This window comes from Roseomonas marmotae (assembly GCF_017654485.1).
Classification (GTDB): Bacteria; Pseudomonadota; Alphaproteobacteria; order Acetobacterales; family Acetobacteraceae; genus Pseudoroseomonas; species Pseudoroseomonas marmotae.
Genome location: NZ_CP061096.1, coordinates 1 through 57,431 on the forward strand (window position 1 = coordinate 1; position 57,431 = coordinate 57,431).

Genomic DNA, 57,431 nt, shown 5'->3' on the forward strand with positions numbered 1-57,431 from the left:
CCAGACCTACGGCTCGGCGTGCCGAGAAACCCTGTGAGGTCTATAGCTTGGCCCTCAAGGGCAATGTGCATACACGTATGCTTTTATAGGTGCGTGGGCGCATAAAACCACACAGTTCACGCTTTACCCTAGTAGCCCGCCCAACGCGTATGGGTGCATACACGTTTGGTCCCATGCACCTATGGAACTACACATGAAAACGGTCGCAATCATCAGCCAGAAGGGCGGGGTCGGGAAGACAACGCTGGCAACAGCCCTAGCGGTGGCAGCCCAGCGAGACGGCAAGACAGCCGCCGTGTTCGACGTCGATCCGCAGGCATCGGCAACCTTCTGGCGGGACATGCGCCAAGCAGAGGAACCTGCCGTCGTGTCAGTGCAGCCGGTCCGCTTGGCGCATATGCTGAAGGCAGCATCCGAAGCTGGCACTGATCTAGTGGTAATCGACACCCCACCGATCGCCAAGGACACCGCCTTCCTGGCAGCCGAGCATGCTGACTTCATCCTTATCCCAACCAAACCGGCTGTGCTGGACGTTATGGCAGCCACCGAGACACTCAAGCTCGTGAAGCGTGCCACTGAACCCCCACGGCCGTCAGCTGTCGTCATGACCTTCTGCCCCGTTCAGGGCCGCGAGGTACCCGACACGGAGCAGGCCATTCGTCAGCTCGGCGCTACCCTCGCTCCGGTGCGTCTTGGGCTGCGGGTCGCCTACTCTCGTGCTCAGCAAACCGGCTTGGCCGCCATAGAGTTTGAGCCCGACGGCAAGGCAGCGGATGAAATCAAACGCCTATACGAGTTTGTGTGTATGAACCTATACGTGTATGAACAGGAGGCCGTATGAAGAACTCTCTTCAAGCGATCCTTGATCGTGAAGCAGCAGCACCGCCGGATGATCTGCCGATAGAAGCTCCTCCGCCGGCCGCTAACAAGCACCCAACCAACGCCAAGCCTAAGCCTGCGCATTCACCGGCAGAGCCCGCTAAGTTTCACCGCCCTTCTCGCGATGGGCGCCGCTTCATGGGCGGTCACTTCAGCCCAGAGGTTTTGAAGCAGATGAAGCTGCTAGCTGTAGAGGAAGACACAACCACCCAGGCTCTTCTGGAAGAAGCGTTAAATTTGCTGTTTGTGAAGAAGGGGAAGGGCCGAATTATAGGCGTATGAGTTCATACACCTATGCTCGTATAAGTTCACGCCCTCATAGGACTGAAGCCAGGGGGGATCATCTCTCCTGGCTGTCCGTGCATTGGACTTTTGAAGGCCGTCCACTGCATGCCAGGCTTACTTGATGCGGGGCGCCACTGGCGGGCGGGACGGGTGTAGAAGAAGGCCCGTATCCGTAATGTCCACGCGGGCCTCAGGATAGACCGCCAAGGCCAGCTTGAGGTTATCCAGGAATCGGGCCCGGAAGTTGTCCATCCTGCCGAAGGCCACCCCAAATTGGGGCTTGAGCGCCCGCCAGCTCACAGGTGTTGGCGCCTTGAGAGAGTGGAGGCGATACGCAGCCCAGGCGTAGAGATCCAACGCCATGCTGTTGTTTTGTAGTGCCCGGATCGCGGCCTCTTCCAGAGGGACCGGGTGCTTCTGGAGCTGCTGGAAGAAGCCCTCGGATAGACGTGCCTTCTCGGCAAAGAGTGGCCCTTGATCAGGCTCAGCGTCATCATCCGTATCGACGAAGAAGGCGCTGTCGACAATTGTCTGCTGCAGCATTCCACTGGCGCTGCCAGCCCGAACATGGAAGCTGAGCTTACACATTGCCAGGCGCTCAGCCTGCTCCCGTACTTGGTCAGCGGACCGCCCACCAATGGGCACACCTAGCCGGCGCATCCACTGCGTAAGGTGCGCACCCAGCTCTACCTCCCGGTTTCCCGTCTTCAGAGCCTCTGACTGAAGGTAGAGTAGGATGAGGCGGGCACGGCTGCCGAACGGGACACCGACATGAATCGGCTCACCGCTTGGTCCAGGCCGCATTCCTGGCTCTACGATAAGGGTCACACGCTCGCCGCTGACCTGCCAACCCTTGTGGTCGGGAAGCCGGCGATGGGGAAGGGCAGCTTGGCACCAACCTGAGAACAGGTATCCGATGCCTCCATCCTCATCGGCTAGGTACGTGGCTGCGGCTTCGACTTCACTTCTGTCGAACCCGTCAAGGAGCAGGGCACCCTGCTTTCCTGCCTCTTCTATTGCCTGATGAACACGCCCCATGGAGCAGGAACATGCCGTGGATGGGCAGCGTTGTCGCGTTGGGATTTTGAAGGGACAGCTACTAGAACAGCTATTTGGAGTGATACTTGTAAGTAGCCCTTCAAGAGTCCTGTGGGCTGTTTCCGCAAGCCATTGAACCATCACGGCGGCCCACTGCCGCCCCTCCTTCAAAATCCCAATCGACTGCCTTCAAAAGTCCAATCAAGTTTGTAGACCATGCCGGGTCATGGCACCCCGAATCGGAGGCCGCCGGCGCCGTGCCAAATCACCTCAGCAAGGGTGCCTGGTAGGCAGACCAGCCTTCCAAGCCATTCCTGTTGTTTCTTCCACCCAGGATGGCCGTCCCGCTTCCCAGCATCGGCATCATCCGCTTGGACCCGTTCGAGCGCTTTTGCACTGTGTATGGCGCCCATGGTGCCTTTGGATTTGGCGGCAGCTTAGCCAGAGGCGTGTGAGGACCCTACGCCTGAACGAACCAACGGGCCGAGATCGAGAAGCGCTGGAAGCACAGCTAAGTGCCTGATCCGCAGGGCAGGGGGCGTCGCCCCGGTCGGAACGCGGCAATCACGCCGCTGCTCAGGCCATCGTATGATAACCTCCGATGAGCGTACCTGTGGTCTTTGAAGTACAGAGTTACCGCAATTAGCTGATCTTCAGGCGCATAGCCGCACGTGTCGGCCAAATTTACGCGCGTCACTTATCAGCTCTGCCGATGATGCGGCTGCCTGGCCGGCCAGATCTGCGAATTGCCTGCCAGCCATGTTGGAGCGGTGCTGAAGCCCAAGCGTTCAGCAAAGTTTGCTCGGGGTGCGCGGGGCGTGGTGCTAAACCATTCCTGCAGCAACGACTGCAAAGGGAGAAACGTGGATGCTAGGCAGAGGAATCTTCGGCAGCCGCGAGGTGGCGCTGCCCAACGAGGTCGCCGTCTATATCACCGAGGATGACAGCGGCACCCTGGTGGGTGTGGTGCTGCCGCCCGGGGCCAAGGCCAATCCCGCAACGCCGGGCGACCTGCCAAGCAGCGCCGGTACGGTGCAGCGCAGCGCCGCGCTTGCGATCAATGATGGAATCCGGAAATCTCAGGCGCTGATGGCGCCGCTGGTCATCATTGACCCCTTTGGAGTTTGGAACGCCGATTGGGGGGAGTTGCGCCCACACTAAGGGCGGCCTTTCTTTGCAAGAAACGCCTCAGCCACCCCGAGTGGGCGTGCGGCAGTCCCGTGCCAATACCCTCCATCACTTGTACCCACCCGGCCACACCGTCAGTCGATAAAGAGCTGGCCTCCTATCGGGAGAGCTATCGGGAAAGCCGGTTTTTCCGCGTCTAGCCATGCGACATGCGGCAAACGTCGCAATCAGTTGCTCAGGCACGATAATGATTGGTTATCGTGTCACAGGCCTGCGGCTAATCACCTACCGCTAGCAGCTCAGCGGCTGTTCGAACCGTTGAATGCCATGACTAACAGGAGACGGCCTCAGCTGCTTTCCCGCAGCACCAACTCATGCCCCACATCGTAGCGGATCGGCGCTTCACGACCCTCGGCACGGTCGAGAATCAGCCGGGCGGCGGCCTGGCCAATCTCGTAGCCACGCGTGCGCACCGTGCTGAGCCGGGGCACGATCTCCGCCGCGATCTCAAAATCACCGTAGCCGGCGATCGCCAGATCCTCCGGCACCCGGATGCTCTGGCGCTGGCAGTCGAAGATCAGGCCGGCTGCAAAGACATCGGTGCTGCAAAAGATCGCGTCCAGCCGTGGCTCGCGCATCCGGAGCGCCTCCAGTGCCAGCCGGCCGCCCGCGAAGCCATTGTGCTCCTCAGCATGGAACACGAGGTCGTCGCGCAGACCGGCCTCGATCAGAGCACGCTGGAAGCCCAGCTGCCGTTCCAGGAAGCGGCTGTTGTCGGCCGGCGCGTAGCCCGCATAACCGATGTGGCGATATCCCCGTGCGATCAGATGCCGGCCCATGGCATAGGCGGCGGCGCCGAGGTTGAAACCCACCGCCATGTCGATGACCGGCTCGCTGAGGATCCAGCTTTCCACCACTGGCAGCCCGGCCTGGCGTAGCAGCGCGACGCTTTGCGGCAGATGAGTGTTGCCGGTCAGCACGATGCCATCGGGCCGGCGGCCGAGCACCGCCTGCAAGCTGCTCAACTCCCGCTCCGGCGTGTCGGCAATGGCGAGCAGCAGCTCGTAACCACGATCGGCCAGGGTGTCGCTCAGCCCCTGCACGGTGCGGGCGAAGCTGGAGTTGCGGATCGAGGGTACGATCGCGGCCACGACCTGACTGCGCCCGGATGCCAGGGTGCCAGCGATCCGGTTAGGGACGTAGCCCAGTTCCGCCGCCACGGCGAGGATGCGCGCCCGCGTGTCCGGCAGGACCACCGCCGGCCGGTTGAAGGCATTGGACACGCTCATCAAGGAGACGCCGGCGGCACGGGCCACGTCGCTCATGCGGATTGGGAGCCGGCGGGGAGGCTGGGTCATCTCTGGGGCCATATCCCAGAATCTGATCTGGCTGAAGCATCGGCCTAGGACTGGCTACAAGGTAAGCAGGAGGGGCAGGGGGTGGCGAGAAGTGCTGAAAGCCTAAACGGAATGACTTGCCGAAGCGCATTTTAGCGCTACAAAATAGCGCGGCTTAGGCTCGTTGCCCTTCACAGGATCGTCCAGATGACCTTCTCTCTCGCCGCTCGCGACCCCGCGACCGGCATGTTTGGTATCGCCACCGCAAGTTCTTCCATTGCCGTGGGCAATCGCTGCCCCTGGGCACGGGCCGGCATCGGCGCCGTTACCACGCAGCACCGCACGGACACCCGGGCCGGGCCGCTGGGTCTGGACCTGCTGGCGCGCGGCTATAATGCTCAGGAGGTGGTCGATCTGCTGGTCGCCGGCAGCGAGTACCCTGGCCAGCGGCAGTTCGCGGCCATCGACCGCGAAGGCCGCACAGCCTTCTTCAATGGACCGGAAATCACCTCAATCAACGCTGCGGCCAACGGCTCGCAATGCGTTTCCACCGGCAATTTCCTCGCCAATGTCGGGGTGGTGCAGGCCATGGTTGATGGCTTCGAGGCCAGCGCGGATCAGGCCTTCGTCGAACGCCTGTTGCGGGCGCTGGAGGCCGGGGTGGCGGCAGGGGGCGAGACCCAGCCGGCTATGGCAGCGTCCTTGCTGGTGGTCGACCGTCACGCCTGGCCGCTGGTCGATCTGCGCGTCGACTTCGAGCCGGACCCGGAACGCGCGCTACGCCGTCTTTGGAGCCATTACGAGCCGCTGGTCGAGCGCTTTGTCACCCAGGTGCTGCGGCCTTTCGAACTGCAGCCCCTCATTAACTCCGCCCTGACGGTTTGAGGAGATAGGCATGACCCTTCCGATTCACGCCACCCGTCGTACCATGCTGGGCGGACTGCTGGCGCCGCTCGCCACGCCGGCCGTGCTGCGCGCGCAAACGGTCTTCCCAAACCGGCCGATCACCCTCATCGTCTCCTTCCCCGCCGGCGGTAGCAGCGATGTCACCGCGCGCATCGTGGCCGACGGCATGTCGCGTACACTGGGCCAGTCGGTGGTGGTGGAGAACCGGCCTGGCGGAGCCACCGTGATCGGTGCCAATGCTGTTCTGCAATCGGCCAAGGACGGCTATACGCTGCTCTTTGCCTCGACCTCGGCGCTGACCACCAACCCACACCTCTTCCGCAACCTGCCCTACAAGACCGCGGATTTCGCCCCGGTCTCGATGGTGGCTGTTGCTCCCTGGATCATTGCTGGCACGCCGACCATCCCAGTCACGACACTCCAGGAACTTGTTGCCTATGTAAAAGCGCGACCGGGCCAGATGAACTATCATCATTATGGCCCCGGCACCGGCGCGCATCTTTTCGCCGAGATGGTGTTGAATGCCACCGGCATGCAGGCGGAGGCGATCGTCTATAAGGGAGAGGCACCGGCTCTGACGGCGCTGAGCACCGGCGAGATCCAGTTCATGCCGGCCAACATCAGCGGCGCCTTGCTGGAGCAGCACCGTGCCGGTCGCATCCGCATCCTGGCGGTCGCCGACGCTGTGCGCAGCCCGGCGGCACCCGACGTGCCGACGTTTGCCGAGGCAGGCTATCCGCAGGTCGTCGCTAATTCCTGGTTCGGCATCGCCGCACCAGCTGGCACGCCTGCGCCAGTACTGGCGCGGCTGCAGCAGGGTGTGGAGGCTGCCATGGCTCTGCCAGATGTGCGCAGCCGGATCGAGACCACCGGCTTCATACCGCAGTCCTCGACAACTGAGGCGATGGCGCAGACTATTCGTGAGCATTCACAGCTGTGGGGCGACGTGATCCAGCGGCTGGGCATCAAACTGGAACTGTGAGGCAGGGGAGCGGATGGCCATTTGCCGGCCAGGCCGCGCCAACGGCAGTCGTGACCTGCAATGTGGCGACTGCCGCTGAACCGTTCGTCCAGCACGTGACCTGAGGATTATCAGGTGCCGGCAAGATATGCTGGACCAGCAGCCCCGCCGGGATCAGGGGCTGCAGATGCTTGAGCATGACAGGGCTTAACGGTGAGGGACATTTGGCGCCTTATCTGCGTGCCTACCAAAGCAGCACGGAAAATGCGGGAGATCCCACATCGACTTGGCACACACTGCGACGAGAACAGGGTTAGGACGCCGTCATTATGGATGCCGAGAACTCCGCGCCGGAGAAGAGGCCCTGTGCCGAAAGCTGGGCCGAGGCATGGCGGGCCGCGTCCTGCGCATAGGCGATGAGGGCCTCGACCTCCGGCGTATTGGCATGCGGCAGGCCACGCAGAGCTCCCAGGGCCAGCGGGAATTCCGGCTTGATCGGCCGCGCCGTCAGGCCAGGGACGGTTCCGTCAGACAGGAGAAGAGGATTTGCCAGAGCGATGCCGATGCCCGCGCGGGCCAGGCCAATCGCGGTATAGACATTGTTCACCTCCAGTACGCCCTTTGCATGCCCGTTCTCCAGCACGGCCTCGGACACCGCTGCGGGGATGGGGAGATTGTTCCGATCGGCGATGATGGCGGTGTGTTCTGACAGATCCTCCAGCGTGAGGATCGGCTTCGCCGCCAACGGATGGTCCGACGCCATGAGGCCAGCCAGCGGCGTGACCAGTAGCCGTTCCTGCCTATGGTCTGTAGGAGAGGACTCTGCCCCCGGCAGATAGCAGAAGGCGAGGTCGATCGCCTCCTGGCGGAGCAGATCCAGGACCCTGCCCAGGGGCTGAACCTCGATCTTCAGTTGCACTCTTGTCCAACTCCGGCGGAACCGGGCAAGGATCGGCGGCAGGAGCGTGGAGCCGAAGGAAGGGATGCAGGCCAGGCGGAGCGTGGGGGCCGCGGCCTCCTGCAAGGCGACGATCTGCTGCTGAACGACATCCGCCTGCCCGATGAGCCTGTCCACCTGGGGCAGGAGTGCTGTCGCCTGCGGTGTCGGCACCAGCCGCTGACGTGTGCGGACGAACAGGGGCAGACCGATCTGCGCCTCAAGCTCCTTCAGGGCCAGGCTGGCGGCGGGCTGGGTGATGCCGATATGGCGCGCTGTCTCGGAAATGCTGCGCGTGCGCATGAGGATGACAAAGAGGTCCAGCGACCGCAGCGACGGCGCGCGGATCATGCCTGGATGACCAGGGCGGATGTGGCCAGCATGATCTGCGTCCTCCCCACGAACGTTTCGGCGTCCGGCTTATGACCCCATCAGAGTTACTCATTACGACGATGTGAGCGGGATCGCTAGCATGGCCCCGGCGGCGCAGATGATGCAGGAGGGGCCAATCTGCCCCTCTGCCCGCGCCATATGACGGGAGAGATGCGGGTTGAGCATCGACAAGACGAAAACGTTCCGCTTGGGTGTCGATATCGGCGGCACTTTCACGGATATCGTTCTGCTCAGCGAGAGTGGGCAGATCTACACCAAGAAGCTGCTGTCCTCTCCGCCGGACTACAGCGAGTCCATCGAGAATGGCGTTCGCGAGCTGCTGAGGGATGTCGGTGTCGCCCCCAGTCAAGTCACTGAATTCATCCATGGCACGACGGTTGTTACCAACACGATCATCGAGCGCAAGGGCGAGCCGATCGCGCTGGTCACCACCAGGGGCTTCCGCGACGTGCTGGAACTCGGCCGCTTCCGCGCGCCCTCGCTGTATGATTCGAGCTTCCGCAAGCTGGAGCCGCTGGCCGAGCGCCGGCTGCGCTTCGAGGTGACGGAGCGCGTCGCCGCCGATGGCAGCGTGCTGCAGCCGTTGGTGGAGGATGAGATCGCCGGCATTGCGGAGCAAATCGAGAAGGAGGGCATCACCTCCGTCGCCATCTGCTTCATCAATGCCTATGCCAATGGTGTCAACGAGAAGATCGCGGCCCGGCTGCTGCGCGAGCGGCTGCCGGACCTGTCGATCTCGACCTCTAGCCAGCTCCTGCCGAAGATCCAGGAATACGAGCGGACCTCCACCACCGCGATGAATGCCTATGTCCGTCCTGTGGCGGAACGGTACATCGATTCCCTGCAGCGCCGGCTGACGGATATCGGCATCACCTGCGACCTCATGATCATGCAGTCCGCAGGCGGCGTGGTTCCGGGCAAGGTGGCGGCGCAGAATCCCGTCTATATCGTGGAATCCGGACCTGCCGCCGGCGTCGTGGGCGCGCAGCGCCTCAGCGGCACTCTCGGCGTCAGCAATATCATGGTTGTCGATGTCGGCGGCACCACCGCCAAGGCATCCCTGATTGAGGACGGCGCCTTCACTGTGGCGACGGAGTCCGAGGTCGGCGGCTCCGCGGCAATGGGGCATCGCCTTATCCAGGGCGCGGGCTACCCGGTGCAGGCGCCGACGATCGATATCGCCGAGGTTGGCGCGGGCGGTGGCAGCATCGCCGCCGTGGACCAGGCGAATGGCCTGAGGGTCGGGCCGCGCAGCGCCGGTGCCGTGCCGGGCCCAGCCTGCTACGGCCGGGGTGGAGAGGCGGCGACGGTGACGGATGCCAACTTGATCCTCGGCTACATCAGCCCTTCCGCGCTGGTGGGCGGCGAGCTGTCGCTGGACCGGCGCAAGGCAGAGCAAGCCGTCGGTTCCATCGCCGGGCGTCTGGATATGGAGCAGGTCGATGCCGCCTATGGCGTCCACCTGATCGCCAACAGCAACATGATGCGGGCGCTGAACGGCGTCTCCTCCGAACGCGGCCGCGATCCCTCGCAATACGCGCTCTTCGCCATCGGCGGCAATGGCTCGGTCCATGGCACCAAGCTGGCCGATGACCTTCGCATGAACATGGTGATCGTGCCGCCCGCCTCGGGCGTCTTCAGCGCGCTGGGCCTGCTTTTCGCGGATGTGGAGCACCAGGTCATCCGCACCTTCTACCGGCACCTGCACGAGGTTGATCCGGCAGCCATGACCAAGATGCTGATGGAGATGGAGCGCGAGGCTCGCGGTCAGCTGGCCGATGGCGGCTTCGACGAGAACCACATGGATATCCGCATCATCGCGGAGGCCCGCTATTTCGGCCAGCAGACGACCCTGCCGCTGACGCTGGAGAGCGCCCGGGTGACGCGGGAGGTACTGGAAGGCTGCTCCACCCAGTTCACCCAGGCACATGAGCTGAACTACGGGTACAACTCGCCGCATGAGAAGATCCAGTTCGTCTCCCTGAAGGTGCTGGGCCGTGGCCTCTGCGACCAGCCCCGGGTGCCGGAGCAGCTGACTGTGCAGCGCGGCAGCAAGGCAAGCGAAACGCGTCGGCAGGTCTATTTCGGGCCGGAGCATGGCTGGATCGACACGCCCGTCATCAGCCGCGGCAGCCTGACCCTTGAACCCCGCCAGGGGCCGGTCATTGTCGAGGAATACGAAAGCACCTCGGTGGTGCGGCCTGGCTGGAGCGTCGAGGTCGATCCCTTTAGCAACATCGTCATGCGGAGGATCGGGGCATGAACAAGATCAACCCCCTCATGAAGGCGGACCCCGTTAAGCGCGAGTTGATCAAGAACGCCCTGGTCACCGTCGCCGACAACATGATCGCGCTGGTGATCCGCACCTCGCGCTCGGTCGTCGTCAAGAACAACCTGGACTTCTCCGCCTCCATCCTCAATGGCCATGGCGAGATGGTGGCGCAGGGCCTGTCGCTGCCGGGCCATCTCGGCGCGACGGAGCCGGCGCTGCGCGGCTGCCTGGAGCATTTTGGGGACAACATCCGGCCCGGCGACATCCTCTGCAACAACGACCCTTATTCGGGTGCCAGCCACCTGAATGACCTTTTCATGTTCCGCCCCATCTTCGTGGGTGATGAACTGATCGCCTTCCTGTCCATCATCATCCATCATACCGACATGGGCGGCCGCGTGCCCGGCGGCAACGCACCCGACAGCACCGAGATCTACCAGGAGGGGCTGCGGATTCCCCCTCTCAAGATTATGGAAGCCGGCAAGCCCAACGAGACGCTGCTCCGCATCATCCGCACCAATGTCCGCGTCTCCGACATGGTGGTGGGCGACATGCTCTCGCAGATGTCGAGCCTGGTCGCGGCCGAGACCGAATTCCGCCGCATCATCAGCGATTACGGCGCGGACACCGTACGCTTCTACATGTCCGAGCTGATCGACTATGCCGAGCGGCTGACGCGCCAGGGCATCGCGGCCCTGCCGGACGGCACCGGCGAGTTCACAGATTGGATCGACGAGGATGGCGCCGGCGGCCCGCCGGTCCGCATCCAGGTCCGGCTGACGGTCCAGGGTGATTCCGCCGAGATCGACTTCACCGGCACCTCGCCGCAGACCAGCGGGGCCATCAACCCCAACCGTTATTTCGCGGTGGGATTGTCGCTGGCGGTCCTGCGCACGGTCCTCGATCCCAGCATTCCCGCCAATGCCGGCTTCAATCGGGCGGTGAAGGTGATCACGCCCGAGGGCTGCTTCGTCAATCCGCGCTTCCCGGCCCCGGTGGGCGCGCGCGGGCTGGCGGGCTTCCGCGTGCGCCACGCCGTCTCCGGCGCGCTGGCGATGCTGCTGCCGGACCGCGTCGGCGCCTGCGTGGGCGGCAGCGAGTTCGCGCTGGTGCTGGCGGGCTATCCCAAGGGCAAGTCGCCCTTCCTGACGCTCGAATTCCACAATGTCACGGGCATCGGCGGCGGCCCGGACCGCGATGGCCAGGATGGCGGCCCCTATGGCCTCGCTAATATCGCCAATGTCCCGGTGGAGGTGATCGAGGCGGAAGGCCCCGTGCGTGTCGAATGCTACGCCTTCCTGCCGGATACCGGGGGCGCGGGGCGGTACCGTGGCGCGCTAGGCCTGGTGCGGGAGTACCGGCTGCTGGAGGAGGAGGCCCTCATCCAGCTGCGCTCGGACCGTCAGGTCAATCGGCCCTATGGCCTCTTCGGCGGCGATCCTGGCGCGCCGGGCCGCATCATCATGAATCCTGGCACGCCGGAGGAGCGTGTCGCCCCGGCGAAGTTCATCGGCAAAATGCGCCAGGGTGAGTTGTTGCGCGCAGAGATGCCGGGCGCTGGCGGCTACGGGAACCCGATGGAGCGCGACCCGCATGCCGTCGTGAACGATGTGCTACAGGGGAAGATCTCCGTAGAGAAGGCGCGTGAGATCTACGGCGTTGCCGTCGATCTGGCCGGGCACGCCGACCTGGATGCAACGCGGGCATTGCGCGAGAAGCGCGCCTCCTGAATGGCCGGCCAGGGCTCCTCGGAGCCCTGGCACAGAACAAAGATCGCTACAGCGTAGCGGCACCCTTGCCAGGAGCGGCTTGGGGCGAGCAAGGGGAAGACCATGAGATTTAGTCGTCGTACAGTTCTCGGAACAGCAATGGCTGCGGCGGTTCCGGCCTCAGCGCAGGCGGCCTTTCCGAACCGCCCCATCCGGATCATCGTGCCCTTCGCCGCAGGGGGTAATGTCGATCTGCAATGCCGCATCCTTGCGGAAAAGATGGGCCAGCTACTGAAGGGCACCATTCTCGTCGAGAACCGGGCCGGCGCCGGCGGCGCGATTGGCGCCGAGGCGGTAGCCCATTCGGCGCCTGATGGCTATACGCTGCTCGGCGGTTCCAATGGCCCGATGACGGTCTCGCCCGCGCTCCGCACCGATCTTGGGTATGATCCGCTCCGCGATTTCGCACCCCTGGCACTGACATCGCGCGCGCCGATGGCTCTGGCGGTCTCGAAGAAGCTGGGCGTTGACACGCTGCAAGATTTCCTCGCCCTCGCCAGCTCCAGGCCCGGCCATGTCACTGTCGCCAGTTCCGGCACGGGCTCCAGCAGCCACCTCGTGCTGATCGATTTCGGCCTGACGACGCGAACCTCCTACGAACACATTCCCTATCGTGGGGCGAGCGCGACAGTCCCGGACCTGATCTCCGGCAATGTCGATGGCGTCATGACCGAGGTCTCCAACATCTCTCCCGCTCATGCGGCAGGACAGGTCAAGATTCTCGGTATCGCCGCGACCAACCGTTCTATGCTGGTGCCGGAGGTTCCGACCTTCGCACAGGCCGGGGTGCCGGGTTTCATCGCCTTCAGCTTCTGCGGCCTCTTCGCCCCGGCGCGAACGCCTGAGGCGGTTCTACAGGTGCTGAGCCGTGCCGCGGCCACTGCACTGACGGACCACGAGGTCCGCAAGAAGTTCGAGGACATCGGCCTGGAGATCCCGGAGGCACAGGAGACCGCACCGGCGAGCATGTCCAGTGTTCTGAAGCGCGAACTGGAGATAGCGCGTCGGGTTGGAGCGGCGGCGGGCATTAAGCTGCAGAACTGAAGCCTGTGTTGATGGCACCGCCAGGTTGGGCGACCCCAGCTTGCCCAAGCGTTCCACCTCCGGATAGCGTGTGGGATGATCGCACCTGCCGCCTACCCCGGCTTCGCCGGATATCGCCTCCCGGCCGGGATCATCAGCCAAGCTGTGTGGCTCTACTTCCGCTTTTTGCTCAGCTTGCGGATGGTAGAGGAGATGCTGTCCTTCCGCAGCATCGTCGTCAGCTATGAGACACTGCGGCAGTGGGGTCGCAAGCTCGGCCAGGCATTTGCTAACCAGATCCGCCGCCGGCTGCCTCAGGCCGGTGACAAGTGGCATCTGGATGAGGTCCCCTCAAGATCAACGGTGTGACGCATTAGCTTTGGCGTGCCGTCGATCAGGCAGGAATGGTGCTGGACGTGCTGGTAAAGAGCCAACGGGACAAGCAAGCAGCCAAGCGGCTCCTCAGGAAGCTACTGAAGCGGCAGAGGCGGCCACCACGGGTCATGATCACCGACAAGCTGGCAAGCTTCGGTGCCGCGAAGATGCCTCCAGTCGAGAATCGCCAGAACAAGGGGTTGAACGACAGGGCGGAGAACTCCCATCAACCGATGCGACGACGAGAGCGGCAGATGAAGCAGTTCATGTCGGCGGGTCAGGCACAATGCTTCCTTTCCGTGCACGGCGGGATTAACAACCTCTTTCCTCTTCGCCGCAAGGATGTCACCGCCAGCGAGCACTGCGCCGCGAGGCCGCGGGCGTTCAGCGTCTGGTTCGGGGTCAACGGGGCCTCTGGGCGGTCTTGATCGTCCTTGATCCCGCGGCCCATCCATCAGCCTCGCCGCATGGAGGTCAGCAAGTTGACGATGCCGATGCCCTGCTACTGCCGGTGGCGCCTGGCAGGAGCGCTGACGCAGTGCGGCAAAGCCGCGCCGATGGCGGCTATTCCATCGCGACGTTGTTCCGTCGGACTACCGCGCCCCAATGCGCGAACTCGTCGCGCAGGAAGGCGGCCGCCTCCTCCGGGTCCGCGCTGTAGCGCGGCACAGACCCAATGGTGAGGAGGCGCGCCTCGATTTCCGGACCGCTCATGGTGGCCCGGATCGCGGCATGCGTCTCAGCCAGGGTCTTCTGCCCAACGCCGCGTGGATAGATCGCCATGAGCCAGGCGACGGCAGTCAGTCCCGGCATGCCCTGTTCCGCCAGCGTCGGTAGGTCTGGCAAGCTGGCCAGCCGCTTCTCCGTGGCTGGGTGTGGTGAAGAGCAGCGTGTAGCCATCCGGCGTGGCCCGCGCGGCCCGGAGGGTCGCTACATTGCCGCCGGCGCCGGGGACGTTCTCGATCACGACCGGCGTGTTGCCCAGTTCCGGGCCGAGCTGGTCGAAGATAACCCGCGCCGTGACATCCACCACCCCTCCGGGCGGGAAAGGCACCAAGACGCGGATGGGACGGTCCGGATAGGCGGCCTGCGCGATGGCCGGCGCGGCGAGACCAGCCAGAAGGGTACGGCGGTGGATGATCATGAATGGATCCCGTCAGCTCGCGGATGCGGTGCGGAAGACGCCGGAATGCGAAGGTGGTCAGGTCCGGCAGGGGGCGTGTCCGACGCGGTGTGCTCCCCTACTGCGGCTGGATGCCGGTGCGGCGGATCACCTCGCCCCAGGCATCGATGTCCTGGCGCAGCCTTGCCGCCATCTGCTCGGGCGTATTGGGCATCGGCTCCACGCCGAGTTCCAGCAGCCGCTGCCGGATATCCGGCGCGGCCAGGATCGCGGTGACGTGCTGGTTCAGCATGTCCACCACGGCCTTCGGCGTGCCTGCCGGCGCGAACAGGGCGTTCCAGCCGACGATGGCGTAGTTCGGCAGACCCGCTTCGCGCAGTGTCGGCAGATCCGGCAACAGCTGGGAGCGGCGCTCCCCGGTGCTGGCGATGGCGCGCACCTGGCCACCCTCCAGGGCGCCGCGTGCGCCCGCGTAGGATTCGAAGCCGATATCGGTATCTCCGCGTTGCAGCGAGGTCAGGACCTCCGGTGTGCTGCGGTAGGGGATGACCGTCGCGTTCATGCCCGCCGCCAGCTTCAGCCATTCGCCCGCGATGTTCTGCGTGCTGCCGGAACCGATGGTGGCGATGGACAGGCTGTCCTGCGCCCGCGCCTTGACGTCGGCATAGCTGCGCAGCGGGGACTGGCTGCCGGTCAGCATCAGAAGGTCGAACGCCGCGAGGCCGGAGATGGCCGTGAAATCCGCCACCGGATCATAGGGCAAGGAGGCGAAGAGCCACTTGTAGATGGCGTTGCCCGTGGTCAGGACCGCCAGTGTCTGCCCGTCCCGCTCGGCGCTGGCTGCCGCGCGTGCCGCCACCGAGCCGCCGGCACCAGGCCGGTTGTCGATCAGCACGGGCTGGCCGAGGCGCTGCGACAGCCGTTCGGCCACGATGCGGATGGTGATGTCGGCGAGCCCGCCTGCGCCGAAGCCGACCACGATCTTGATCGGACCAGCCGGCGCCCGCTGTGCCAGGGCCGGAGCAGCCATGGATGGCGCGGCGGAACCGAGCAAGCGCAGGAGGCCGCGTCGGCCCAAGCCGGTGGCGACGTGTCGCACGGTGTTTCTCTCCCTCTGGACCGCGTTCTACCGGGCTCACTTTCACCGCGATGGGTGGTGGCCAAAGGATACACGCAGGCTGGCCGGCGCCGGTCAGGCTACGGCAGGCGGTGCCTGATCGTGCTATCACTTCTTCATCCGGCGATATTCTTGCTGGCTATATCATTGCCCCCGGCCAAAGGCTGTGCGGCGAAGCAATGGGTTTGGCGAGGACCGAAGCGCCGGCCGACGCACTCAGGGAACGATGCGCCGGGGTGCCCTGCGAGCGGCTCTGCCGCTAAGCTCGCGTTCCTGTTTTGGTCTTCTGGCGCCGTAACACCCCGGGCGCCATGGAAGCGGCATGCTAACCCGTGCCGCAGATCCGCCCGACCTCACCCAACTGGAGGCGATGGCGGCGCAACTGGCGGCCAGCGGCCACTATCGTGTGCTGCGGCGGATCGCGCCCCGGCCGGCGCTGACACCGCCCCCAGGCACCCCCACCCGGCTCGGCCTGCTGCTCGATCTGGAGACCACCGGGCTCGATGCCGCGCAGGACGAGATCATCGAGATGGCGATGCTGCCCTTCACCTATGGGCTCGACGGCACCGTCTATGCAGTGGGCAAGCCCTTCAGCCGGCTGCGCCAGCCCACCCGCCCCATCCCGCCGGCGGTCACGGCCCTGACGGGGCTGACGGATGAGCAGGTGGCGGGGCAGCAGATCGACCCCGCGGAGGTGGCTGCCTTCATCGCGCCTGCGGCGCTGATCATTGCCCACAATGCCGGCTTCGACCGGCGCTTTGCCGAGGCCTTCTGCCCGGCCTTTGTGGAGAAGCCCTGGGCCTGCTCGCAGCGGGGGATCGACTGGGCTGCTGAAGGCTTCGAGGGCAGCAAGCTAAGTTACCTCGCGATGCGGCACGGGCTGTTCTTCGAGGGACACCGGGCGCGGCACGACTGCGAGGCGACGCTGGAGATCCTGGCCCGTCCCTTGCCCGCTTCCGGCGTGCCTGGCCTGGCGCGGCTGCTGGAGGGGGCGCGGCAGCCGCGCTGGCGGATCTGGGCCACGGATGCGCCCTTTCACCAGAAGGACCGCCTGAAGGCCCGCGGCTACCGCTGGAACGCGGAGGAGAAGGGCCCGGCGCAGCCGCGTGCCTGGTTCATCGAGGTGGCGGAGGCCGAGCGCGCGGCGGAATGCGCCTTCCTCTGCCAGGAGATCTATGGCCGCGAGTGGGAGCCGGTGATGCAGCGGATCACCGCCCTCGAACGCTACTCGGTCCGCGGCTGAGGAATACCAGACGGGGTCGTGCCGCGCGGGCCTCAGGACGAGTGCCGGATGGGGTCAGTCCTTGTCTTGGGTAAGGAAAATCCTTACTTTGGGCCCATGATCACCAGCCGGCTCACCAGCAAAGCCCAGACGACGATCCCCCAGCCGGTCCGGGCGGCCTTGCGTCTGCGGGAGGGGGATGAGATCGCCTATACGATCGAGCAGGGGCGGGTCGTGCTGACCCGCGTCCAGCCGGAGCGCGCCGCCGACGATCCGTTCCGCACCTTTGCCGAATGGGAAAGCCCGGCCGACGCCAAGGCCTATGCCGGGCTTTGAGGTCTGGGACCTGGTGAAGGTCCCCTTTCCCTACACCAACCGCCCCGTGCAGCAGCGCCGCCCGGCCCTGGTGATCGCGGCGCCAGAAGCCTCCGGCACGCCAGTGCTGCTCTGGGTGCTGATGGTGACCAGCGCCGAGAATCGTGGCTGGCCCGGGGATGTGACGGTCTCGGACCTGACCGAGGCCGGGCTGCCGGCTCCTTCTGTCGTGCGCCCCGCCAAGATCGCCACCATCGAAGCTGGCGATGCGGAGCGGATCGGGCGTCTGCCGGAGCCAGACCAGCGGCAGGTCGCCCAGGCACTCCGCGCCAGTCTCGGCGGGGTATTGGCGCAGTAATCACCACTGTGCTGGCTGCAACGGGGTAAGCCGCCGGCCATGCCCAACGCCTGTCGGTCCACGATCAGGCGCTCACAGGCCGTGGTCGCACCAGCAGGAGGCGGGTTGAGAAGTCATTTCCGTATCCCCGCCGAGGCGCCGCTGAGAAGGATCCTCTGACACAGGCAGCCCGTCAGCTGCCGCTCCTGAGTATGGTGAGCGCGGGCCGGCCGTTGCCGCGGCTCAGAAATCATTTCCGAGCGGGCCACGCCCAGATGGTCTTGTCGCACCGTGATATGATGCCTGCCCGGCATCCAGTTCGGCTTCACGACGAAGGCGTTGCAGAATTTCCGGGCATTGTCAGGGGGGTAATGCTGGAGGAACCGGGCAGCCTCTCCACGTGGCAGGAAGACCGCTCGGAAGTGAGTTCGGCGTTCCGCCGCGACAGTGCCGGCGCGCCACGTCCATCTCAGGCATCATGATCGCCGATATTCCAAGTCTGGCCATTGCTATGGCGCGGCGCTGGTCTATCCAGCTGAGCGGGAGGCGGGAGGGATCCCGGCCGCAACCGGCTCTACCTGGTTGACTGTATTGCCAGAGCAGCGCGGCACCTTTTCTCAGCCTGCCTGCCCTCCTCGCTGCGAAGAGCGCAAGTTCTGCAAGGACACGCGCCTGTGCCTCACGAACGCGCTCGCTACCGGGCATCCCAGCGGATTCTTTTCACCGAAACGCCGCAGCACGTCCCGCATGTCATCTTCTCAACAGAGGGCGGTGACATTGCACGATCTGTTGTCGGCGCGCCGGTGGCGGCAGCCATCTCAGGACAATATCTGCTGGACGCATGATGTGCGCGGGCCTCTTGCCCATGCTGCTCTCCAACGCGCCACGCGTTTGATGAATTCTTCTCTGTCAGGAACAGAGGATTTCCAAGAAAAGTGCGGCACTTTCTCATCATGCTGGAAGAATCGGGCAACTGTTGTTCTAATGCCACATCACCTGCTCCTTCATCTGCCAATAAGGGAAGTGCCTGACCGTGAATCAACTCACTTTTGCACGCCACAGGCAGCTGCTGAGCTCTCCACAACAGTCCACGCCGGTTGCCAGGATGTCGGATCAGCGAACCTACTGCTTCACTCTCGGCAAGAGCGCAACGGAGAGCGCGTGGCCGAAGTCGAACCACGAAGAGATGACCTGGGAGCAACTGGCCGAGTTCCTGACGACCCACGAGGTCGGCAAGAAGGAGGGCAGTTGCATTGTCCCCGCCATCTTCCGTGGCGAGCGTCGCAAGAAGGGCGAAACCGAGCAGATCGACTTCATGATGCTCGACAGTGATACCGGCGTCTCGCTGGAGGAGCTTGCCGCGCAGATCCAGGCGCGCGGTCTGCGGGCCGTGATCTCGTCCTCCTATTCGCACAAGACGGAGTTCAGCAGCGTCAAGGAATCGACCTGGAAGAAGTGGGCCGAGGAGAACGGCGGGGAAGATCCGAAGAGATACCTGCGGGAGCATGGCGTGGTGCCGGCGGTGGCCGATACCGGGTTCCTGCTGCATGTCGAGGACGGCCGGCAGGTCATCCACCACGACCAGATGCCGAAGTTCCGCGTGGTCCTGCCCCTGCGGAAGCCCTGGCGCGCCGCCGACTACCCCTCCCAGGAGGCCGCGAATGCCGCCTGGAAGGCAGGAGTGGAACTCACTTCGGCCGCGCTGGGGTTCCGGCACGACGCCTCCACCACGGACACCAGCCGCCTGTTCTACGCGCCCAGATGCCCGGCTGACGGGCCTGCGCCGCAGACGGCGATCCTCGACGGCGAGCCGCTGGACCTGGACGCGCTGGAGGAGGAGGAGGGCATCTCGGCCGACGATCTGGTGGTCAAGGCCGTCCGCAAGGGCGAAAAGGTGTTCTACGGCGATTTCGACCTGACGCTCTGGTCGAAGAAGTATGGCGCCCGGTTTGAGATCGTCGAAGCACTCCGGCATCGCGGCAAAGCGAGCTTCATTCATGCGAAAAACGAGGGTAGGCAGCACCTCGTCTGCGTGGACGACGGCGACCACTCCTCGGCGAAGAAGGATACCGCGACCTTCGTCTCCAATGCGTCGGAGGCGCGTGGCGGCGTCAAGGGCTTCACCTACCACTGCCTGCACGCTCACTGCAAAGACAAGGACCGCCTCCACTGGATCACGCGGCTTGTCGAAGAAGAGTGGCTGCTGCTGGAGGATCTGAAAGACCCCGATTTCCTCGTTGAAGTGGACGAGGATGACGATGAGGCCAAGCGCCTAGAGACGATTGGCGATTCTCTCGATGTCGACAGGCTGAAAGCCGGTTTCGGGAAGGCCACGAGCAAGGGCGAGGTGACAACCCTCGCGACGGAGGTTCGGGAAAAGCGGTTCTCCGCGCTCGATCAGGCTGAACTGCTGACCGCCTACCGCGACGCCGTGAAACGCCTCTCCGGCACGAAGCCCTCTATCGCCGAGGCCAAGAAGGCGCTGCGGCCGGCCGCACCGAAGGATAGCTGGCTCTACCTGCTCAAGACCGACGAGGATGGCCGCATCCTCTCGAATCTGGCGAACTCCATTGTCCTCCTCAGTCACGATCCCGTCTGGAAGGGCGTCCTCGCCTTCGACACGCTGGGCCAGCGCGTCGTGGCCCGCAGGCCGATCCCCGAATACGGGGAGGGGAGCCTGGACGACCCATACGACCATCCCGTGAGTTGGTCCGACCACCTGACCACGGCCACGCGCGTCTATCTCCAGAACTCCGGGATCACGACAAGCAAGGACGACGCTATCGCGGCGATCTACTCCGTCGCCCGCGAGAGCCAGTTCAACGCGCTGGTGGAGCATCTGAGCGGCCTGGAGTGGGACGGCGTTGGCCGCCTCGACACATGGCTCTCCGTCTATTGCGGCGCCGTGGACAACGAATACACGCGAGGCGCCGGCCGGATGTGGCTGCTGGCGGCCGTGGCACGGGCCTACACGCCCGGCTGCAAGGTTGACCACATGCTGGTGCTGGAAGGCCCGCAGGGGGCGCGCAAGTCCACCGTGGGCGCCATCATCGGCGGCCGGTGGTTCACGGACAGCCTGCCGCCGATGGGGCAGGATGATGTCCGCCTCTCGATGGCCCTGCGCGGGAAGTGGATCATCGAGCACTCGGAACTGTCGGGCATCCGCAAGGCCAGGATCGAGGAGGTGAAAGCCTTCCTCACGCGGCAGTCGGAGTTCTTCGTGCCGAAGTTCGGGCGGGAGGAAGTGGAGGAGCCCCGCTCCTGCATCTTCTACGGCTCCAGCAACCCGGACGGCGCGGGCTATCTCTCCGACACCACCGGCAACCGCCGTTTCTGGCCGGTCACGGTGGCCGCCAGGATCGACACCGAGGCCCTGACGCGGGACCGCGACCAGCTTCTCGCGGAGGCCGTGTTCCGCCAGCAGGTCAAGAGGGAGCCCTGGTGGCCGGATGCGGAATGGGAGCGCAACCTCGCCCGGCCCGAACAGGAGTTGCGGGAGGCGGAGGCCGACCCCTGGACCGAGACCGTCGCGAAATGGCTGGACGGGGAGAGCGGCGGCCTGATCGACGAGGCCGGCCGCGAGATCAACAAGCCCCGGATCGAGCGCGTCACCTCCGCCGAGGTCATCGAGAAGGCGCTAGGGGTCCAGGCACGCGACATTAACCGGGGGATGCAGATGCGGATCTCCATCATCATGAAGGGGCTCGGCTGGTTGCAGAAGAAGTCGGGCGGAGGCGTCCGCCGCTGGGTTCGCCCGGATTACGATGCCGTCGAGTTCGACGAGGATGACGCCGCCGGGTTGTGACTGATCCGCCGCGCCGTTTGCACAGCAACCCTCGGAGGGCGACTTCCGGGGGTTTTCTTTTGCCTCAGCCCTGTTCGGGGAGCCTTCCGCCCCGACCTCCGCGAAGTGCCCCAACCTGGGCTTTTGAGGTTGGGGCGCCGTAAGTTGCTGTTTTTACTATCTATGCCCCAACCGACCCAACCGACCCAACCTGTTTTCTATTAATCACTCGGGAGAATTTGTATGCATTCCGTATAGCGGAACGCACACACGTTTAGCCATGGTCCTCTAGGGAAACAGGGGTTTTGGTCGGGGCGGTTGGGGCGGTTGGGGCGGTTGGGGCGGCCGGGGCGCCCTCCTCGGCGGAAACCCCGAAATAAGGGCCTAAAATCGACCCTTCGACCCGAAACCCCGAAATAAGGGCCTAAAATCGACCTTTGGCCCTGAAACGTGGGTTGGGGCGCCCCAACCTCCCCTCCAGCGGGGTTCCGGCCGACCCAACCTCCCGAAAAGCCCGTCAATCGCGCTCACAGGCCGTTTTTCGGGGGTCAAAGGCGCTCTGGGATGTCGGGAGGGCCTTAACTCCGCTCACAGGCCGAAAAATCGCCCTATAGGGCAAAATCCGGCATAGTTTTCCACCGGGGCTCTGCGCCGCCCCCGGTTCCAACCTACCAATGGTAGGGACCCAATGTCTAACCCGCTTTCCCGTGCGATATCAGACGGTTAAACCAAAATCCGGTTAAAGAACCCCGCGCCACAGGCCACCACAGGCGAGGAGAGGCCGGGCCAGCCGGAACCCCGGATCCCAGGCCACCACAGCCAAGTTGAGTCCGGCCATCCCGCTAACCCTCGTCACAGGCCACCGCAGGGTCGGCTAGCCAGCCGTCAGGAGAGAGGCCCTAGAACCGGCCACCAGGGACGGCGGGAAGGGCAGGCAGGAGCAGACTGCAAGAGGCGGGCCTGCGAAAAACGCCTAGATAGACACAAGGGAAGGCATCTGCGGCTTTGTAGCCGCCGTGTGAAACCAGCCTGCCGCAGCCAGTGATCTGATGGTGCTGGCATCCGCAGCAGAGGAGAGGGCTCCTGACGGTCGCACCGATTGCCCCTCGCATCGGCCATTGCCCAGGTTGGACTTGGAACCTCCAGCCTCTCTCAGTCCAGAGCGCCAGCAACGCGGTGGAGGCAAAAGCGTTCTTGATTCGTTCTTATGCTTTCCATAGGTTCGATCCATGGCCGACGATTCGCATCCCCCTGACCCTGCCGACCCTCTGCTCACTGACCTGACGGCCGCAACCCCCGACGAGATCACCGAGGCGCTCTCCTATGCGCTGCGTTACGACGCCCGCGGCAAGCCGCGACCTTCCGGCGGCCAGATGGTGGCCAGCCTCGCCGCCGAGCGGCTGATGGAGCATCTGGCGCTGGCCGGCTTCGTGCTGATGCGCCGGCGCCCGACACCCCCGCACAGCGCCGGATGAGGCCGTGCCCCGCCGCATCCTGGCGCTCTGGCTGCCGCATCTGCCCCTCGACCGGCTGCGGCGGCGGGAGCCGGCGCTGCGGGGTGTTCCCCTCGCCACCTGGAGCACCGCTGGCAACCGCCGCCTGCTGACCGCGGCCGAAGGCCCTGGCCTCTTTGCGGGCCAGGCGCTGGCCGATGCCCAGGCGATCTGCCCGGGGCTGGCACTGCGTCCGGCCGATCCGGAGGCCGATGCCGCGCTGCTGGAGCGCCTCGCCGTCTGGAGCCTGCGCTGGACCCCACTCGCGGCGGTGGATGGCCCCGATGGCCTGCTCCTGGATGTCACCGGCGGCACCACACTGTTCGGCGGCGAGGCCGCCCTGCTGCGGCAGGTGCGCGCCAGCCTGCAACGCGCCGGCTTCGCGGTGCGGGCGGCGCTCGCCGGCACAGCGGAGGCCGCTGCCGCCCTGGCCCGCGCGGCGGACGGTGCGATCGTCCCGCCCGGGCAGGACCTCGCCGCCGTGTCGCCCCTGCCCCTCTCCGTGCTGCGCCTGTCGCCAGACCTGCTCAGCGGCCTCAGCCGCCTCGGCCTGCGCAGCATCGCAGACCTTCTGCGCCAGCCCCGCGCCCCTCTGGCGCGCCGCTTTGGCCGGGTGCTCTTGGATGCGCTGGACGGCGTCAGCGGCGCCCGCAGGCGCCCGGTGCAGCCGCTACGCCCGCCCGCCGAATTCCTGGCGGTCCGCGACTGCCTGGAGCCGATCCTCACCCGTCCCGCCATCGAGCATGTCCTGGAGGCACTCCTGACCGAACTCTGCCGGCAGCTGCTGCAGGCCGGGCGCGGCGCCCGCCGGCTGACGCTCTGCGCCTGGCGGGTGGATGGACAGCTGCAGGAGGTGGCGATCGGCACCGGCGCCGCCTCGCGCGACCTCCTGCATCTGCGCCGCCTGTTTGCCGAGCCGCTGGGGACGCTGGAGCCGGATCTTGGTTTCGAGCGGCTGACGCTGGCGGCGCCGGTCACCGAGCCGCTGGAGGGCCTGCAGGCGGTGCTGCGCGGTGAGCGGGTGGATGCGGATCCCGATCCCGATGAGGCCGACCTCGCCGCGCTGATCGACCGGCTGGCGCAACGCCTGGCCGTGCATCGCCTGCGGCCGCTGGAGAGCCACTGGCCGGAATACGCCGCGGTGCCAGCCGATCCCTTCGAGACAGTGGCCGTGCCGCTGGACTGGGGGGCGGAGCTCCGTCCGGTGCGGCTTCTGGCTACCCCCATCCCGCTGGCGGTCACCGCCGCCGTGCCGGACGGGCCACCGGCGCAGCTGCGCTATGGCGGGGTGGCGCACCGGGTGCTCTCGGTGCTCGGCCCGGAGCGGCTGGAGCCGGAATGGTGGGGCGAGGATGCAGCGCGCCCGGCCCGCGACTACTACCGGGTGCAGACGGTGGAGGGGCCGCGCCTGTGGATCTGCCGTCTGCTCGAGCCCGGCCGGCCGCCGCGCTGGTTCCTGCATGGGGAACTGGCCTGAGCCATGCCGCCCGATTATGCGGAACTGGGCGCCCGCTCCAACTTCTCCCTGCTCGACGGCGCCTCGCATCCCGCCGAGTTGGTGGCGCAGGCCAAAGCCCTCGGCCATGCCGGCATCGGCCTCTGTGACCACAACAGCCTGGCGGGCGTGGTGCGCGGCCATGTGGCGGCCAGGGAACTCGGCCTGCCCTTTGTGGTCGGCACCCGCCTCGTGCTGGCGGATGGCACCGAATACCTCGCCTGGCCCACCGACCGCGCCAGCTACGGCCGGCTGACCACGCTGCTCTCGCGCGGCCGCATGCGATCGCCCAAGGGCGCATGCGACCTCACCCGCGAGGAGCTTTTGGCGCACGCCAGCGGCTGGTGTCTGGCGCTCATGCCACCCCTGCGGCCCGATGCCGCCTTTGCCGCGCGGCTGCGGCAGGACGCGGCGGCGCTGCGCCCGCAGTTGGCACTCCCGCTGTTCTGCGGCGCCTGGTGCCGCCTCGATGGCCAGGACCAGCCGCGGCTGGACCGGCTGGCGGCGATGGCCGAGGCGGCTGGCGCGGCGCTGCTGGCCTCGGGTGACGTGCGCTATCACCACCGCGAGCGGCGGCGTCTGGCCGACGTGCTCACCGCCATCCGGCTCGGCCGCACGGTGGAGACGCTGGGCCGGAGCGCCGAGCGCAATGGCGAGCGGGCGCTGCGCAGCCCGGCGCGGATGGCCCGGCTGTTTGCGCGGCACCCGGCCGCCATCAGCAACACGCTGCGGGTCCTGCAAGCCTGTTCCGGCTTCTCATTGGCGGAACTGCGCCACGAATACCCGGACGAGATCCTGGAGCCCGGCCGCACGCCGCAGCAAACGCTGAGGGATCGCGTCTGGGCGGCGGCAGAGGCGCGCTGGCCGCGCGGAGTGCCAGACGACATCCAGGCGCGGCTGCGCCACGAGCTGCGGCTGATCGCGCAGCTGCACTACGCCGCCTACTTCCTCACCGTGCACGAGATCGTCCGCTTTGCGCGGAGCAAGGGCATTTTGTGCCAGGGGCGCGGCTCGGCGGCCAATTCCACCTGCTGCTACGTGCTGGGCATCACCGCGGTGGATCCCTCCAAGCACGACCTGCTGTTCGAGCGCTTCGTCTCGGCCAACCGCAATGAGCCGCCCGACATCGACGTCGATTTCGAGCACGAGCGGCGGGAGGAGGTGATCCAGCACATCTACGAGCGCTACGGCCGCGAGCGGGCGGCGATCGCCGGCACCGTCATCCGCTACCGCGCCCGCTCGGCGGTGCGCGAGGTCGGCAAGGCGCTGGGGCTGTCGGAGGACGTCACCGCCAGGCTGGCCAAGGGGTCCTGGGGGCCAGGGCGCGACAGCAGCCTCAGTGAGGTCGCTAGCTCCGAGGGGTTGGATCCGATGGATCGCCGCCTCGCCTTGGCCTTGGAACTCGCCGAAGACATCCAAGACTTCCCGCGCCACCTGGCGACGCATGTGGGTGGCTTCGTGATGAGCCGGGGGCCGCTGATCGAGCTGGCGGTGGTGACCAACGCGGCGATGGAGGGCCGCACCGTCCTCGAGTGGGACAAGGACGACATCGATGCCCTCGGCCTGCTGAAGGTCGATGTGCTGGCGCTCGGCATGCTCTCCTGCCTGCGCCGCGGCTTTTCTTTGTTAAGGCAGCACCACCGGATCGAGTTGGATCTGGCCGGCGTGCCGAAGGACTGCCCCAAGACCTATGCCATGCTGCGGCGGGCGGACAGCCTCGGCGTCTTTCAGGTGGAGAGCCGGGCGCAGATGAACATGCTGCCGCGGCTCAGACCGGAGCGATTCTATGACCTGGTGATCCAGGTAGCGATCATCCGCCCCGGCCCGATCCAGGGCGACATGGTGCATCCCTACCTGCGCCGCCGCTGGGGCGAGGAGGAGCCGGTCTACCCCTCTCCCGGCAAGGAGCACGGCCACCCCGATGAGCTGAAGAACGTCCTGCAGCGCACGCTGGGCGTACCGCTGTTCCAGGAGCAGGCGATGCGCGTGGCCATGGTCGCCGCCGGCTTCACGCCGGAAGAGGCCGACAAGCTGCGCCGGGCCATGGCGACCTTCAAGCACACGCAGGGGGTGGGCGAGTACCGCGAGCGGCTGATCACCGGCATGGTTCGCCGCGGCTACCATCCCGAGCTCGCCGAGCGGGCGTTCAAACAAATAGAAGGCTTCGGCTCCTACGGCTTTCCGGAGAGCCATGCCGCCTCCTTTGCCCACCTGGCCTATGCCTCCTCCTGGCTGAAGTGCCACCATCCGACGGTGTTCGCGGCCGCCCTGCTGAACAGCCAGCCGATGGGCTTCTACGCGCCGGCGCAGATCGTGCGGGATGCCAAGGAGCACGGCGTCGAGATCCGCCCGCTGGATGTGAATGCCAGCCTCTGGGACTGCGCGCTGGAGCCGGAGCCCAGAAGTGCCGAGGGCTATGCGCTGCGGTTGGGCCTGCGGCTGGCCTCCGGCCTCTCGGCGCAGGACGGCCAGCAGATCGTCAAGGCCCGCAGCGGCGGCAACGGCTCGCCCTTCGCCTCGCCGGAAGAAGTGGTCAGAAGGGCCAACATCACCCGCAAGGCGATGGAGGCGCTGGCGCAGGCGGATGCCTTTCGCAGCCTGGGCACCGGCCGCCGGGCCGCGCTCTGGGCGGCCAGGGGCGTGGAGAATGATGTCCCTCCTCTGCTCCAGCTGGCGGTGGAACAGGCCGCAGTTGGTGAGCCACCGCTGCTGAGAGAGCCCGCGCCGGACCTGCCCCAAGAGAGCCTCGGTCAGGCGGTGGTGCTGGACTACACCGCGACCGGGCTGACACTCGGAAATCACCCGCTGGCGCTGCTCAGGCCGCAGCTGCGGGCGCTGAGCTGCCGGGACACGCGGGGGATCGCCCGCCTGCCGCCGGGGAGCCGGGTCAAGCTCGCCGGCCTCGTGCTGATGCGGCAGCGGCCGGGCACGGCCAAAGGGGTGGTGTTCGTCACCGTCGAGGACGAATTTGGGACCGCCAATCTGGTGGTCTGGGCCGATGTGGGCGCGCGGGACCGGGCGGCGCTGCTGGGTGCCCGGCTGCTGCTGGTGGAGGCGAAGATCGAGCGCGAGACGGAGCACGCCGAGGTGCCGATCACCCACCTGATCTGCCGGACGCTGGTCGACCGCACCGACCTGCTGAACAGCCTGATGCACCGCGAGACGAACCTGCCCTGGGGTGACGCGGCGCTGGGACGTGCGGATGAGGTGCGGCGACCTGATCCGGGATCACGGCGATCGGTGAAGATGCCGGGGAGCCGGGACTTTCATTAGCAGTCGCACGCGTCGCTGCTTGGTCGGAGCGCACGAGACCATCCTGTCCACCGGCACCATCTGGTCCCCGGTGCTGCTGATGCGCAGCGGTAATGACACACTGCGACACTGCACGCACGCGAACTGACGATGCGTGCCGATCTGTCGAACGTGGGCGAGGCCTAAGCATCCATCGATGGGCGTTTCCGCCTTCCTGCTGCCTGGTCAGCGCCAGCGTGTTGCTGGCCTCGTCCGGTTCCTCCCCGCGCCTGCGGGGAACACGCAAACACCCTCAAGAAAACCGAAACCCCGGCCTTTTGGCCGGGGTGTTGGGTAGCCACGCGGTTCTTCCGTTTGCTGTGCCATCCGGTCACGGTGGAGCAGAACTCCACCCGGTTGCCAGCCCAGCCGAGGCCAGGCGTCCGATCCAGGCAGCGCAATACCTAAGCGCCTTTTACGACCTGTTCAAGGCGCTTCTGCCTGGCGCGCGCTGGATCACCGTGCATCCCAATGGCCCCGGGACCAAGGGGCAGTCCGTCCTGGTGCAGCCGGCGGAGAATGGCGCCATGCGCGGCGGTTCATCCCCGCGCCTGCGGGGAACACAGTAGGCTTTCCATTTGCCTCGCCCATCGGGCCGGTTCATCCCCGCGCCTGCGGGGAACACGCCAGCGGCTCGCCCATGATCTCCCAGAGGGCCGGTTCATCCCCGCGCCTGCGGGGAACACGGCCCCATCGCCTTCAAGCCCACCACCGAGGACGGTTCATCCCCGCGCCTGCGGGGAACACCTGGTCATAAAGGGCGAGCGCCCCTGCGACGGCGGTTCATCCCCGCGCCTGCGGGGAACACGGGATGTTCCGCCGCTTCGACTGGCTCTACAACGGTTCATCCCCGCGCCTGCGGGGAACACGCGGCAGCAGCGCCGCCACCCCCAGCCTGCATCGGTTCATCCCCGCGCCTGCGGGGAACACTTCGCCGCCTGGGCCTGCTCCTGGGAGGCGACCGGTTCATCCCCGCGCCTGCGGGGAACACTCGGCGGCAATGTCGGCGTTGTTGTCGCGGCCCGGTTCATCCCCGCGCCTGCGGGGAACACTCGGCGGCCATCTCGGCGATCGCGTCCTCTAGCGGTTCATCCCCGCGCCTGCGGGGAACACCCGGTCGCCAGAAACCGCGAAACGGCTGTCGGCGGTTCATCCCCGCGCCTGCGGGGAACACCGCAAGGCCCTCAGTGACGACATTCGCGATATCGGTTCATCCCCGCGCCTGCGGGGAACACCGGTGTCAGCGGGCGGGGTCATGCGGGGGCTCCGGTTCATCCCCGCGCCTGCGGGGAACACAAGCGCGATCCCTACAAGGATTTCGCGACGGTCGGTTCATCCCCGCGCCTGCGGGGAACACTCGATGGTCCCGCGCATCAGCGGGAGATGCACCGGTTCATCCCCGCGCCTGCGGGGAACACGTCAGGCCCGACGATGACCGCATTCGGCACGGCGGTTCATCCCCGCGCCTGCGGGGAACACGAGGCGGGCCGGTTCACCGAGAACCTGCCGGGCGGTTCATCCCCGCGCCTGCGGGGAACACGCCAGCGCCGTCTCAAGGTTCGCCTCGGCGCCCGGTTCATCCCCGCGCCTGCGGGGAACACCACTGGACCCATTGCGCGGCGTTCTTCGCGGCCGGTTCATCCCCGCGCCTGCGGGGAACACCCAGTCGCCATATCCCTGACGCAGGATCGCCTCGGTTCATCCCCGCGCCTGCGGGGAACACCTGGCGTCCACAACCAGGCCATCGGTCAGGTCCGGTTCATCCCCGCGCCTGCGGGGAACACTTGCGCTCGGTCGGCGACGCCTGGTCGTAGCGCGGTTCATCCCCGCGCCTGCGGGGAACACCAGCCGGTGTTCGCGGCATTCCGCCGGTAGTTCGGTTCATCCCCGCGCCTGCGGGGAACACCCAGTAGGCAACGCCGTTGACTGTGGCCTGCCCGGTTCATCCCCGCGCCTGCGGGGAACACACGAACGAGCAGTATTGGAACTCGCGGCCGTACGGTTCATCCCCGCGCCTGCGGGGAACACAGGGCGTCTCTCGCGAGCATGTAAGCCGTCACCGGTTCATCCCCGCGCCTGCGGGGAACACTCGCCCTTTGGCATCTCAATGATCACGCGGGCCGGTTCATCCCCGCGCCTGCGGGGAACACTTGTCGCCGCTGCGGACGTTGCGGGCGGCGATCGGTTCATCCCCGCGCCTGCGGGGAACACACCGAGGCCGCCCGCTACATGACCGACGGCGACGGTTCATCCCCGCGCCTGCGGGGAACACGGGTCGTTGATTGCCTCCGCAAGCTTGATGGTCGGTTCATCCCCGCGCCTGCGGGGAACACGCCCTCCGGATTGGGGAGGTTCGGGTCGGTGACGGTTCATCCCCGCGCCTGCGGGGAACACCCGCTGCACGCGGGCGACAGCAAGTATGTCTCCGGTTCATCCCCGCGCCTGCGGGGAACACCCAGAGCCAATCAGCGCGTATTCAAGGTCAAGCGGTTCATCCCCGCGCCTGCGGGGAACACAGGGGGGCGTATCCGGGTTGATCGGCATACGCCGGTTCATCCCCGCGCCTGCGGGGAACACGTAAGAGGGCTCCTAGTGTAAAGCAAGGTAGTCGGTTCATCCCCGCGCCTGCGGGGAACACTTTTCGCCCGTCGAAACGATAACCCACTTGGTCGGTTCATCCCCGCGCCTGCGGGGAACACTCTTCCTAGAAGCCATTGATTTCACGTGCATATTCTATTGTCAATGAACTTACCGACCGCAGTGCCTCTATCCACCGCCGCCGGGACGGCGCCCAGAACCTGCCATCGGCCCCGGCATGGTAGGGAGTGCAACATCGGGGCCAAAGCTGACAAGGCGGAACCCGTCAAGCTCAACCGGGACGCGCCGGTTCCTTCCACAGGTCTCGAAAGCAAAGCCAGCATCGTTCGGGACAGGCCAAGCCATAACGGCATTGCCCTCCTCGATGGAGGCGCAGACCTCCCCCCACATCATCTCCCGCGCACGGCGGCCGTAGGCTCCAATATAGACCCCCGCCCGTACCTCCAGCAGCCAGACTGCCAGACGGCCACGCAGTCGCGGTGGCGCATTCTCAACCACGATGACCAGCATCGCCCTGCCTATCTGGATCGGTGAAAGCAACTGGCATGGCTTCAACCGGTGCCTCGGGGAGAGGCAAGCCGCCGGCCGCCAGGACTTCCTCAATCAAAGGGATCAGACGCGACAGCACATCGGCCTGGCGAAAAGCATCACGGCAGCGGCGACGCACCTCAGCGATTGGCTCCGTCACCAGGCGGCCGCCCAAAGGTTTCCCATGCTCAAAAGCAGCAGCGACGCGAAAGGCCTCCGGCACCACCGTGTCAAACTTCAGGATGTCGGCGATGTCATAGACAAAGCTTTGGGGCTTGCCGCTGTGCAGGAAGCCAATGGCAGGGGCATAGCCGGCAGCCAGGATCGCGGCCTCCGTGATGCCATACAAGGCGGCGGTCGCGGCCGAAAGGCAGCGGTTCACCAGGTCCGCCGTTGACCAAGCATGCGGGTCATAGTGCCGCCCATCCCAACTTACACCATGGCGCTGTGCCAGCAGGCGATAGGTCTCGCGTACTCGGGCGCCCTCGATGCCGCGCAACTGGTCGATGGAGCGCCGGGCCGGTGCCTCTTCGTTGAAGCGCAAGGTGTACATCTTGCGGACCACCCGCAGACGCGCGTCATCCTCCAATGCCAACCGCGCCTGCAGCAGCAGGCGGTCCGCTCGCGCGCCGCCGGGCTGGCCTGCGGCATAGAGGCGAACACCCGCCTCCCCCACCCAGATCAACAGGGTACCGACCCGTGCGGCCAAAGCGACGGCGGTATGGCTTACACGCGTCCCTGGCTCCAGCATCAGGCAGACCAGGCCACCGATCGGGATGTGCGTGCGGATGCCGCCCTCATCCACCAGAACGAAGGCGCCATCCAAGACGTCTAACCGACCCTTCTCGACGAAAAGAATGGAAGACCTTTCACGGATCGGCAGGGGCTTCGGCGGTGGCAAGCCGGGGATGGGACGGTCGTTCACGCCGGCCTCCGCTGCATCAGCCGGCGCGCCGGATCAGCATCAGCCCGTAGCCAAAGGCTCGCGCCCGCCCAAAGCCGGCAGCCAGCGCCGGCAGGAACAACGCCACATCTCGAACGACCAGGATACCGGTCAGGTCCAGCACGCCAAAGATGGCAGCACGATCCCGGCCTCCCTCGCGCGGCAGCGAAATGCGGTCATAGCCGTCGACGTTCACCTCGCCTTCCACCGCGAAGCCAGAGGTCGCGCCCTGACGGTCAAACCAGGCGCGGCCAGCAGCCGACACAGCAGCAGGGCGCGCCTCGGCCCTCTCGCCCCGCGGGACGCTGTGCAAGGCATCCATCACCACATCATGCCGTCGGCCACGCTGCCCAGGCCCGGCGGAGCGTGAGATCACCGGATTGGCCCGCAGCGTGAAGCCCAGCCGGTCCCCGGGCGACAGCGCCGGGGCGAAATCCTTGCTCTCGATCTGGAACAGCTGATGCGGGTTACTGGGGGCCCGGGCGGAGAGCGTCATGAACTGGCCTGGTGCATCTTCCCGCCACAGGAAGTCGCGTCGCCGATCAGGTCCGTCGGCGAAAAGCGACCAGAGCAGACCGTGACCAGCCACCATACGGGCACCGCCGGCCTCCGGCAGCAGCAGCGGTGCCAGGGCGGCCACCGAGGCATCCCGCTTCAGGCGGATCCGGGAGAGGGTCAAGCCGGTCATGCGTCCTGCCCTCCTTGCGGTGCCAGCAGCAGTTCCTGACGCAGGTCGAATTGCCAACGGGCCCGGTTGCGCGGCTGATCGCGGCGCTGCTCCACGCGGCGCCGGCGTGGATCGTCAGGGGCGATATAGCCGGGGGCGCCAGGAGCAAGGCCAGCCGGGGGCGCGTCCATAGCCACCAGGCCCGGGCCGGGCTGGTCAGCCAGATACCGACGCAAGGGCGTGCGACGCTGCCTGACGCGCTCTTCATCAAGCCGGGCCTCAGGGCCCTTTTCCTGCCGTGCCATCAGCACCGCCGGGGCATCCGTGCCCTCGACGCAGTCTGGCGCCAGCGGAAGGCCCAGCGGACAGGATTTCCGTCCCAGATAAGGCACGAAGACCGGGTTCCGCATCGCCTCCGCGATCGCCTCCAGCGACCAGCGCGGCTGACCACAAGCCCAAAGCGCGGCCAAGTGCCAGGCGCCGCTGCGGTAATCGCGGCGGGACAGGATGGTGTTCAGATCCGGTGCTGCCAGTTCCTGCGCGCGGGTGGCGAAGCGCTGGTTGCGCCGGGCTGACGGCACCTGGGCGGTGTGAAAATCCGCCAGCAGCCGCCCCGGTGCGTGGCAGAGCAGGGCCAAGCCGTAGTCCACGGCGAGCGCGGCTTGGGCCGGTGCGTCCTCTCGTTCCAGCCCAAGGCAAGCGCCAATGAGGCCGAGCACGGCGGAGCGCGCCGGCCGGTCCCAGCCCTCCCGCCTTTCCCCCACCGCCAGGCTGCCGAAGGAGGCTAGCGGCGCGACCAGGGCAAAGGTCAGGTAGCGGGGCATGGTGTCCCCCGCACAAAAGCCAGCACATCGCGCAGGCTGCCCTTGCCGCCCACCTGCAGGCTGCATTCCTCCGCACAGCCTGGGCCATAGGCCGCATCAAGATCCTGGCGGAAAGCCTGCAGCGCGGCGATGGAGGCATCGACCAGACCACGCCCAGGGTCGTCGGCGGCCTCCACCGGCCGGGCAAAGGCCCCGGCCAGGGTGCGGGGCTGCTGGTCGCCGCGCTCGGCCAGCAGATAGGCGGCGCGGCCATGCGCCGCGAAACTGTTCTGCTTGCCTCGCGGCGCGGTGGTCGCCGCCGCCTCGACCAGCGCAGCAAGCGCGGTCTCGGCCAGTTCCTGGTCGCCGCCCAGGTTCTTCACCAGCAGCGCGGTGTCGATACAGAGGTAGAGATAGAAGACGCCGGACCCAAATGCTGCCTCGCCAAGAAAGCCGGCGCCGGCATCTTCGCTGGGAAGCTTCAGGTCATCGACTGCGGTGTAGTAGTCGTCCTCCACCGTCACCTTGTGGGTGGTGATGGCATGGGCCACCTGAGCCGCGGCTTCTCGGTTATAGCCGGGATCATCGGCCAGCATGCGGCCGAACAAGGCGATATCGGCGGCAGTATCAGCGCTGCGCAGCAGGCCTGCTGCCTTCGCGTCGATCTTCTCACCAGCCAAAGCACGATCGGCCAGAGCCAGGGCAGCAGCCTTTTCCTCGGGCGCCACAAAGGCCAGTTGCTCAATGCGGGTTGGCGCCTTGTCCTTGGCGTCCTTCACCTTGCCGAAGACGCTGGCAATCTCGCGGGCGACGAGCAGCGCCTTGTCCTCTGCCATGCCGCCGGTCAGGAGGTGGCCCAGGATTACCTCGCCCAGCCGCTGGGTGCGCTCGCCCAGATGCCCGGCCAGGGCATTGGAAAAGATCTCGGAGCTGCGCCAGGCGCGCTTCAGGGCCTGCGAGGAGAGGCGCAGCCGCGTGACGCCACCGACCACAGCCGTCTTCGGTCGGCCGGTATCATCGCGGTTCAGATTGGCCGGCGGAAAAAAGGTCAGCAGGTGGAGTTGCAGAAAGCGGTTCATGCGGCGCTGTCCTCGGTCTTCGGTGCGGCTTGCAGGGTGTCCAGCGGGCGGCCCGCCTTCCAGTAATCGTAGATCCAGCGGCGCTTGGTGCCCTCGGTCCAGTGCAGCAGAGCATCGGCCAGATCGGTGACGTTGAGCCTGCCGCCAGCCAGGGCCACCAAGCGGCGGAAGGCGGTCAGGCGTTCATCCGGACTCTCCGCTTCAAGCAGGCGGCGAAAGCGCACAGGCTTCAGCAGAGCAGTCTCGGGCTTGTCTGGAGCCTCGGGGCCAATGCCGGAGGCAATGGTAATGTCGGGTGCATCGGTGCGCACATGCGCCAGGGTGGCGGCGGTCAGCGCAATCTCTGGTAACTGAGCGGCGTGGGTGGCGCCGCAGCGACGGAACAGCTCAATGGCCGCGCGATGCTGCATGGCCTCGGTGATCGTGGCGCAATGGCGGAGCTGCGCCAGGGCGGCGCGATCAGCGGGCTTGCGCTCCGGCTTGCCTGGGACAATGCCCTGCAGATCGCGCCACCAAGCGGCAGCGACATGAGGTTGCTGCCGGCTCATGCGGCTTTCTCCTTTTTGCGTGCCTTGCTCTCCGCAACAGGCAACTGCAGCAGGGTGAAGAGGGCGGCGCCGTCCTTGCCGAAGCCGGTCAAGGCGAAGAGCAAGTTGCGCCGGGCGCGGCCGATGCGCGGCGCAGCACTGCCGGCCGTGTGCGGGTGCAGCGGGGCGGCTTCATCAAACAATGCCAGGGCAATGCGACGCAGCAGCGGCATCCAGTCCTGCCGCCCCGTGGTGACGCCAGCGGCCGCGGCTTCCAGGCTGGCAAAGAAGCTTGCTTCAGTTTGATCCCACAGGCGTTCGCGCAGAGTGGAGAAGACTTCCGCGTCCAGCTTGACCGTCGCACCAGCGCTGAACAGTGCTGCGCGTACGGCGCCACGCAGCAGGCTGGCAACTTGCTCCGTGGCAAGCACCAAATCCTTCGCAAGAGCATCCATAGCCTGCCGGGTCTTCAGATCCCCATTGCCAGGCAGCGGCATCTCTGTTTCGACGAAGCCGCGGGCCTTCATATTATCCATGTCATAACCCGCGGCGAGCAATCGAGCGGGGGTGCGTCGGGCCTGGGCGCCGAAGACATCTGCGACACGTTCGTCGCGCCAGGCAGCGACGCTGGGCGCGGGGCGGCGCAGGCCGTCACCGCTACTGGCCACCAGACCCAGCCAATGGCGATAGCCGATGCCGCCGGGCTGCGGATGCACTGGCAAGACCTCGGTCGCGGGCTTCACCTGATAACGCGGGGTCAATGGATGCAAGTCGCCCCATCCGGCGTAATTTGCCCCACGCGGCCGCTGCCGCCAGGATACGACTTGTACGCTGTCCGGCACGCCTGTCAGATCACAGGGCGCGGGCGCGGCTAGGGGTGCGAAATCCAGCCGGATGCGGCGCGGCATGCCCCACCAGAGCTGCAACGTATGCGCCTGCTGCGGCGTGACGGTGCGGTCGGCTTCCGAGGTAACGGTTGGCGCGAGCCAAGGAAAGATCCTCGGAAAATCCTGCGGGTCAGGCTTTTCGTGGCAGGGCATATTGGCCCAGAGCAGGTGCCAGAGTGATGCATCGGGCGATGGCAGCACCAGGGTAATCAGCGGCCCGCCGCCCCGCAGCCCAGTGCGATTGCCGGCCCCGCCTGCGGGCGCCCAGGACTGGAAGGTATAGAGCATCATGGCTGCTGCGGCGCGGCCCAGCGATGCGACCCGCCCACGCCGCACCAGCAGATCGGTGTTCTTGGTGATCGTGCTCCCACCAGGAGCCTCGATCAGCAGGCGCTCGATGGGCTCGGCGCCCGAGACCAGATCCTCGAAATCCTGCAGGAAGCGCGGGCCCTCGCCATCCAGATTGAAAGCATGCGTGATGGGCGCGAAGGCGGCGTCCAGCGCAGCGGGGTTGGGCGGATGAAACCAGCCTGCCATCCAGGCATCGCTGTCCTCCGGCGGGCAGGCCGTGGCGAGCAATCCGATAAGGAATTCCAGCGTTGCGATACGGAAATCGGCGCGGGCCCAGTCAATGGCAAGAACAGGATCGGTATCGAGAGCCTCGGTGATCTGGGCGGGTCGGATGGTAGCGGGGCCAGAGCGGCGAAGAACGGGAAGCCAAGTTTGCTCAAGGAGGTTGAAGGCCGGTTCCACACGCAAGCCTTTTTTCTGTTTCTTCTCCGAAAGAAACCATGCAGAGCGCCGATGCGCAATGCATTTTCAGGTAATCACTTCCAATTTCTATCTACGTCCCCGCATCGCAGGGAACTCTGAGCAACCGGCGCTTGCTTGTCAGGCAATCACGGTTCATCCCGCTTTGGCGGAGGCGGCCCATTGCAAGCCATGCTGCGGATCGTAGTGCAGCATGGCAGCCTTACCTGTCTCAGGTTGAACGGCAACACCAAACCCATCTCCCGCCGGTGTCAGCACCGCCAGCAGCAGATCCTCCGCCTCCCTCTCCCACCGCTCCCAGCGGCTTCGCGCCGCCGCGACCGCGGCCTCCAGACCGGCTGGTGGGGGGCAGGTGCCGATGCGATGGCGCAGCACGCCAACCTCGGATAACGCCCAGGCTCGTGCGATATCGGCATCTTGGGCATAGGGCACCACCATGCCATCCTGCAGCAGCGCCAGCCGCAGCGTGACGCGCGGGCGTTCTTCCAGTCGAGTGGGCGTGCGGATATCCGAATCCCAGGCGCCCTGCCCGGCGGCATAGCCTTTGCCGACCTCTAATGTGTTCTGCCGGGCGATCTCCGTATGGCCCAGGGCAATCCCATAGGCCCGCCCGGCAGCGGCGGCCAGTGCGGGCGGGAGGGCGCCGGGCGCATTGGCATCCGCCGCTTCCTCGATCAGAGGACGCATATCGCCCGGTGTCGTCAGCATGCCACGGCCGAACAGCGCCCGCGCGCCACGCCAGAGCAGCGCCGGGTCACGATAGACTGCCGCCGTGCCTGGTTGCGGCCCGGCGATCCAGTCCGCCGCCGGCGCTTCCACCGGAGCGGGAGAGACGACCAGGAATTCGGGTGAGGGCAAAGGACGCTCGTCTTCCGGCCGCTGATGCCGCCACAAACGCCCGGCGCGTTGGATCAGCAGGTCGACAGGGGCAAGATCACTGACCAGAAGATCGAAATCCAGGTCCAGTGACTGCTCCACCACCTGGGTCGCCACCAGCACGGCCTCCCGCATTGGACGGTGACTGTCCCGTCCGAAGCAACGCAGCACCTTGGCCTCGATCGCCAGCCGGTCCGCCATGGCGAAGCGTGCGTGGAACAACAGCGGTTCCAACCCTTGCTCACGCAGAGCCCGGGCGGCAGCAATGGCGTCGTCCACTGTGTTGCGCACCCAGGCAACAGCAGCACCGGCCCGGGCTGCGGCGACAATGCGCACCAGCGCTGCCGCCGCATCGTCCAGCCGTGTGACAGCCAGGCTGCGCGCCAGTCCATCGCGGACGGCGCAGGGTGTCTCGGTGGTGCCTGCCGCCGCAGCCAGGGTGGCCAGGGGATAGGCCGTTTCCACCAGCGCAGCCGGAGCTGCGCCCAACCCGGCGCGGAAGGCATTCACCAGTGCCTGCCGCTGCACGCGCGGCAAGGTGGCGGAGAGCAGCACCACAGAGCCGCCCAGTGCCGCCTGGAAGCGCAGCAGGGCTGCCAATTCGGTGCGCATATACGGATCAAAGGCATGCGCCTCGTCGACCACCAGCACCTTGTCGGCCAGCCCCTGCAGCCGCAGCGGGGCGTGGCGGACCGGCAGAGCCGCCAGCAGCGCCTGATCCAGCGTACCAACGCCGACCTGCGCCAGCAGCGCCCGGCGGCGATCGTCGGCCAGCCAGGCAGCGCATTGCGCTTCCGCTTGGTCCTCCGTACCGAAGGTACGGGCGGGGGGCGGACCCGGCGCCAGGGAAGCGGCAAAGCGTGGATCCAGTGCCGCATGGCCATGCGCCAGGGCAAGGGAGGGACGCGCCTCCGCCGCGAACAAGCCGCGATACGAAACGGCGAGCCGCCCGAACATAGCATTCGCTGTGGCCATGGTCGGCAGCGCCATATAAAGACCTCCTGCCCGGCCCTGCGCCATCAGCCGGTGCGCCAGGGTCAGGGCGGCCTCGGTCTTGCCACTGCCGGTCAGGTCCTCGATCACCGCCAAGACAGGGCCCGCAGGCAGTTCGACGGTCTCCGCCCAGCGTTGAAGGGGTGATGGCAGGGTCACGCCCGGGAACAGCCCCTGCAGTCCGGCGAAGGAGGCCGGCGCGGCTGGCGAGAGACCTGCGGCTGACAAGGCAGCAGCCGCGCGCGGCAGAGCATGGTCCCAGAAGTAGCCGGCCGGGTTCGCCAGAGCCGCAGCGCCGACATAGGGAAACCAGGCTTGGCGGGAGCCGATCCAATCGGCCAGCGTCACCAGACCGGCCAGCCGCCAGCTACAGGCCACGAGATCGGGCAGGGCTGGGCGGGTCCAGGCCGCAGGATGGAAGATGTTGCGCAAGTCCGCCACAAAGTCGCGGGCCGCGCCAATGCAATCCCGGCACAGCGTGGCGGGGCCTGGATCTGCGCCTTCGGCTGCGGGGCGGCCGTGATGACCTGCCAAAGCGCGCCAGATATGCGCCTTGTCGCTGTGCTTCCAGCCAAGCGGAGCCGGCAGCAGATCCGCCAGATCCTCCTCCAGAGAATCCCGCATCAGATGCAGGCCGAGCGCATCATGTCGGGCTCCGCTCGGGCGAGAGGCTGGCAGAGGCCCCAGCACAGAATTCGGCCAATGCTCTGGTGCCATGGCCTGAAAGCTGCGGGAGAACTTGCCGATGTCATGCAGCGCCACGAAGAAGCCGAGGGTAGGCGTGGTCAGACCTGCCATCACTCGACGCGGCAACAGAAGTGCGACCGCTGCAACATCCAGCGAATGAGCTGGCAAAGGATGCATGCCGGGCTTTGTCGGGTCCTGCGGCTGCGCCTTCCCCCAGAAGGTGGCCGCCGCGCTGACGGATCCCTGTCTCACCATGCCGCCAACCCTCTCCTGGAGCATCTCGTTCTGCTCCATCCTCAAACACTGCTTTAGTCAAATCTCCGATTTCTATCCAAGGCGCATTCTCTCGGCCGCCTTCGCCTGCTCCTCGCGCCTGACCGCCTTGGCGGCCGCGATGAAGCGCTGCGCCACGTCGTATACCTGCCGACAAAGCCTATGATGCCGATCACCTCCGCAAGCCCCTGGAGGCGCAGGGCACTGAGGTGGTCATTCCATCCACCCGCGCCCGCCGTAGACCCCATCCGCTGAACCGCCGCGCCTACCGCGGCCGCAACGTCATCGAGCACATGTTCGGACGCATGAAAGGCTGGCGTCGCATCGCCACCCGCTATGGCCGCCTCGCCAGGAACTTCCTGTCTGCCATCGCACTCGTCGCAACCGCTTGTTTCTGGGTGAGGCCTCATAACCAGTAGCTGACGATGGCGGCGAGCTGGACGGCGGCCAGTAAGTTGGTGGCCAGCTTGTCGTATCGGGTGGCGATGCGGTGGAAGTCCTCGATGCGGCAGAACATGCGCTCGATGGCGTTGCGGCTGCGATAGAGGAATGGGCTGAAGCAGCACTTCCAGAGGCGGTTCCGCTTCGGCGGGATGTTGGGCACGGCGCCCTGGCTCTGGACCTGCTGACGGACAGCATTGGTGTCAGAGGCACGATCGGCCATGACCAGGCTGTCGGCTGGCAGGTCCTGCAGCAAGGCTTCGGCAGCTCGGCAGTCAGCCGGAAACCTCGAAATACCCGCTGCTGTGCGGCGTCTGTGAGCAGGATTGTCGTCTCAGGTCATGACGCCCCCCTGCTGATGGGGGTGGGGTGATCGCTTGAGGAGGTCCGGTGCCGCTCTTCGCGGGCGCAGTTCGGGTGCTGAGCCTGGCGAGACGGGTGAAGTTGTAGGCGAGATTGGCCATGCCGATCTTCACCTGCGCCCGGGCGATGCCGATGGTGCGCACAAAGAGCGCCATGCGGTGCTTCTGGGCGGCAAAGACATGCTCAATGCCGGAGCGGATCCGGATCCGGCTGCTATCCAGGCCATCTGCAGCCCACCGCAGACTTGGCAACACAACCGGGGCTGGGGGCCGGGCTTAGGACCATCGCCCTTCCGCCAACAGACGATGCAGAGCCCGCGCGGGACGGGAGAGGCTGCTACCGCGCCGGCGAATGACCCCCATCGTGCGGATAATCTCCGGTTCCATCAATGGCCGGCAGGTTAGGACCGCATGCGGCTCCAATGGTAACGAAAGTCGAGGAAGCGCGGTGATGCCTAGGCCAGCCTCAACCAGTCCGAGTGTACTCGGCAGGTGCTGCATCTCAAAGAAGGGGCGGGGACGCCAGGCAGCATTGCCCAGCGCGCTCTCGATCAGCAGGCGGTTGCCGCTGGAAAGCCCCGCAGTGATGTAGGGATAGGGCTGCAGATCTACCCACCGGACGCTTTCCTGCCGTGCCAACGGGTGATCCTCCCGGCATACCAGCACGAACGGATCGCGCCGTATCGGCGTGAAGGCAATGTCCTCGTCGGACTGGCCCAGGAAGGTAACGCCCAGCTCGGCCCGCCCGTCGCGCACGCGCTGTAGGACCTCGCTCGCTGCCTCGTCGATGAGGCGGATCCGGACCTGGGGGAATTCCGCGTTGAAGCGGCGCAGCACCAGAGGCAAGAAATAGTAGGTGACTGAGGGCACGCAGGCGATGGTGACGCGGCCGCCCTGGCGCTCCGTCAATTCCCGGACCGAGGTCAGCGCTTCCTCCAGCTCGTCGATCAGCCGCCGGGCACGCGGCAGAAACTCCCGTCCGGCAACGGTCAGCACGACGCGCCGCGTGGTGCGCTCCAGAAGCGTCACGCCCAGCGCGTCCTCCAGCTTCTGCACGCGCCGGCTTAGGGCGGATTGCGACAGCGCAATCGCCGTCGCGGCCTCGTGGAAACTACCGAATTCGGCCACCGCGACGAAACCGCGAAGCCCATAGAGGTCGATTCCGACCGACATCACATTAATGTCCAAAACGGGACAATAATTTCGATCAGCGCATTATACAAATGCAAGTGGGTGCCCTCATCGTCCCTGCGCGCAGACTCAATGGATTGAGAGACACAGCCTGCTGCAAATGGGGAGCAGATGCGATGACGCCAATGGACCAAGTGATGCCCCCTACGCGCCTTCCGCCGGCTTGGGCTGACGCCCCGCTACCCTGGCCAGGCGCCAGGCGGCGCGGCGACCAGGTTGGCATCCGGTGCGTCTTCATGCGCGCCGGCACCAGCCGCGGCGCCTTCCTGCGGGCCGAGGATCTGCCGACGGATCCTTCGCTGCGGGAAAAGGTGATTCTCGGCATCTATGGCAGTCCGGACCTCCGCCAGATCGACGGGCTCGGGGGCGCCACCTCGCTGACCAGTAAGGTCGCAATCATCGCCCGCCCAACACGCCCCGATGCCGATGTCGACTATACCTTCGGGCAGGTGCTGATCGACGAGGCGCGTGTCGATTTCCGCGGCAATTGCGGCAACATGTCGTCCGGCATCGCACCCTTCGCGATCGACGAGGGGCTGGTCTCGGCCACCGGGCCCTCCACCATCGTGCGCGTGCACATGACCAACACCGGCACGCTGCTGGTTGCCGAAGTGAGGGTTCGCGATGGCCTCAGCCTCGTCGCGGGCGAGGCGGAGATCGCAGGCGTGCCCGGCAACGGCGCGCCGATCCTGCTCGATTGGGGCGCAGTCGGCGGCACGCTCGGCAAGGGGCTGCTTCCCACGGGCCAGGTGCGTGAGGTGCTGGATACGGCGATCGGGCCGGTCTCCGCCTCGATCGTGGATGCGGGCAACGTCGCCTGCTTCATCGAACCCACCGCGGTCGGGCTGACGGGCCAGGAACTGCCGGGCGTCGTCATGGACCGCGCGCTGCTGGACCGGATCGAGGCGGTCCGCGGCGCTGCGGCGCAACGCCTCGGCTTTGTCGGGGACCAGCGGGCGGCCGCCACCCAGTCGCCGAACCTGCCGAAGCTCTACATGGTGGCGCCGCCACAGGACTACCAGGATGCCAGCGGCCGCCAGGTACGCGGCGAGGCCATCGACATGATCGGGCGCGGCATGAGCATCGGCTATCCACACCAGGCCTATGCTGCGACCATTTCCGTCTGCACCGTCACCGCGGCGCTGATCCCCGGCACCATCGTGCATGCGGTGGTGCGGCCAGCGGTGGGATCGGAGCGCCCGCTGTGCATTGGCCATCCGGCAGGTGTCATGGTGGTGCAGGGTCGCGTCGGCCTGCGCGATGGGCAGCCGGTGTTGGAACGCGCAGCAGTGATCCGCACTGCGCGTCGGATCATGGAGGGAACCGCCTATGTGGCACTGTCCCGCTTCGCCTGAAACAAGCTTTGGGAGGAACAAGCAAGATGATCTCGAGAAGGAGCTTGCTGGGCTGCGCGGCGGCGTTCGCCTCACCCGGCAGCGTCGCGCTGGCCCAGGCCATCGAGGCGGCTGAGGCGTTTCCCAGCCGTCCATTACGCCTGGTGATCCCGCTGCCGCCGGGCGGTGGCGCAGACCTGCTCGGCCGGCTAATGGCGAACAGCCTTGGCAAGGTGCTCGGCCAGGCGGTGGTCGTCGATAACCGGGCAGGCGCCGGCGGTACCATCGGCTCCCGCTACGTCGCACAAACACGCGCCGATGGCTATACGCTGCTGCTGGGCTACACCAGTTCGCACGGCATAAACCCGGCGCTGCTCAACGTGCCCTATGATGCGGTTGCCGACTTCACGCCGGTCTCCCTGCTGGCCACGGCGCCCAACGTCCTGGTCTGCAATCCGCAGTTCAGCCCGAACTCGGTCGCGGAGGTGGTGGAGCAGGCGAGGAAGCAGCCTGAAGGCGTGCGATATGCCTCGGCCGGCATCGGCAGTTCTCCGCACCTGTCAGGCGTGATGTTCGACCAGAAAGCCGGCACTCGCATGCTGCACGTGCCCTATCGCGGTAATGGGCCGGCCTTGCTGGCGGTGACGTCGGGTGAGGTAGAACTGACCTTCGCCAGCCTACCCTCGGCGCTATCGCTGCGGCAAAACGGCGAGGTGAAGGTGCTGGGTGTCACCAGCCCGGAACGCCACGCGCTTATGGCCGATGTACCACCTGTCGCCGACACGCTACCCGGCTTTGATACAGGACAGTGGTACGCCATCTACGCGCCGCCGAACCTGCCCCAGCCGCTACTAGGACGACTGAACCGCGCGACCAACGAGGCGCTAGGTGACCCTGCGATCGCCGCGCAGATCCAGGGCGAGGGTTTTGAAGTGCTAGGCAGCACGCCGGAGGAACTGCGACGCTACACGCAGAATGAGATCACCAAGTGGCGCCAGCTAGCGGCGGAAACCGGGCTGCGGCTTGACTAGGAACGCCTTGCCACGCGAGGCGCGAAGCAGAGAAAGCGAGGACACGACATGGAACTGGGACTGAAGGGCCGCCGCGCGGTTGTGACTGGCGCTAGCCAGGGCATCGGCCGCGCGGTGGCGCGTGCCCTGGCACTGGAAGGCGCGCAGGTCGCTGGCGTCGCACGCCGGGTGGAGGCCGTCGCCGCGCTGGCACAGAAGGTGCGCGCGGAGGGTGGCAGCGCCATCATCCCGATTGCCGCCGACCTGATGACACCGGGCGCGGCACTGGAGATCGCCGCTGCAGCGGAGAAGGCGCTGGGCGGCGTCGACATCCTGATCAACGCGGCCGGCGGCAGCCGCCCTCTAACCTTCGACGCGCCGCGCGAGGCCTGGGACGAGGGAATGGAGCTGAACTTCCACCGGCTGCGCGAGCTGACACATGCGCTGGTGCCCGGCATGCGCGCGCGTGGCTGGGGCCGCATCGTGAACTTCACCGGCACCTCTGAGCCGAAAATCATCAACGCGGCCTTCGCCGCCAAGGCAGCGGTGCATGTCTGGTCGAAGGGATTGTCACGCGACATCGCCGCCGATGGCGTGACCATCAACTGCCTACAGCCTGGCCGCATTCGAAGTGAGCAGATGGCGAAGCGCTATCCGACGCAGGAGGCGGAGCAGGCCTTCGCTGATGAGGAGATTCCGGCACGGCGCTTCGGAGAAGCGGAGGAGATCGCCGATCTAGCCGTGTTCTTGGCCTCGGCACGCGCTGCCTATGTCACAGGAACCGTCATCCCAGTGGACGGTGGCATGAGCCGCTTCGCCTTCTGACCCGGCCGAAGCCGCTGCCCATCATTCCATCTACCTGCAGTGCGCCGTCGGGTGCGGCAGCGCCTTGAGCTCGGCATCCGGGTGAGCCAACTGGCTGGCCGACGGAGCGCACCTAGACCAGATGTCCGTCTGAGGCGGGGTGGCCCGCCTCGAACTGTGCAGGAATGACGAGGGTTGCGCCGGATGGGCCGGCGCCTTGCCTCAGCACAGGAGACGGGCCGTGGGAGAGCATATCAGTTTTGTTGGTCTGGACGTGCACAAGGCGACGATTGCCGTATGTGTTGCGGAGGCCGGTCGGGATGGCGAGGTCCGGTTCGTGGGCGAGATCCCGAACGATCCCGTGGCACTCGACAGGCTGGCGGCTCGGCTCGGCCGGGGCGGCCGGGCATTGCGCTTCGTCTATGGTCGAAGGCACTGCCTTCGACGGCCCATGCGGCTACGTAGTGTACCGACACCTCCGGAGCCGCGGCCATGAATGCGTGGTGGTCGCGCCGAGCCTGATCCCACGTAGACCTGGCGATCGGATCAAGACCGACCGGCGGGACGCGGCGGCGCTCGCCCGCCTGCACCGGGCCGGCGAGTTGACGCCGGTCTGGGTACCGGACCCCGAGCATGAGGCCATGCGGGACCTGGTCAGGGCACGGGTGGACATGGTGGAGGCGCTCCGCAAGGCGCGGCAGCGGCTGATGGGGTTCCTGCTCCGGCACGGGCGGAGCTACGACGCCAAGCGCTGGACCTGGCCGCATCGCAAGTGGCTGATGGAGCAGACCTTCCCGCACCCTGCCCAGCAGGTCGCCTGCCAGGAATACCTCGATGCGGTGAACGAGCTCGAGGCCCGCATCGAGCGCCTCACCGGCCGCATTCGCGACCTCGTGCCCTGCTGGAGCATGGCGCCAGTGGTCGAGGCGCTGCAGGCCATGCGGGGCGTCTCTCTGATCGTCGCCTCGGCCCTGGTGGCCGAGGTCGGCGACTTCAGGCGGTTCGACAACCCGCGCCAGCTGATGGCCTATCTCGGCCTTGTACCCTCGGAGCACTCCCAGCGGGGCCAAGCGCCGGCAGGGCGCGATCACCAAAGCCGGCAGCCCGCTCGCGCGCCGCATGCTGGTCGAGGGCGCCTGGACCTACCGGCTGCCGGCCCGGGTGTCAGCGCAGATGAAGCCCCGCTTGGCCGGATTGTCGAGGGAGGTGCGCGAGACCGCGTGGAAAGGACAGGTGCGCCTCTGCGCCCGGTATCGGCGCCTCCAGGCCGCCGGCAAGCGGCCGCAGGTCGTCGTGACGGCGATCGCGCGCGAGATGGTCGGGTTTGCCTGGGCCATTGCTCGCATGGTGACGCCAACGGCCGTCGCAGCCTGAACCTCCCGGCCACCACAGCAGAGGAGAAAGCACCGAACAGACGAGACGCTTGGGCGAGGAGGTGGAGCGGTCAGGGGAACCCTCGAGAACACTACGGGGAGGCTTCGCACCGATCCCCGCCTCTAGACAGAGGCAGCCCCGCGACGACCATGGTCATGCGGTACCCAATCCGCGCATCAGAGCTGGATCAACCGTCGCTCGTCATCCGCCTCCTCACCCGAACGCCTCTGCATCAACAATAACGCCTGCACGGCGAACGATGACGTGTGCCCACCCCTTGAATGGACGGACATCAGAGCGTCTGGTCGTGAGACATCCTTGGCGTTCTCGACGATGATGCGGGCCTTCCCGATCTCCTGCCGCCCGGCCTGCCCGACAGGCTCGGTGCCGCGGAGCTTTCGCCGGGCGACGAGGCGCTCGGCGACAACCTGGTCCGGCGTCCGGCCCAGCAGGACCCGCTGTCGTCGGGCATTGTAGGCGGCATCATTGCCCTGTCCTCCGATAGCGAGTTCAGGCGACAGGCGCGTTCGTGCTGCGCGCCGCAGCGTCCCGTGTCAGCCACAAGGCCATTGACATTCTATAATGCCATTTATAGGATTTTTGTGACCACAGGGTCTTGTGGAGAGGAAACGCTCCTGATGTCTATCGACTTCGTGCTGGAGAACCATGTCGCCGTCATCACGATCAACCGGCCTGACCGGATGAACGCGATGGATACGGAGCACTATAAGGCACTCTCCGCCGCCTGGATCCGCGTCCGGGATGACCGGGATATCCGCGCCGCCGTCATCACAGGCGCCGGCGAGAAGTCCTTCTCCGCAGGCGCTGACCTGAAATCCCATGTGCAGCGCGAGATACCGGCCAGCGAGACATGGCTGACTCAGAAGGACCAGTTGCTCAATCGCGGTCTAGAAGTCTGGAAACCGGTCATCGCCGCAGTCAACGGCTACTGCCTGGGTGGCGGCATGACCCTACTCCTCGGCACCGATATCCGCGTCTGCGTGCCGCATGCGACCTTCTCCCTGGCGGAGGTGAAGCGCGGCCTGATTCCAGCGAATGGCGGTACCCAGCGCGTCGCCGCGCAATTGCCGCATGCCATCGCCATGGAACTGCTGCTGACCGGCGAGCGGATCGACGCGGAAACCGCCTTGCGCTGGGGCCTCGTCAACCGCATCGTCGAGCGTGAGGACTTGATGGATACCGCGCTTGGCTATGCGCGGCGGATCGCGGCCAATGCGCCGCTGGCCGTGCAAGCCTCGAAGGAACTCGCTATCCGCTCCCGGGACGTGGACATCAACACCGGCCTACGCATGGAGGTGATGACGACCCGTCTGCTGCGTGAGACGCAGGATGCCAGGGAAGGCGCCAGGGCCTTCGCCGAGAAACGCGAACCGGCCTTTAGGGGGGAATGACATGACGCTGCAGCGCCGGCCCCTCGAGGGCATCGTGGTTCTTGATCTCGGGCAGATTTACCAGGGACCTTATGCCACTTTCCTGATGGCGATGGCGGGGGCCAAGGTCATCAAGGTAGAACCGCCGACCGGCGAGTATCTGCGCGCCCGCGCGGATGTGGGCGGTGCCGCGATGCCCTTTTCCATGCTCAATTCTAACAAGGAGAGCGTGCTCGTCGACCTGAAAGTCCCGGCCGGCCGGGAGCTTTTCCTGGAAATGGTCCGCCGCGCCGACGTGGTCGTCGAGAATTTCGCGCCGGAGACAATGGAGCGGCTCGGCCTCGGCTGGAACGTGCTACACGCGGCCAATCCGAGGCTCATCTATGCCTTTGGTTCGGGCTATGGCCGCTCAGGCCCCTATGCCTCCTACCCGGCGATGGACCTGACCATCCAGGCGATGGCTGGCATCATGAGCATTACCGGCTTCCCCGAACGCGAGCCGGTGAAGTCGGGACCAGCGCTCTGCGATTTCTTCGGCGGCATCCACCTTTATGCCGGAGTGGTCACAGCGCTCTATGAGCGCGCCACAACCGGCATCGGTCGTTCGGTCGATGTCTCGTTGCAGGATGCGGTCTATCCCTCACTAGCCTCCAATCTTTCGCTCTGGTACTCGTCGGGCGGCGCCGCCCCGCCGCGCACGGGCAACAAGCACGGTGGCTTGGCGGCATCGCCCTACAACGTCTATCCGACCTCGGATGGCAACATCGCCATTATCTGCGTGGGACAGCGGCAGTGGGGCTGGATCACCGAGGCGATGGGCCGGCCCGACCTGAAGGACGATCCCCGCTTCCACGACCTTCGAGCGCGGTGCCAGAACATGGACGAACTCGATGCGATCATCGGTGAATGGACGCGAGGCTACGACAAGGAAACGCTCTTCGCGCACCTGCTGCATCACCGCGTGCCCGCCGCCCCGGTGCGGAACCTGGACGAGGTTGTGTCCGACCCGAATATGCATGCCCGTGGCATGTTAACCTGGGTGGACCACCCCGAATATGGCCGGCTTGTGCTGCCGAACAGCCCGATCCGCTATAGCGGGCTGGAGCCGCTGGCCCTGCGCCCCAGCCCCCGTCTCGACGAGAACGGCCAGCAGGTGCTGGGCGACTGGCTGGGGCTAACGGAGGCAGAAATCGCGGAACTGCGCCAGCAGGGCGCGGTCGGCGCGGCGCCAACCGCATAGAGCTGGCACGCGGTCACAATGCCCATGCAGAACCTGGCAGGCCACGAATCTGCGAGCCTTGCCGAATATCAATACAGAACCGGGAGGGTATAATGGATCGTCGGAGTTTGCTGGCCGGCATGGCCGCCGGCCTACTGTCCAGGCCGGCGCTGGCGCAGGCCAATTGGCCTAACCGTCCAGTCCGCATCATCGTCCCTTATGGGCCGGGGAGCACACCCGACACTTTCATGCGCCTGCTACAGCCGCGATGGCAGGAGAAGTTCGGTCAGCCTCTGGTAATCGAGAACCGGGCAGGCGCCGGTGGCAATATCGGCGCCCAGGCCATCGCGACGGCGCGACCGGACGGCTACACCATCGGTGTAGTGCCTGTCGGTGTGATGACCTTCAACCAGTTTCTTTACACCAGCCTGCCCTACAACGCGGCGAGGGACCTGGACCCGATTTCCGTCATCTACGAACTGCCGAACATTTTTGTTGTGCGGTCTGACATTCCAGCGACGACTGTCGCGCAGTTCGCCGACTGGGGGAAGAAGCGACCGCAGGGCGTCTCCTGCGCGAGCAACGGCCCGGGCAATTCGTCGCACCTGTTCTGCGCCCTGCTCGCCAACCGGACGAACCTGCGCGCCATCGATGTTCCGTTCAAGGGCGGCGCGTCCGAAGCGCTGCCAGCCATGCTCCGTGGTGACGTGGACTTCTCGATCGAGGTGATCTCTAGCTACCTTGGTGCCGTACGAGAAGGCCAACTACGTGCCCTGGCCGTGACGGGCGCGGAACGCTGGCCGACGCTGCCGGACGTGCCCACGATGGCTGAGTTAGGTTTCGCCGGCTTCAACCCGCCGCTGGTCTGGGTTGCCCTTGTCGCGCCACGGGGCACGCCGCCGGAAGTTACGGCTGCCATCGCGGCGTTCCAAAAAGAAGCCACTGCGGATGCCGGGCTGCAGGAGCGCTTTATGCTCGCCGGCGCCCGCATTCGGAGCAGCACCCCGCAGGACCTCGCTGCCCGCATTCAGCGCGAGCAGCCCGGCTGGCGGGAGTTGATCGAGATCAGCGGCGCCAAGCTCTAGCCAATCTAGGAGGTCACCAGTGATGCAGCGCTACACGGCGGGTGACCGCTACCGGATGCCCTTCGGATTCGGCCCCAGCCCGGGGCCGCGGCAATCCCAGGACGGCCGGCCGTTTGACTGGTCATCGTCACGGCGCCTCGTCACGAGTATCTCGTTCCTGTCTGATGCCGAGGCGATCCAGGCGCTGCTGCCGCTGGGCTTCCTGGTGCACGGCGAGCCAGTCGTCACGGTGGAACTCACCCGGCTAACCAACCTCGCCTGGTTGGCGGGGCGTGGTTACAGCATGATCGGCGTGAAATTCCCGGCGTACTACCGGGGCCGGAAGGAGGAAGTCAGAGGGCCCTTTCTTGCCGTTCTCTGGGAAAACCTGGCCGATCCCATCATCACGGGCCGCGAAGAACTCGGCTTCGCGAAGCTCTATTGCGAAATCCCGGAGACCCGCACGCTCGGCAATGAGCAGATCTCGACTGCAGGCTGGTGCGGGCACAGCTTCATAGAACTCCGCATCTCCGGCCTCACCGAGGCACCGCCCCCGCCCGCCGCGGTCGAGACCCCGGACGGCACGCTGCACTACAAGTACATTCCTGCGACGGATGGCAGCGGCCGCGCCGATGCCGCACAGGCGGTCATTAGCCCGCTCAAGCCCGGCGCGCTGAAGACCGAGCAACGTTGGACCGGGCAAGGCGAGGTGCGCTTCCTGCGATCAACTTGGGAACAGTTGCCGACCTTTTTCCACGTGGTGAACGCGTTATGCGACCTGCCGATGCTGGGTGCCCGCGGCGCCTCGCTCACCAGTGCTTCCGGCGGCACGGATCTAAGCGAACAACGGCCAATCATCTGACCGCAACAGCGAAACACACCGGAACGGGAGGCCTTGCAATGCCCTATGTCGAAACCATCCACGGGAGGGTCGATTCGAATGATCTTGGCCTAACCCTGATGCACGAGCATATCTTCACCCAGAACAAGGAGATGCAGGAGAACTATCCGAATCCAGAATGGGATGAGGCGCAACTCATCGCGGTTGCCCGGGACGGGCTGCGGCGGCTGCGCACGCTTGGGATCGGCACGCTTGTCGACCTCACCTGCTTCGGGCTAGGCCGGGACGTGCCACTTCTGCAGCGGGTGTGCGAGGGTATCGACATCCATGTCGTTGTGGCAACAGGGTTCTACTTCTTTAATGAGCTTCCTAAGTATTTCCACCTGCATGGCCCGGGTATGCGCGTGGACATACCGGACCCCATTCCTGCCATGATGATCCGCGACATCCAGAACGGCATCGCCGAAACCGGTGTTAGGGCTGGCATCATCAAGATCGGCTCGGATTCGCCGGGCATGACGCCAGATGTGCAGCGTATCTTCAAGGCGGCGGTCCGCGCGCAACAGGAGACCGGCGTCACCATCTCGACCCATTCGAACGCGAAGATGAAAGGTGGTCTCGACCAGGTCGCTCTCCTCAAGGATTCGGGCGCCGATCTCAGCCGGGTCATCATCGGCCATTGCGGTGACACGACCGATCTCGACTACCTCAAAGCCTTGCTGGATAGCGGTGTACAGATCGGCATGGACCGCTTCGGGTTGAACAGCTTCCTGTCCACGGAACTGCGCATCGACACCATCGTCAAGCTCTGCGGGCTCGGCTATGCCGGGCAGATGACGCTCTCGCAGGATGCCGGATTCTGGAGCTGCACGACTGAGCCGAGTGTCCGCGCCCGCGTCAACCCGGAATGGACACATTTCCTGATCTGCGAATTCGTGCTGCCAGAGCTTTCACGTCGCGGCGTGCCACAGGAGCACATCGACACGATGATGCTCCACAATCCCTCCCGCCTGCTTGGCCGGTCCTGACCCGGGCCGTCACCGGGTCCCCTGCACAACGGAGACGCATATGCGCGGTTCCTGCGTCATCGCCGGTATCGGTGCCACGGCGTTCGGTAAGCTGCCCGGCCGTTCCACCCTCTCGCTCAATGTCGAGGCCTGCCGCCGCGCGCTGGAGGATGCACGCGTGCCGAAAGACGCCGTGGACGCGGTCTTCGTCAAGACGCCGACCTCCACCCGCGAACTGCTCTATGGCCAGAAGTTAGCAGAGGCGCTCGGTCTCCAGCCGCGCATGGGCTTTGCGCTCGACCAGGGAGGCGCCGCCAACCTCTCGCTGATCGCCATTGCGACTATGGCGATCGAGGCCGGCCAGTGCGAGGTCGTGCTGGTTTGCTACGCTGACAATCCGCGCAGCGGCAGCCGCGCGGTCTATGCCCGTCCGCGTGGGGACGACGCGGTGTTCGGCTGGTTCTCAACCGCCGCCGGCTACGCCATGATCCAGCGTCGCTTCATGGCCGATCACGGTGTGCCGGAGGAAGCCTTTGGCGAGGTTGCCGTGGCCTGCCGCGCACATGGCGCGGCAAACCCGGCCGCGCAACTCCGTAAGCCGCTCTCGCTCGACGAATATATGGCCGCGCCGCCGATGATCGCGCCGATGCGGCGGGAAGATGTCTGCCTTGTCTCGGATGGTGGCGCGGCAGTGCTGGTGATGTCCGCGGCGCGGGCACGACAGTTGGGCGTGCCCGCGCCTGTGCCGATCCTGGGCTTCGGCTTCGGCCAGACCAGCTGGGAGGTGCCGCTGCGGCCGGACCTGTCCTCTACGGAGGCTAAGCGCTCGGCGGCCACCGCCTTCGCAATGGCCGGTATCACTCCGAAGGATGTGCAGGTAGCGCAGATCTATGACTGCTTCACCGTCACTGTGCTGATGACACTGGAGGATTATGGATTGTGCGAGCCGGGCGGCAGCCATGCCTTCGTGCGTGACGGGCGCATCCGCATCGGCGGCAGCCTGCCCATCAACACTGCCGGGGGCCTGCTGTCCGAAACCGGCATGCCCGGCCTGCAACTGGTGCAGGAGGCAGTGCGGCAGGTGCGCGGTACGGCAGTGCTGCAGGTGCCCGCCGTCCGCCATGCCCTGGTAACCAACCAGGGCGGCACCATGCACAGCCATGGCACCTTGATTCTGGGAGGCTAAGATGGATCTGCCCCTACCTGAAGTCACCGAGCTGAATCGTCCCTATTGGGATGGCCTCACGCGCGGCGTGCTACATGCGCAGCGCTGCAATTCCTGCGGCAACGCCTGGCTGCCGGCCCGGCATGAGTGCCCGCGCTGCCTCAGCGCCGATGCGGTCTGGGAGGCGGTGGACGGCGGCGGCCATGTCGTGAGTTGGGTGGTCTATCACGTCGCTTACCATGACGCGTTCCGCGACCGCCTACCCTACAACGTCGCAGTCGTGGAGCTCGACGAGGGGGTGCGGCTTATCACCAATATCGTAGCACCAGAGGCAGCACTCTCCATCGGCCTGCGCGTCCATCTGCGGTTGGAGGAAGATTTCGGGCTTTGTCTGCCACGCTTCGTACCGGCGTGAGATGCCGCCGCTGCGCGGCGGGGTCGGCGCTCCGACACGGTCAGGAGGATGCCTTTTTGGCAGGCTTCTGGCTTGGGGTTGGAATCAGACCAGGTTCGGTCGTCACATAGAAGTCCTGTACGTCGCGTTTAATCTCGAGCACAAACATATCAGCACGATAGTGGTGAATCCCGGCGAACGCGATCTGCCCGGTGCTATCCTTCCACCACTTCAAAATCTTTACCACCACGTTCGACACCGCAAAGTCGGATGAATTGGCGCTCAGGTACTGGTCCAACTCGCCCATGCGCGGGACGATAGTCACTTCCTGCTCGACGTTCACCAGATTGATGCTTCCGTCGTTGCGGAGCAGGAGGCCGATCTTCGAACTGGCCTCCGCTCCCTTGGGAAAACGGTCAAAGGCTTCCTTGATCACGTAGATGTCGATCAGGGCAAATGGCGTCTTCTTGTAGAAGTGGATCTTCTTGACCCGCACATACTCCGCCTGCGGCAAACCAGGACGCATTAATTCCTGGGGAAGCGAGACGGGCTGCTCGACCTGCAGGATCCGGATTGTCTGGTCGGGGCCGAGTTCGAGTGGATCGTTGATGGCCTGCCGCAGCGGCCTATTGTGCTGGACTGGCACAATGCCTTTCGTGACGGTCGTGCCTCTCCCGCGCTTGCTTTCGATTAGGCCCTCAGCCGCTAGGATGCGGAGTGCCTGCCGGATAGTGATCGTGCCAACGCCATAGAGTTCGCAGAGCTTCGGGATCGGCGGCAGAATGCTGCCCACCGCCCATTCACCACTGAGGATGCGGGAGCGCAGCAGGCTCGCGACGCGCGTATACAGGGTAATCCCCGGTGTCTGCTCAGTATTCATCACGCAACAATTTGGTTCCGTTCCCGGTGCGGCGGTGAGAGTTCGCGGGCGGTATCGTATGCTCTGCGTTCAAGGCAAGGCGCAACTATTATACCATAGGTAACACGGCGGATCGCAGCGGGATGCGTGCCGCAGCCTCACACCAGCCAGAGCAGCGGTCTGACCTAGCCTGCCGCCCTAGAACTCCACATCAGATCAACCACGCAAGCACAGATGGGTCATCGAGCGTACATTCGCATAGGTCAACCGCTTCCGCCGCCTGGCCATCCGCTACGAGTGCAGGCTCACATACACCATGCCCTCACCGCGCTAGCCTGCTCCCTCATCTGCCTCAACGCGCTTCAGAAGCGGTTTTGAAAGGCGCGGTGAACCTCACTTGGCGACCTCTCGGCTGGCAACTCCGGTTTCTTTGTACGATAATCTCACATCCCATGCCGGACGCACGGGAGGGCGGCTGTTGCCGCAAAGCGGCCCCTGGTCGTCTAGTCACCTACGGTCCGCTTGCCTAGGTAGGGGACTTCTTCAGATCCACTCTGTGACGGCGGCGATCAGCGCGAGTGCGGCCAGGTAGTTCTGGGCTAGGCGGTCGTAGCGGGTGGCGACGCGCCGCCAGTCCTTGAGGCGGCAGAACAGGCGCTCGATCTGGTTGCGGCGCCGGTAGGCGCGCTGGTCGAGAGGGTAAGGTCTGGTGCGGGCCGCGGTGGAAGGAATGACGGCCTTGATGCGGCGCGCCTTGAGCCACCGGCGCAGGCTCTCCGCGTCATAGGCTTTGTCGGCGATCAGCCGCTTGGGTGCGGCCACCGCCTCGAGCAGTGGCACGGCCAGGCTGATATCGGCGGTGTTGCCCGGCGTCAGTGCGAAGGCGACCGGTCGGCCATGATCATCGGCGCGGCAATGGATTTTCGAGGTGCGGCCGCCGCGCGAGCGGCCGCCCGCCTGCGCGGCTTCGCCCCCTTTATGGAATGGCCCGCCCCTCTTTCGCGTAGCCTGCCTGGGGCAACCGGAAAGGGAGGCGGAACATGGACGTTCAGGTTCTCGGGATCGACCTCGGCAAGAACAGCTGCAGCCTGGTAGGGCTGGATGCGTCTGGCCGTGTGGTCGTGCGGCGGCGCATGCGCCGGGAGAGCATCGCGGCCTTTGCGGCCAAGGCGCCGGGCTGCATCGTAGCGATGGAGGCGTGCTGCGGAGCGCACCACCTGGGCCGGCAACTGGCAGGCCAGGGTCACGAGGTGCGCCTGATGTCGCCGGAATACGTGCGGCCCTACGTCAAGGCGCAGAAGAACGACGACCGGGATGCCGAGGCGATCGCTGAGGCTGCGACCCGGCCGACGATGCGGTTCGTCGCGCTCAAGAGCCAGGAGCAACTCGACGTGCAGATCCTGCACCGGGCGCGCGATCGCCTGGTGGGACAGCGCACCGCGCTGATGAACCAGATGCGCAGCATCCTGCTCGAGCGCGGCATCACCGTCGCGCGGGGGGTTCGCAAGCTCAGGGACGCCCTGGCGGACGTCCTCGCGGAGGAGGTTCCGTTCGTGAGCGCCAGGGTGGGGTAGCTGCTGGAGGACATGGCGGAGCAGCGGCTCGACGAGCGCATCGCCTCGCCGACGAGGAGTTCGCCGGGATGGCCCGCAACGATCCCGCGGCCCGGCGCCTGGCGACGATCCCGGGTATCGGCGTGCTGAACGCGACGGCGTTGGTGGCCGCCATCGGCAGTGGCGAGACCTTCGGGCGCGGTCGTGACCTCGCGGCCTGGCTCGGCCTCGTGCCGCGGCAGGCGACCACCGGCGGCAGGCCGAAGCTGCTCGGCATCACCAAGCGCGGCAGCAAATACCTGCGCAAGCTTCTGATCCAGGGAGCACGATCGGCCCTGCCATCGCTGTCCCGCACCACCACCCCGCTGGGCGGCTGGCTGCGAGGCCTCCTCGCCCGCGCCCACGGCAACACGGTCGTGGTTGCCCTCGCGGCCAAGCTGGCGCGCATCGCCTGGGCCCTGCTGCGGAACAGGTCGGAGTTCGCCGCCATGCGGCCTGCCGTAGTGTAGAGCCAAGATCGGCCCATGGCGCGCACCCGGCGTCAGGGGCTGTAGGAGGTCTGCGGGTGGTGGACGTGAGATGGCCTGACAGTTGACCGGTGTCCCACAATCCTATGGCGCAAAATGGCACCTGATGCCGGCCCCTTTATGAGGCCTGGGACGCGCGGATCTCCATCTTGGCCAGGGCTCGGCCCTGAGACCGGATAGGTTGATGCAGACTGCCTGCGCCAGATCTCAGAAACCGCTTGCCGACGGGGCGGGCCATACGTTTCCACCCACGGCCGAGCAGTGCGCCTTTATGTGAGAGGCATCCAGGCTGAGTTCCTGGGGCACGCCACCGGAGGCGGCCATCCTGGCGAACAGGCGCTGCCACAGACCACGTCCGGACCATCTGTTGAAGCGATTGGAGATGGTGGTTGGCGGACCCTAGGCCGCAGGCACATCGCGCCAGCGGCAGCCGGTCTTGAGCACGTGCAGGATGCCGCTGATCACCCGCCGGTCATCCACCCGCGGCTTGCCTGGCCCGCCGCGCGGCAGGTGCGGCTCGATGGCGGCCCAAGCCTCATCCGACAGCCAGAACAACCGCGCCATCGCAGCCTCCTGAACCCTTCAAACCCGTTCAGGAGGTAGAAACACCAGCAGCGCCAATAAGTTGTATGGGTCCCTTTCTAACCAAATCGACGCTGGAGCGCCAATAAAATGCTTGCTTGCTGGGGAAAATACTCCTGGAGAGCCAGTCTCCTTTGGTGGTAATCATTACCAATTCGAACCATAGGCCTGCAGCAAGAAAATTTGTGATAGGTAGCAGATGGCGAAGAAATTTCCGCACCTGGATAAAGTCCATAATCTTTTCGCCAGCGCCAGTGCGAGCGGATTCATCGCTGTTTTGACGCTCAAAGAGGGTGAGCTCACACTTGAAAAAGGATGCATGGCATTGTTGTGCATACTTTTACGGATAAAATTTTGGATTGATGACAGTGAATACTTCTCATCGATAGCTGAAGGAAAATACCCATCTAATAAAGGGTTCCTTATTGGAATTTGTGTTGCGATGCTCTCATGGATTCCATGGGCGGGCGCTGCTGCTTTTATACAAGACCCAAGAGCGACGGCATTCATGATGATGATAGTATTTATACTATCGCTCATATGGGTGATTGTTACCTGGATCGATGGCAGGCCATATGCTGAGCAAGTCGCATGGGCCTTTCTCAGCCCCATATATGCAGGATGCTTCTTTATTATATGGAAGAGTCAAGAAATCGAAATGCCTCTTGCTGTTTACAATGAATTGATTCCATTTGCGGCGATGGCAATAATATTAAACGTATTCTTATTTGATATGATTGCCTCTAAAACGATCATCAAATTAGCCAGGACGGATGATCGTGCTGATTAAAAATTAAGGACAAAACCGACGGAACTGCCGCAGACAGAGGGACACCTCGAAGTACCCGCTGCTGCACAGCCTTCACGCGCAGGATGGTCGCTTCAGGCCGTGACGCGCCCCTGCTGATGGGGGTGGACGATTGGCCCCCTCGAATTACCGGCCGCTGCGCCGCCCGGCGAGCAGGATCGTCGCCTCAGGCTGTGACGTGCCCCTGCTGACGTGCCCGGGTCACCGGCTTTGGACGGCAGGTATCGCTCTTCCTGGGAACTGTGGGGTTATGCGGGCGCAGTTCGGGTGCTGAGCCACGCCAAGCGTGTGAAATTGTAGGCCAGATTGGCCATGCCGATCTTTACCTGTGCCCGAGCGATGCCGATGGTGCGCACGAACAGCCTCATACGGTACTTCTAGGCGGCGAAGACA

45 protein-coding genes, 8 pseudogenes and 1 CRISPR repeat array (1 of these 54 running past the window's edge) are annotated in these 57,431 nt (G+C 65.7%); of the genes and pseudogenes, 32 read left to right on the forward strand and 21 right to left on the reverse strand.

Annotation, left to right across the window (positions count from 1 at the left end):
- Positions 1-193: 193 nt before the first annotated feature.
- On the forward strand, positions 194-841 hold the full coding sequence (locus IAI58_RS22010) for an AAA family ATPase (protein WP_207450500.1): 648 nt from the start codon (positions 194-196) through the stop codon (positions 839-841).
- Complete coding sequence (locus IAI58_RS22015) at positions 838-1,161, forward strand: ribbon-helix-helix domain-containing protein (RefSeq protein ID WP_207450498.1); 324 nt, start codon at positions 838-840, stop codon at positions 1,159-1,161. The genes IAI58_RS22010 and IAI58_RS22015 overlap by 4 nt, the downstream gene beginning before the upstream one ends.
- A gap of 117 nt (positions 1,162-1,278) precedes the next feature.
- Here the strand turns inward: IAI58_RS22015 and IAI58_RS22020 are convergent, their stop codons facing one another.
- Positions 1,279-2,343 (reverse strand): replication protein RepA, encoded by a 1,065-nt coding sequence (locus IAI58_RS22020; RefSeq protein ID WP_336512715.1) that lies wholly within the window; start codon positions 2,341-2,343, stop codon positions 1,279-1,281.
- A 726-nt stretch (positions 2,344-3,069) separates the two neighbouring features.
- Here IAI58_RS22020 and IAI58_RS22025 point away from each other — a divergent pair.
- Positions 3,070-3,363, forward strand: a complete 294-nt coding sequence (locus IAI58_RS22025) for a hypothetical protein (protein ID WP_208776328.1) — start codon at positions 3,070-3,072, stop codon at positions 3,361-3,363.
- A gap of 314 nt (positions 3,364-3,677) precedes the next feature.
- Here IAI58_RS22025 and IAI58_RS22030 read toward each other — a convergent pair whose 3' ends face one another.
- Positions 3,678-4,646: a LacI family DNA-binding transcriptional regulator gene (locus IAI58_RS22030; RefSeq protein WP_208776329.1), complete on the reverse strand. Its 969-nt coding sequence runs from the start codon at positions 4,644-4,646 to the stop codon at positions 3,678-3,680.
- A gap of 228 nt (positions 4,647-4,874) precedes the next feature.
- Here IAI58_RS22030 and IAI58_RS22035 point away from each other — a divergent pair, with 228 nt between their 5' ends.
- Complete coding sequence (locus IAI58_RS22035) at positions 4,875-5,552, forward strand: DUF1028 domain-containing protein (RefSeq protein WP_207451118.1); 678 nt, start codon at positions 4,875-4,877, stop codon at positions 5,550-5,552.
- A gap of 10 nt (positions 5,553-5,562) precedes the next feature.
- A complete protein-coding gene (locus IAI58_RS22040) occupies positions 5,563-6,555 on the forward strand; it encodes a Bug family tripartite tricarboxylate transporter substrate binding protein (RefSeq protein WP_207451120.1) in 993 nt (330 codons plus the stop codon).
- A 292-nt stretch (positions 6,556-6,847) separates the two neighbouring features.
- Here IAI58_RS22040 and IAI58_RS22045 read toward each other — a convergent pair whose 3' ends face one another.
- On the reverse strand, positions 6,848-7,822 hold the full coding sequence (locus tag IAI58_RS22045; protein ID WP_207451122.1) for a LysR family transcriptional regulator: 975 nt from the start codon (positions 7,820-7,822) through the stop codon (positions 6,848-6,850).
- Between the two features lie 199 nt (positions 7,823-8,021).
- Between IAI58_RS22045 and IAI58_RS22050 the strand changes: the two genes are divergently transcribed.
- The 4 genes and pseudogenes from IAI58_RS22050 to IAI58_RS22065 all read left to right on the forward strand — a co-directional run bounded on the left by IAI58_RS22050 (position 8,022) and on the right by IAI58_RS22065 (position 13,731).
- Positions 8,022-10,127, forward strand: a complete 2,106-nt coding sequence (locus IAI58_RS22050) for a hydantoinase/oxoprolinase family protein (RefSeq protein WP_207451124.1) — start codon at positions 8,022-8,024, stop codon at positions 10,125-10,127.
- A complete protein-coding gene (locus IAI58_RS22055) occupies positions 10,124-11,866 on the forward strand; it encodes a hydantoinase B/oxoprolinase family protein (RefSeq protein WP_207451126.1) in 1,743 nt (580 codons plus the stop codon). The genes IAI58_RS22050 and IAI58_RS22055 overlap by 4 nt, the downstream gene beginning before the upstream one ends.
- A 138-nt stretch (positions 11,867-12,004) precedes the next feature.
- Entirely contained in the window at positions 12,005-12,949 is a 945-nt protein-coding gene (locus IAI58_RS22060; RefSeq protein ID WP_207451128.1) for a Bug family tripartite tricarboxylate transporter substrate binding protein, read from the forward strand.
- A gap of 75 nt (positions 12,950-13,024) precedes the next feature.
- Positions 13,025-13,731: pseudogene (locus tag IAI58_RS22065) on the forward strand (IS6 family transposase).
- 136 nt (positions 13,732-13,867) lie between these two features.
- On the opposite strand, the gene IAI58_RS22070 reads toward IAI58_RS22065, so the two are convergent.
- From IAI58_RS22070 to IAI58_RS22080, 3 genes are all read right to left on the reverse strand, one after another.
- Complete coding sequence (locus IAI58_RS22070; RefSeq protein WP_237182700.1) at positions 13,868-14,116, reverse strand: type 2 periplasmic-binding domain-containing protein; 249 nt, start codon at positions 14,114-14,116, stop codon at positions 13,868-13,870.
- Positions 14,043-14,447, reverse strand: coding sequence for a Bug family tripartite tricarboxylate transporter substrate binding protein (locus tag IAI58_RS22075; RefSeq protein WP_208776331.1), 405 nt, complete (start codon positions 14,445-14,447; stop codon positions 14,043-14,045). Before IAI58_RS22075 ends, IAI58_RS22070 begins: the two co-directional genes overlap by 74 nt.
- Positions 14,448-14,544: 97 nt before the next feature.
- Positions 14,545-15,456: a Bug family tripartite tricarboxylate transporter substrate binding protein gene (locus tag IAI58_RS22080; protein WP_207451132.1), complete on the reverse strand. Its 912-nt coding sequence runs from the start codon at positions 15,454-15,456 to the stop codon at positions 14,545-14,547.
- Positions 15,457-15,865: 409 nt separating this feature from the next.
- Between IAI58_RS22080 and IAI58_RS22085 the strand changes: the two genes are divergently transcribed.
- The 7 genes from IAI58_RS22085 to IAI58_RS22115 all read left to right on the forward strand — a co-directional run bounded on the left by IAI58_RS22085 (position 15,866) and on the right by IAI58_RS22115 (position 27,462).
- On the forward strand, positions 15,866-16,786 hold the full coding sequence (locus IAI58_RS22085; RefSeq protein ID WP_208776332.1) for a 3'-5' exonuclease: 921 nt from the start codon (positions 15,866-15,868) through the stop codon (positions 16,784-16,786).
- Positions 16,787-16,882: 96 nt separating this feature from the next.
- Positions 16,883-17,101, forward strand: a complete 219-nt coding sequence (locus tag IAI58_RS22090) for a type II toxin-antitoxin system PrlF family antitoxin (protein WP_207451571.1) — start codon at positions 16,883-16,885, stop codon at positions 17,099-17,101.
- Positions 17,088-17,438 (forward strand): type II toxin-antitoxin system PemK/MazF family toxin, encoded by a 351-nt coding sequence (locus IAI58_RS22095; RefSeq protein ID WP_208776333.1) that lies wholly within the window; start codon positions 17,088-17,090, stop codon positions 17,436-17,438. The genes IAI58_RS22090 and IAI58_RS22095 overlap by 14 nt, the downstream gene beginning before the upstream one ends.
- A gap of 1,084 nt (positions 17,439-18,522) precedes the next feature.
- Positions 18,523-21,222, forward strand: a complete 2,700-nt coding sequence (locus IAI58_RS22100; RefSeq protein WP_208776334.1) for a virulence-associated E family protein — start codon at positions 18,523-18,525, stop codon at positions 21,220-21,222.
- Between the two features lie 1,208 nt (positions 21,223-22,430).
- On the forward strand, positions 22,431-22,676 hold the full coding sequence (locus IAI58_RS22105; RefSeq protein WP_207451436.1) for a hypothetical protein: 246 nt from the start codon (positions 22,431-22,433) through the stop codon (positions 22,674-22,676).
- Between the two features lie 4 nt (positions 22,677-22,680).
- The gene (locus IAI58_RS22110) at positions 22,681-24,171 is read left to right on the forward strand and encodes a Y-family DNA polymerase (RefSeq protein WP_207451434.1); all 1,491 of its coding nucleotides are present in this window, start codon (positions 22,681-22,683) and stop codon (positions 24,169-24,171) included.
- A gap of 3 nt (positions 24,172-24,174) precedes the next feature.
- Complete coding sequence (locus IAI58_RS22115) at positions 24,175-27,462, forward strand: error-prone DNA polymerase (protein WP_208776335.1); 3,288 nt, start codon at positions 24,175-24,177, stop codon at positions 27,460-27,462.
- A gap of 553 nt (positions 27,463-28,015) precedes the next feature.
- A CRISPR array of direct repeats spans positions 28,016-30,179; the repeat unit is 29 nt; unit sequence CGGTTCATCCCCGCGCCTGCGGGGAACAC.
- Positions 30,180-30,246: 67 nt separating this feature from the next.
- Here IAI58_RS22115 and cas2e read toward each other — a convergent pair.
- The 8 genes from cas2e to cas3 form a co-directional block, all read right to left on the reverse strand.
- Entirely contained in the window at positions 30,247-30,588 is a 342-nt protein-coding gene (gene cas2e, locus IAI58_RS22120) for a type I-E CRISPR-associated endoribonuclease Cas2e (protein WP_207450578.1), read from the reverse strand.
- Positions 30,569-31,531, reverse strand: a complete 963-nt coding sequence (gene cas1e / locus IAI58_RS22125; RefSeq protein ID WP_207450576.1) for a type I-E CRISPR-associated endonuclease Cas1e — start codon at positions 31,529-31,531, stop codon at positions 30,569-30,571. The genes cas2e and cas1e overlap by 20 nt, the downstream gene beginning before the upstream one ends.
- Before the next feature lie 16 nt (positions 31,532-31,547).
- A complete protein-coding gene (cas6e, locus tag IAI58_RS22130) occupies positions 31,548-32,237 on the reverse strand; it encodes a type I-E CRISPR-associated protein Cas6/Cse3/CasE (RefSeq protein WP_207450574.1) in 690 nt (229 codons plus the stop codon).
- Positions 32,234-33,040, reverse strand: coding sequence for a type I-E CRISPR-associated protein Cas5/CasD (gene cas5e, locus IAI58_RS22135; RefSeq protein WP_207450565.1), 807 nt, complete (start codon positions 33,038-33,040; stop codon positions 32,234-32,236). The genes cas6e and cas5e overlap by 4 nt, the downstream gene beginning before the upstream one ends.
- Positions 33,025-34,098: a type I-E CRISPR-associated protein Cas7/Cse4/CasC gene (cas7e, locus tag IAI58_RS22140; RefSeq protein WP_207450563.1), complete on the reverse strand. Its 1,074-nt coding sequence runs from the start codon at positions 34,096-34,098 to the stop codon at positions 33,025-33,027. Before cas7e ends, cas5e begins: the two co-directional genes overlap by 16 nt.
- Positions 34,095-34,646, reverse strand: coding sequence for a type I-E CRISPR-associated protein Cse2/CasB (casB, locus tag IAI58_RS22145; protein WP_207450554.1), 552 nt, complete (start codon positions 34,644-34,646; stop codon positions 34,095-34,097). The genes cas7e and casB overlap by 4 nt, the downstream gene beginning before the upstream one ends.
- Positions 34,643-36,271 carry a type I-E CRISPR-associated protein Cse1/CasA gene (gene casA / locus IAI58_RS22150; RefSeq protein WP_207450546.1) on the reverse strand — a complete coding sequence of 543 codons (1,629 nt, stop codon included), beginning with the start codon at positions 36,269-36,271 and terminating at the stop codon, positions 34,643-34,645. The genes casB and casA overlap by 4 nt, the downstream gene beginning before the upstream one ends.
- Positions 36,272-36,418: 147 nt before the next feature.
- Positions 36,419-39,133: a CRISPR-associated helicase Cas3' gene (gene cas3, locus IAI58_RS22155; protein WP_419555867.1), complete on the reverse strand. Its 2,715-nt coding sequence runs from the start codon at positions 39,131-39,133 to the stop codon at positions 36,419-36,421.
- Between cas3 and IAI58_RS22160 the strand changes: the two genes are divergently transcribed.
- Together IAI58_RS22160 and IAI58_RS23580 are read left to right on the forward strand one after the other, a co-directional pair.
- Complete coding sequence (locus IAI58_RS22160; RefSeq protein ID WP_207450584.1) at positions 39,015-39,278, forward strand: hypothetical protein; 264 nt, start codon at positions 39,015-39,017, stop codon at positions 39,276-39,278. The two genes, cas3 and IAI58_RS22160, sit on opposite strands and share 119 nt — an antisense overlap.
- A 22-nt stretch (positions 39,279-39,300) precedes the next feature.
- On the forward strand, positions 39,301-39,531 hold the full coding sequence (locus tag IAI58_RS23580) for a transposase (protein ID WP_419555868.1): 231 nt from the start codon (positions 39,301-39,303) through the stop codon (positions 39,529-39,531).
- Here the strand turns inward: IAI58_RS23580 and IAI58_RS22170 are convergent.
- From IAI58_RS22170 to IAI58_RS22180, 3 genes and pseudogenes are all read right to left on the reverse strand, one after another.
- Positions 39,519-39,833: pseudogene (locus IAI58_RS22170) on the reverse strand (transposase family protein); the annotation flags it as partial. The gene IAI58_RS23580 and the pseudogene IAI58_RS22170 overlap by 13 nt on opposite strands.
- Positions 39,834-39,954: 121 nt before the next feature.
- Positions 39,955-40,134 (reverse strand): annotated as a pseudogene (locus IAI58_RS22175) (IS5/IS1182 family transposase); the annotation flags it as partial.
- A 57-nt stretch (positions 40,135-40,191) separates the two neighbouring features.
- Positions 40,192-41,088, reverse strand: coding sequence for a LysR family transcriptional regulator (locus IAI58_RS22180; RefSeq protein WP_207450533.1), 897 nt, complete (start codon positions 41,086-41,088; stop codon positions 40,192-40,194).
- A 155-nt stretch (positions 41,089-41,243) separates the two neighbouring features.
- Between IAI58_RS22180 and IAI58_RS22185 the strand changes: the two genes are divergently transcribed.
- From IAI58_RS22185 to IAI58_RS22235, 11 genes and pseudogenes are all read left to right on the forward strand, one after another.
- On the forward strand, positions 41,244-42,461 hold the full coding sequence (locus IAI58_RS22185) for a 2-methylaconitate cis-trans isomerase PrpF family protein (protein ID WP_272874886.1): 1,218 nt from the start codon (positions 41,244-41,246) through the stop codon (positions 42,459-42,461).
- Positions 42,462-42,487: 26 nt separating this feature from the next.
- Positions 42,488-43,471 carry a Bug family tripartite tricarboxylate transporter substrate binding protein gene (locus IAI58_RS22190; RefSeq protein WP_207450531.1) on the forward strand — a complete coding sequence of 328 codons (984 nt, stop codon included), beginning with the start codon at positions 42,488-42,490 and terminating at the stop codon, positions 43,469-43,471.
- Between the two features lie 48 nt (positions 43,472-43,519).
- Positions 43,520-44,275: an SDR family oxidoreductase gene (locus tag IAI58_RS22195; protein ID WP_207450529.1), complete on the forward strand. Its 756-nt coding sequence runs from the start codon at positions 43,520-43,522 to the stop codon at positions 44,273-44,275.
- Between the two features lie 220 nt (positions 44,276-44,495).
- Positions 44,496-45,628 (forward strand): annotated as a pseudogene (locus IAI58_RS22200) (IS110 family RNA-guided transposase).
- A 653-nt stretch (positions 45,629-46,281) separates the two neighbouring features.
- Entirely contained in the window at positions 46,282-47,040 is a 759-nt protein-coding gene (locus IAI58_RS22205; RefSeq protein WP_207450527.1) for an enoyl-CoA hydratase/isomerase family protein, read from the forward strand.
- A gap of 1 nt (position 47,041) precedes the next feature.
- Positions 47,042-48,259, forward strand: a complete 1,218-nt coding sequence (locus IAI58_RS22210) for a CaiB/BaiF CoA transferase family protein (protein ID WP_207450525.1) — start codon at positions 47,042-47,044, stop codon at positions 48,257-48,259.
- A 92-nt stretch (positions 48,260-48,351) separates the two neighbouring features.
- Positions 48,352-49,323: a Bug family tripartite tricarboxylate transporter substrate binding protein gene (locus IAI58_RS22215; RefSeq protein ID WP_207450523.1), complete on the forward strand. Its 972-nt coding sequence runs from the start codon at positions 48,352-48,354 to the stop codon at positions 49,321-49,323.
- Positions 49,324-49,345: 22 nt separating this feature from the next.
- Entirely contained in the window at positions 49,346-50,164 is an 819-nt protein-coding gene (locus IAI58_RS22220; protein ID WP_207450521.1) for an acetoacetate decarboxylase family protein, read from the forward strand.
- A gap of 38 nt (positions 50,165-50,202) precedes the next feature.
- Positions 50,203-51,171 carry a phosphotriesterase family protein gene (locus IAI58_RS22225; RefSeq protein ID WP_207450519.1) on the forward strand — a complete coding sequence of 323 codons (969 nt, stop codon included), beginning with the start codon at positions 50,203-50,205 and terminating at the stop codon, positions 51,169-51,171.
- Between the two features lie 40 nt (positions 51,172-51,211).
- Positions 51,212-52,336 (forward strand): thiolase family protein, encoded by a 1,125-nt coding sequence (locus tag IAI58_RS22230; RefSeq protein WP_207450517.1) that lies wholly within the window; start codon positions 51,212-51,214, stop codon positions 52,334-52,336.
- Between the two features lies 1 nt (position 52,337).
- Positions 52,338-52,730 (forward strand): Zn-ribbon domain-containing OB-fold protein, encoded by a 393-nt coding sequence (locus IAI58_RS22235; protein WP_207450515.1) that lies wholly within the window; start codon positions 52,338-52,340, stop codon positions 52,728-52,730.
- Positions 52,731-52,770: 40 nt separating this feature from the next.
- Here the strand turns inward: IAI58_RS22235 and IAI58_RS22240 are convergent, their stop codons facing one another.
- Complete coding sequence (locus IAI58_RS22240) at positions 52,771-53,589, reverse strand: GntR family transcriptional regulator (protein WP_237182651.1); 819 nt, start codon at positions 53,587-53,589, stop codon at positions 52,771-52,773.
- 205 nt (positions 53,590-53,794) lie between these two features.
- Between IAI58_RS22240 and IAI58_RS23190 the strand changes: the two are divergent.
- Positions 53,795-53,946 (forward strand): annotated as a pseudogene (locus IAI58_RS23190) (transposase); the annotation flags it as partial.
- A gap of 165 nt (positions 53,947-54,111) precedes the next feature.
- Here the strand turns inward: IAI58_RS23190 and IAI58_RS22245 are convergent.
- Positions 54,112-54,564, reverse strand: a pseudogene (locus IAI58_RS22245) (IS5 family transposase); the annotation flags it as partial.
- A 44-nt stretch (positions 54,565-54,608) separates the two neighbouring features.
- Between IAI58_RS22245 and IAI58_RS22250 the strand changes: the two are divergent.
- Positions 54,609-55,630 (forward strand): annotated as a pseudogene (locus tag IAI58_RS22250) (IS110 family RNA-guided transposase).
- A gap of 359 nt (positions 55,631-55,989) precedes the next feature.
- Here IAI58_RS22250 and IAI58_RS22255 read toward each other — a convergent pair.
- Positions 55,990-56,212 (reverse strand): annotated as a pseudogene (locus IAI58_RS22255) (transposase); the annotation flags it as partial.
- A 217-nt stretch (positions 56,213-56,429) separates the two neighbouring features.
- On the opposite strand from IAI58_RS22255, the gene IAI58_RS22260 reads away from it, so the two are divergent.
- Entirely contained in the window at positions 56,430-57,020 is a 591-nt protein-coding gene (locus IAI58_RS22260; protein WP_207450504.1) for a hypothetical protein, read from the forward strand.
- Between the two features lie 395 nt (positions 57,021-57,415).
- Here the strand turns inward: IAI58_RS22260 and IAI58_RS22265 are convergent, their stop codons facing one another.
- On the reverse strand, positions 57,416-57,431 hold the 3' end of the coding sequence (locus IAI58_RS22265; RefSeq protein WP_208776336.1) for a transposase. Its footprint extends 305 nt past the window's final position; only the last 16 of its 321 coding nucleotides appear in the window; its start codon lies beyond the right edge, outside the window — the gene reads right to left on this strand; it ends in the stop codon at positions 57,416-57,418.

Excerpts from the sequence above, each read along its gene's own strand:
- IAI58_RS22190 (WP_207450531.1), top strand. The coding sequence starts at position 42,488 with ATGATCTCGAGAAGGAGCTTGCTGGGCTGCGCGGCGGCGTTCGCCTCA.
- IAI58_RS22035 (WP_207451118.1), top strand. The coding sequence starts at position 4,875 with ATGACCTTCTCTCTCGCCGCTCGCGACCCCGCGACCGGCATGTTTGGT.
- IAI58_RS22220 (WP_207450521.1), top strand. The coding sequence starts at position 49,346 with ATGCAGCGCTACACGGCGGGTGACCGCTACCGGATGCCCTTCGGATTC.
- IAI58_RS22160 (WP_207450584.1), top strand. The coding sequence starts at position 39,015 with ATGCCGGGCTTTGTCGGGTCCTGCGGCTGCGCCTTCCCCCAGAAGGTG.
- IAI58_RS22225 (WP_207450519.1), top strand. The coding sequence starts at position 50,203 with ATGCCCTATGTCGAAACCATCCACGGGAGGGTCGATTCGAATGATCTT.
- IAI58_RS22215 (WP_207450523.1), top strand. The coding sequence starts at position 48,352 with ATGGATCGTCGGAGTTTGCTGGCCGGCATGGCCGCCGGCCTACTGTCC.
- IAI58_RS22260 (WP_207450504.1), top strand. The coding sequence starts at position 56,430 with ATGGCGAAGAAATTTCCGCACCTGGATAAAGTCCATAATCTTTTCGCC.
- IAI58_RS22015 (WP_207450498.1), top strand. The coding sequence starts at position 838 with ATGAAGAACTCTCTTCAAGCGATCCTTGATCGTGAAGCAGCAGCACCG.
- IAI58_RS22100 (WP_208776334.1), top strand. The coding sequence starts at position 18,523 with ATGTCGGATCAGCGAACCTACTGCTTCACTCTCGGCAAGAGCGCAACG.
- IAI58_RS22010 (WP_207450500.1), top strand. The coding sequence starts at position 194 with ATGAAAACGGTCGCAATCATCAGCCAGAAGGGCGGGGTCGGGAAGACA.
- IAI58_RS22085 (WP_208776332.1), top strand. The coding sequence starts at position 15,866 with ATGCTAACCCGTGCCGCAGATCCGCCCGACCTCACCCAACTGGAGGCG.
- IAI58_RS22180 (WP_207450533.1), bottom strand. The coding sequence starts at position 41,088 with ATGTCGGTCGGAATCGACCTCTATGGGCTTCGCGGTTTCGTCGCGGTG.
- IAI58_RS22210 (WP_207450525.1), top strand. The coding sequence starts at position 47,042 with ATGACGCTGCAGCGCCGGCCCCTCGAGGGCATCGTGGTTCTTGATCTC.
- IAI58_RS22240 (WP_237182651.1), bottom strand. The coding sequence starts at position 53,589 with ATGAATACTGAGCAGACACCGGGGATTACCCTGTATACGCGCGTCGCG.
- IAI58_RS22055 (WP_207451126.1), top strand. The coding sequence starts at position 10,124 with ATGAACAAGATCAACCCCCTCATGAAGGCGGACCCCGTTAAGCGCGAG.
- IAI58_RS22080 (WP_207451132.1), bottom strand. The coding sequence starts at position 15,456 with ATGGCTGCTCCGGCCCTGGCACAGCGGGCGCCGGCTGGTCCGATCAAG.
- cas2e (WP_207450578.1), bottom strand. The coding sequence starts at position 30,588 with ATGCTGGTCATCGTGGTTGAGAATGCGCCACCGCGACTGCGTGGCCGT.
- IAI58_RS22020 (WP_336512715.1), bottom strand. The coding sequence starts at position 2,343 with ATGGTTCAATGGCTTGCGGAAACAGCCCACAGGACTCTTGAAGGGCTA.
- IAI58_RS22115 (WP_208776335.1), top strand. The coding sequence starts at position 24,175 with ATGCCGCCCGATTATGCGGAACTGGGCGCCCGCTCCAACTTCTCCCTG.
- IAI58_RS22045 (WP_207451122.1), bottom strand. The coding sequence starts at position 7,822 with ATGATCCGCGCGCCGTCGCTGCGGTCGCTGGACCTCTTTGTCATCCTC.
- IAI58_RS22060 (WP_207451128.1), top strand. The coding sequence starts at position 12,005 with ATGGCTGCGGCGGTTCCGGCCTCAGCGCAGGCGGCCTTTCCGAACCGC.
- IAI58_RS22230 (WP_207450517.1), top strand. The coding sequence starts at position 51,212 with ATGCGCGGTTCCTGCGTCATCGCCGGTATCGGTGCCACGGCGTTCGGT.
- IAI58_RS22075 (WP_208776331.1), bottom strand. The coding sequence starts at position 14,447 with ATGATCATCCACCGCCGTACCCTTCTGGCTGGTCTCGCCGCGCCGGCC.
- IAI58_RS22070 (WP_237182700.1), bottom strand. The coding sequence starts at position 14,116 with ATGCCGGGACTGACTGCCGTCGCCTGGCTCATGGCGATCTATCCACGC.
- cas3 (WP_419555867.1), bottom strand. The coding sequence starts at position 39,133 with ATGGAGCAGAACGAGATGCTCCAGGAGAGGGTTGGCGGCATGGTGAGA.
- cas5e (WP_207450565.1), bottom strand. The coding sequence starts at position 33,040 with ATGCCCCGCTACCTGACCTTTGCCCTGGTCGCGCCGCTAGCCTCCTTC.
- cas6e (WP_207450574.1), bottom strand. The coding sequence starts at position 32,237 with ATGACCGGCTTGACCCTCTCCCGGATCCGCCTGAAGCGGGATGCCTCG.
- IAI58_RS22040 (WP_207451120.1), top strand. The coding sequence starts at position 5,563 with ATGACCCTTCCGATTCACGCCACCCGTCGTACCATGCTGGGCGGACTG.
- IAI58_RS22185 (WP_272874886.1), top strand. The coding sequence starts at position 41,244 with ATGCCCCCTACGCGCCTTCCGCCGGCTTGGGCTGACGCCCCGCTACCC.
- cas7e (WP_207450563.1), bottom strand. The coding sequence starts at position 34,098 with ATGAACCGCTTTCTGCAACTCCACCTGCTGACCTTTTTTCCGCCGGCC.
- IAI58_RS22095 (WP_208776333.1), top strand. The coding sequence starts at position 17,088 with ATGCCGGGCTTTGAGGTCTGGGACCTGGTGAAGGTCCCCTTTCCCTAC.
- IAI58_RS22025 (WP_208776328.1), top strand. The coding sequence starts at position 3,070 with ATGCTAGGCAGAGGAATCTTCGGCAGCCGCGAGGTGGCGCTGCCCAAC.
- casB (WP_207450554.1), bottom strand. The coding sequence starts at position 34,646 with ATGAGCCGGCAGCAACCTCATGTCGCTGCCGCTTGGTGGCGCGATCTG.
- IAI58_RS22105 (WP_207451436.1), top strand. The coding sequence starts at position 22,431 with ATGGCCGACGATTCGCATCCCCCTGACCCTGCCGACCCTCTGCTCACT.
- IAI58_RS22235 (WP_207450515.1), top strand. The coding sequence starts at position 52,338 with ATGGATCTGCCCCTACCTGAAGTCACCGAGCTGAATCGTCCCTATTGG.
- IAI58_RS22090 (WP_207451571.1), top strand. The coding sequence starts at position 16,883 with ATGATCACCAGCCGGCTCACCAGCAAAGCCCAGACGACGATCCCCCAG.
- IAI58_RS22195 (WP_207450529.1), top strand. The coding sequence starts at position 43,520 with ATGGAACTGGGACTGAAGGGCCGCCGCGCGGTTGTGACTGGCGCTAGC.